Consider the following 45936-nt stretch of genomic DNA (forward strand, 5'->3'; position numbering starts at 1 on the left):
AACGTCCTGCCTGACCGGCTACTGCTGTTCAGCGGCGCTGACGGCGATCATCAGGTGGGGGAGTTTCAAGTGACCATACCCGGGGGATTTTGACCGACCCACGGGGCCAAAAACAGACGATCCCACCCGGCTTGCGCCGGATGGGACCCTCCGTCCTTGGACGTTTCTTGATCCGATCGTGATGCGATCACGCATCACGATCTAATTTTGTTTGAGCATGATCTTCTCGGAAAACCGGTTCCCACTTTTCCGGATCATGCTCTAAGGCAGCCGTCAGGCCGAGACCCGCGACGGCTCTTCCACGATCGAGAAGCGGACGCCGGCCTTGTGGCGGTTCTCTTCCGAGACCGAGCGCCAGGCATCCTCGGCTTCCTTGCGGGTCTTGAACGGACCCTGCACCTGGGCGGAGCCTTCCACGAGCTTGTGGAAGTTCATCGAACCGAACTCGCCGCCGATCACCCAGAAATTGCTGCCTTTGGTCATTGTCAGTCTCCTCTTGGATAGCGTGGTGCGTTAGCCGAACTGGTTCATCGTGTTGTGGGCGCCGCCCGCCTTCAGGGCAGCCTCGCCGGCGAAGTATTCCTTGTGGTCGTCGCCGATGTCGGAGCCGGCCATGTTCTGATGCCTGGCGCAGGCGATACCCTGGCGGATCTCGGCGCGCTGCACGTTCTTCACGTAGCCGAGCATGCCCTGGTCGCCGAAATATTCCTTCGCCAGATTGTCGGTCGAGAGCGCCGCCGTGTGGTAGGTCGGCAACGTGATCAGGTGGTGGAAGATGCCGGCACGCTTGGCTGAGTCGGCCTGGAAGGTGCGGATGCGCTCGTCGGCTTCCTTCGCCAGCGGCGTGTCGTCGTATTCCGGCTTCATCAGCTCGGCACGATTGTACTTGCTGACGTCCTGGCCGGCTTCCTTCATTGCGTCGTAGACCTGCCAACGGAAGTTGATGGTCCAGTTGAACGACGGCGAGTTGTTGTAGGCCAGCTTCGCGTTCGGAACCACCTTGCGGATCCGGTCGACCATCTTGGCGATCTGCTCGATATGCGGCTTCTCGGTCTCGATCCAGAGCAGGTCCGCGCCGTTCTGCAGCGAGGTGATGCTGTCGAGCACGCAGCGGTCTTCGCCGGTGCCCGGGCGGAACTGATAGAGATTGGACGGCAGCCGCTTCGGACGCATCATCTTGCCGTCGCGGTTGATGATGACGTCACCGTTGCGGGCGTTCGCGGCCGTGACTTCCTCGCAATCCAGGAAGCTGTTGTACTGGTCGCCGAGGTCGCCGGGCTTGTGGCTGACGGCGATCTGCTGCGTGAGGCCGGCGCCGAGCGAGTCGGTGCGGGTCACGATGACGCCGTCTTCGACGCCGAGCTCGAGGAAGGCGTGGCGGCAGGCGCGGATCTTCGCGATGAACACCTCGTGCGGCACGGTGACCTTGCCGTCCTGGTGACCGCACTGCTTCTCGTCCGAGACCTGGTTCTCGATCTGCAGCGCGCAGGCGCCCGCCTCGATCATCTTCTTGGCGAGCAGATAGGTCGCCTCGGCGTTGCCGAAGCCCGCGTCGATGTCGGCGATGACGGGCACGACATGGGTCTGGAAGTTGTCGATCTTCTCGATCAGCTCCTTCTCCCTGGTCTTGTCGCCTTCCTTGCGCGCCTTGTCGAGGCTGCGGAAGATGTCGTTCAGCTCGCGCGAGTCGGCCTGACGCAGGAAGGTGTAGAGCTCTTCGATCAGGGCGGGCACCGAGGTCTTCTCGTGCATCGACTGGTCGGGCAGCGGTCCGAACTCGGAGCGCAGCGCCGCGATCATCCAGCCGGACAGATACAGATAGGTGCGATCGGTCTTGCCGCCGAAGTGCTTCTTGACCGAGATCAGCTTCTGCTGCGCGATGAAGCCGTGCCAGCAGCCCAGTGACTGCGTGTACTTGGTCGGATCGTTGTCATAGGCCGCCATGTCGGCCCGCATCAAAGCCGCGGTGTAGCGGGCGATGTCCAGGCCGGTCTTGAAGCGGTTCTGCAGGCGCATGCGCGCGACGGCCTCGGCGGACACCCCGTTCCAGGTCGGCTGGGTCTTGAGGAGCGCCTGGGCCGCCTCGACCTCGCTCTGATACGAGGCCGGGCTCTGCAGGGCGTTGATGCCACGGGGCTGGTAATTCATCTGCTCGATCCTTTCGCTGATGACAACTCAACTTGTTATCGACATTTTTGACAGTGCATTGCGAAATGCGTGTCATGAGCTAAACGCCAGAAAGCGAAGTTCGTACAGAGGCCTTGTATTCGAATGGTGATGTCATGTAACATCAGAACATGTAATAGATGTTATTATGTAAATCTTGTAAAGATTATAGGTCAATAAGACTGTCCTTGATGTGCTTGTCATACCCTTGGGAGATCTGAAAGTGCCCGCCGTCTCGGGGAAAAAGCTGTTCGTCGGCCCGCGCTTCCGGCGGATCCGGCAGCAATTGGGGCTGTCGCAGACCCAGATCGCCGAGGGGCTCGGGATCTCGCCGAGCTACGTCAACCTGATCGAGCGCAACCAGCGCCCGGTAACGGCGCAGATCCTGCTGCGGCTGGCCGAGACCTATGACCTCGACCTGCGCGACCTCGCGACCGCCGACGAGGACCGCTTCTTCGCCGAGCTGAACGAGATCTTCTCCGACCCGCTGTTCCGCCAGATCGACGTTCCCAAGCAGGAACTGCGCGACCTTGCCGAACTCTGCCCCGGCGTCACCCATGCGCTGCAACGGCTCTATGCCGCCTATGCCGAGGCCCGCCAGGGCGAGACCTTGGCCGCGGCGCAGATGGCCGACCGCGACGTCGGCACGCGCTATGAGGCCAATCCCGTCGAGCGCGTGCGCGAGCTGATCGAGGCCAACCGCAATTATTTTCCGGAGCTGGAGCAGGCCGCGGAGACGCTTCGCGACGAACTGAACGTGCCGGCCGAAGGGCTCTATGCCGCGCTCGCCGCACGCCTGCGCGAAAAGCATTCGATCCAGACCCGCATCATGCCGGTCGACGTGATGCGCGAGACGCTCAGGCGTTTCGACCGCCATCGCCGCCAGCTCTTGATCTCCGAGCTGGTCGATCCGCCCGGCCGCGCGTTCCAGCTCGCCTTCCAGCTCGGCCTGGGCGAATGCGCGCAAGCCCTGGAGACCATCATCGGCCGCGCCGGCCCGCTCGACGACGCGCCGCGCCGCCTGTTCCGCATCACGCTCGCCAATTATTTTGCGGCGGCCGTGATGATGCCCTACCCGGCCTTCCTCGCCGCGGCGGAGGCCTTGAACTACGACATCCACGTGCTGGCGCAGCGCTTCAATTCCGGCTTCGAGCAGGTCTGCCATCGCCTCACCACGCTGCAACGGCCGAACGCGCGCGGCATTCCGTTCTTCCTGCTGCGCGTCGACAATGCCGGCAACGTGTCGAAACGCTTTTCCTCCGGCACGTTCCCGTTCTCGAAATTCGGCGGCACTTGTCCGTTGTGGAACGTGCACTCGACCTTCGACACGCCGGATCGCCTGTTGAAGCAGGTGATCGAGTTGTCCGACGGCACGCGCTATTTCTCGATCGCGCAGATGGTGCGCCGCCCCGTCGCGCCGCATCCGCTGCCGCAGCCGCGCTTCGCCATCGGCCTCGGCTGCGAGATGCGTCACGCCGCTCGCCTCGTCTACGCCTCCGGCCTGGATTTGGAGAAAACGGAGGGCACGCCGATCGGCGTCAACTGCCGCCTCTGCGAACGCGAAAACTGCGCCCAGCGCGCCGAGCCGCCGATCACGCGCACGCTGATTTTGGATGAGACGACGAGAAGGGTGAGCTCGTTCGCGTTCTCGAATGCGAGGGAATTATGAGCCCACGCTCTCTCATCCGTCATGGCCGGGCTTGACCCGGCCATCCACGCGTTTCCGCATGCAAAGAAGAACGTGGATGCCCGGGACAAGCCCGGGCATGACGACCGAATATGCGCCGCCGCTTCCCACTATCGACAGCGAGGCGCCTCACGCCAGCGTATGCACGATCACCGGCCCGGCTGCGGCGCTCGCATGCCCTGCGAGCAGCGGCCCCAGATCCTTCTCGATCCAGGCGATCGCGCGCCGGTTCGCCTCCTCCGCCTGCTCGAACTTGTCGAAGATGGAGATCGCAGTGACCGTGTCGTCGCCGGCATAGACGACATAGTAGGCACGGAAACCGTCGACGTCGCTGATGATCGGAACGGCGCCGTCCTTGATGCGGCGCGCCAGCTCTTCGGCGCTCCCGCTTTTCGCCTTGGCCTGACGGATGGCGGCATACATGGCATCCTCCTCCGGCTATTGCTGTCGGGCATGTGCCCGGCTTCGATCCTACGCCGAAGCGCGCGACCAATCCACGCTTGGTTAACCCGGCACTAATCCATTCCCGCGATCTGCAACCAACGGTTAAGCACGCCTCAACATCGGTGCCTTAGTCTCGCCCCACTCACTTTTCGCAAACGGCGGTGGCCTATTCTGCCGGGTGAAGTGACATCAGGGGGTTCATCATGCGCGTTGCGCTGCTGCTGACCGCGACCGTTGTGGGCGCGCTCTTCGCCAATCCGTCCCATGCCGGATCGCTCGACGCGTCGGCCGGGGCAGCGCAGGCGCTGCCGCCGGGTTTCCAGAGCTACCGCGGCTACATGTTCGACCTGACGGAGAATTCCGAGCGCAAGGACGTCGACAAGCTCACCGACAATCTGAAGCAGCAGATCGATGTCGTCGAAGCTTCCGGCCTGTCGCCGCGCGTGCCGCGCTTCTTCCACACCGTTCCGATCGTCGCGAGCGAGCTCGCCTGCCTCGACGAAGGCGCCGCGACCGCGTGCTACGGCCGGGTCACGCCGGACATCCAGCGCACCGCACCCCGGGCGCTGACGGTCTGGGACCCCGACAAGCAGCGCTGGACCAATCCGAACGCCGTCGACCTCGCGGTCGATTCGGGCCTCGGCGTGATCATGCTGCGGCCGGACATGATGCGCTACGAGAAGGAAGCCGTGCTGCTGCACGCCTATCACGCGCGGCTGCTGCCGGACGGCTACGCCAACAAGGGCGTGATTGGCTATTTCGCCCTTGCCAAGTCCAAGGACCTGTTGCCCAAGGAATCCTATGCGATGAAGAATCCCATGGAATTCTTTGCCGTGACCGCCAGCATCTTCCTGGCCGGCAAGAGCGAATTCCACGACCCGAAGTCGCGCGAGGCGCTCAAGGAGAAGATGCCGGACTATTACAAATATCTGGTCGGCGTGTTCGGCTTCGACCCCGATCCGGCACCGGCGAGCGGACCGGTTGCCTCGCTGAAATAGGGCGCCTGCGCCAAGCCACCCCAGAAAGCCGCGCAAAAATGCGCGGCTTTTTTGGTTTGGTAACCGGAAGCTGCGGATGACGCGCCGCCGGGAATTGCCAAGGCGGGGCCCGATCTGCATAGTCCCGCCCGCATCGATACCGTTTTAAGAGGATAGAACAACATGGCGGACGCCGACCTGGATGTCGTGATCCGGCAACTGGCCAGACAGCTGCATACGGGCCTTTTGACCCGCGCCAAGGAGCGCCGGGATCGCTTCAACGGCCTTGCGGCCAAGGCCAAGGGCAAGGAGACCGGCGACCGCTTCAAGATGATGGCGAAGGCCACGATGGAGCAGGCCACCGCCGCCGCCAAGCGCCTCCAGATGTCCGCCGACAACGTCGCCGACAGCTACGCCCGCTCGATGCGCCTCGTCGCCAGCACGCCGATCCCGGCGAAGGTGGAGAAGAAGGCGAAGGAGAAGCCGGTGAAGAAGGCCAAGGCGAAGAAGGCAAAAGCCAAGAAAGCGAAGTAGCCGCCTCTTTCTTCCTTCTCCCCTTGCGGGAGAAGGTGGCATAGGCGGCCTTCGGCCGCCGTTCTTAAGAACGCCGAAGCGAAGCTTCGGCTATGGCGCTGGATGAGGGGTTGCTTCCGCGCGCAACACTGTTCGTGAGGATAGATACCCCTCACCCGTCTCGCCGCTATCGCGGCGAGCCACCCTCTCCCGCAAGGGGAGAGGGGAAGAGCCCGCAGCTCTAGATATCTCTACCGCCTTGGCGCGGGGGCCTGGTTCGGCTCGGCGCTCGCGAGCTCAGCGAGCTTGGCGCGGGCTGCGTCGCGGGTGCGGCCGTCCTTGCCGGCCGGCAGCGCGAGAGCCGCTTCGAAATCGGCGCGGGCGTCGTCGGCCTGGCCGCGGGCGAGGAATGCAAGGCCACGGTCGAGGCGGGCCTGCGCATCCGACGGGTCGAGACGGACCGCCGTGTTGTAGCTCAGGATGGCGCGATCGAGATCGCCGGTGGCGGCGAGCGCGAGACCGCGCTGGTAATAGGGCGCGGCGTGCCTGGGATCATGCGCGATCGCCTCGTCGTAATCCTCGATGGCAAGCTCTAGGTCGCCGTTCTGCCGGCGCGCCTGCGCCCGGTCGCGATACAGCGAGGCGCGGTTGGGATTGAGGTGGATGGCCTCGTCGAAATCCGCGATCGCCCGCCGCCAGTCGCCGTGGCGCAACGCGATCCGTCCGCGCCCTTCATAGGCGAACGCGATCAGCGATCCCCGCAGCGGCGAGAAGCCGATCACCGCCGAGCAGATGTCGGGCTCGTCCTCGTCCCCGCAATTGACGACCGTGTGCGTGGACAGGCCAATGAGCACGCCCAGGACGATCAGCAATGGTACCGCAGCTTTGGTCATCTTCGACCGTGGCAGGCAGAGGACCGGCCACGCATCCCCTTTCGAAGGAACTGTCTCGCCATGGTGTTAACACCGGCCGGGACCATCCTCTGTGCGCCAGGTCACAAAAGCTGGTCACAAAGCCGGGCGCAATTCCGGCCGGTTCCGCGTCAGCCCCAAGGGCCACGTGACGGGCCACCTGAAGGACCGCGCGAGGACGACTGGCCCCACGGGCTCCGCGGCGGGTAGTTTTCGTTGGCGCCGACCGACGGCGATGCCTGCACGCCGAGCTCGGCCGCGAGCTGCTGGAGCGCCGCGATGCGGTTCTGCGTCGAGGGATGGGTGGCGAACAGATTGTCCACGCCATGGCCCGACAGCGGATTGATGATGAACATGTGCGCGGTCGCGGGATTTCGTTCCGCATCGTAGTTCGGGACCTGATGCGCGGCGCCTTCGATCTTCAGCAGCGCCGACGCCAGCCACATCGGCTGGCCCGCAATGCGCGCGCCGAAATTGTCCGCGGCATATTCGCGGGTGCGGCTGATCGCCATCTGCACCAGCATGGCGCCGATCGGGGCGAGGATCATCATCAGGATCGAGCCGACGATGCCGGGTCCGTTGTTGTCGCGATGGCCGCCGAAGAACATGCCGAACTGCGCCAGCATGGAGATCGCGCCGGCGATGGTCGCGGTGATCGTCATCAGCAGCGTGTCGTGATGCTTGATATGTGCGAGCTCGTGCGCGATCACGCCGGCAAGCTCCTCGCGGCTGAGCTGGTTCATCAGGCCGACGGTGACGGCAACCGCAGCATTCTCGGGATTGCGGCCGGTCGCGAACGCATTGGGCTGCGCCTCGTCCATCACGAACACGCGCGGCATCGGCAAGCCCGCGCGGCCCGCAAGCTCGGCGACGAGCCCGACCAGCTCCGGCGCGCTGGCGCGGTCGACCTCATGGGCGCCGTACATGCGGAGCACCATGCGGTCGGAGTTCCAGTAGGTGAAGAGATTGGTCGCGGCGGCAATGACGAGCGCGATCATGGCGCCGGTGGCGCCGCCGATCAGATAGCCGACGCCCATGAACAGGGCGGTGAGGCCGGCGAGCAGCATTGCGGTACGCAGATAGTTCATGGCCGTCTCCCAGGGCGGCCGCAGGCGAGCCATCGGCCGGCGCTATTCAGGTAGGGATGACCCCGGCCCGGGTGCAAGGTTTCAAGGTGCGTCGCGGGGCCGCGGCTATGCCCGACATTGCATTTCCGTCATGCCCGGGCTTGTCCCGCCTTCGCGGCCGAAGCCGCTTCGGCGCGGCGAAGGCCCGGGCATCCACGTTCTTCCGCTACACAAGGCCCGAAAGGCGTGGATGGCCGGGACGAGCCCGGCTATGACGAAGGGATGGTTTGAGGCGCTCAATTCACTTAAGCTTCAGCAAGATTCCACACGCGCCCTTCTCCCCGCCGGAAACCTCATGCTCCAGACCCGACTTGCGATCGCGGCCGCCGCTCTGCTCACCTTCGCCCTCCCCGCCTCCGCCCAGTTCGCGCCACCACCCGCCAAGCCCATCGCGCCCAAAGCCACAACCCCGTCGCCGCGCGCGGCCTCGTGCCACAATGGCGCGAGCTTCGATCGCTTCCTGGCCGACGTGAAAAAGCAGGCCGTTACCGCCGGCGTATCGCAGCGGACGATATCGGAAGCCTCGCCCTATCTCGTCTACGACCAGGGCATCGTCAACCGCGACCGCGGCCAGCGCGTGTTCGGCCAGCTCTTCACCGAATTTGCCGGCCGCATGGCCGCGCCCTATCGCATGCAGAACGGCCAGCAGCACATCAAGAACCATGCGGCTGCGTTCGCGCGCGCCGAAAAGGAATACGGCGTGCCGCCAGCGGTGATCGCTGCGTTCTGGGGCCTCGAGAGCGATTTCGGCGTCAACATGGGCAATCTGCCGACGCTGAAATCGCTGGTGTCGCTGGCCTATGACTGCCGGCGCTCGGAGATGTTCGTGAACGAGACCATCGCCGCGCTGAAGATCATCGACCGTGGCGATCTCACACCCGACGAGATGGTCGGCTCCTGGGCCGGCGAGCTCGGGCAGACGCAATTCCTGCCCGTGCATTACGTCAACTACGCTGTCGACTATGACGGCGACGGGCGGCGCGATCTCTTGCGCAGCGAGGACGACGTGATCGGCTCGACCGCGAACTACATCGCCAACGGATTGAAGTGGCGGCGCGGCGAGCCGTGGCTCGAAGAGATCAAGGTGCCGCAAAACCTGCCATGGGATCAGACCGACCTCACGGTGCAGCAGCCGCGCTCGAAATGGGCGCAGTTGGGGGTCACCTATCCCGACGGCCGTCCGCTGCCGAACGACAATCTCGCGGCGTCCGTGCTGCTGCCTATGGGACGCAACGGTCCTGCGTTCATGGCGTATGCGAATTTCGCGGCCTACACCGAGTGGAATAACTCGCTGATCTATTCGACCACCGCGGGTTATCTCGCCACCCGCATCGCGGGCGCGGCTCCGATGCGTAAGCCGGCCCAACCGGTCGCGCAACTGCCGTTCAACGAGCTCAAGCAATTGCAGCAGCTCCTGGTCCAGGCCGGCTTCAATGTCGGCAAGGTCGACGGCGTGCTGGGCCAGCAGAGCCGCGCCGCCGTGAAGGCGATGCAGATCAAATACGGCCTGCCCGCCGATTCCTGGCCGACCGCCGAGCTGCTCGCGCGGATGCGCGGCGGCACGGCCCAGGCGCAGCCGGCGGGGATGATCCGCTAAATAATCTATCCGTCGTCATGCCCCGCGAAAGCGGGGCATCCAGTACGCCGCGGCATTTCGGTTCGATCACAGCCGTCTCGGCGTACTGGATCGCCCGGTCAAGCCGGGCGATGACAGCGAGGGTGTGGTTGCGACGACACCGTGGGTGCGGCACGTAGAATTTTCGCACCGCACAAGCCGCTCTCGCGATTGTAATTTTCTGTGATGCTCCCATGTGAGTGGCTCAGGTTTCTCCTGAGATTTCCCATTCACAAGCGAGCATCACATGTCCTTCCACGACGCCGTCGTCCCCGCGTACTTGCAAATGCTGAACAGCCTCACCGGCCTGCTCACCAAGGCCGAGGCGCATTGCGCGGCCAAAAAGATCGACCCGGGCGTCCTGCTCGGCTCGCGCCTCTTCCCGGACATGCTGCCGCTGTCGAAGCAGATCCAGCTCGCCAGCGATTTCGCCGCCAAGGGCTGCGCCAGGCTGACCCATAGCGAGGTGCCTTCGATGCCCGACACGGAAAAGACGTTTGAGGAGTTGAAGCAGCGGCTCGCCAAGACGATCGACTACGTGAAATCGTACAAGCCGGAGCAGTTCGAAGGCGCCGACACCAAGGACGTGACCTTCCCGGCGGGCCCGGACCGGACCATGACGCTCAAGGGCCAGCAGTTCTTCAGCGGAGTCTCGCTGCCGAACTTTTATTTCCACGCCACCACCGCTCACGGCATCATGCGTCACAACGGCGTCGAGATCGGCAAGCCCGATTTCCTCGGCGCGAACTGAGGGATCGCAGGCCGTGGCATCGCAAATCCGCTGTCATGGCCGGGATTGCACATGAATCATGCTACGCGGGCCAGGCCGCGTAGCTCGCTTGCACTTTCCGTATGGCCCCTCCCTTGCGCCTGATGTCGCGATGCACAAGTGTTTGTGATCTCTCACCGCCTGGAAGCATTCCCATGAGCCGCCCGACCAAATTGCTAGAGACCTACAAGCTCGGCCCGATCACGCTGGCCAACCGCCTCGTGATGGCGCCGCTGACGCGCAACCGCGCCGCGCCCGGCACGCTCGTGCCGAGCCCGCTTGCCGCCGATTATTACGGCCAGCGCGCCTCCGCAGGTCTCCTGGTCACCGAAGCGAGCCAGATCTCACAGCAGGGCCAGGGCTACCAGGATACGCCCGGCATCTACAGCAAGGACCAGGGCGCCGGCTGGCGCAAGGTCACCGACCGAGTGCACGAGCGCGGCGGCAAGATCTTCATCCAGCTCTGGCATGTCGGCCGCATCTCGCATGTCGATCTCCAGGCCAATGGCGCAGCCCCGGTGGCGCCGAGCGCGATCCGCGCCAAGGGCAAGACCTTCGTGAACGGCACCTTCGCCGACGTCTCCGAGCCCCGCGCGCTCGAGCTCTCCGAACTTCCCGGCATCATCGACGACTTCAAGCGCGCCACCAAGAATGCGCTCGAGGCCGGTTTCGACGGCGTCGAGATCCACGGCGCCAACGGCTATCTGCTCGACCAGTTCGTGAGGGACGGCGCCAACAAGCGCACCGATGCTTACGGCGGCTCCATCGAAAACCGCGCGCGGCTGATGCTGGAGGTTTCCAGGGCCGTTGCCGCCGAGGCCGGCGCCGACCGCACCGGCATCCGTATCTCGCCGGTGACGCCGGCCAACGATCTCTCCGACTCCAATCCGCAGGCCTTGTTCGATCACATCGTCGACGGCCTCAGCGCGCTCAAGCTCGTCTATCTGCACGTGGTCGAAGGCGCTACCGGCGGCCCACGCGACATCGCCCCGTTCGACTATGCGGGCCTGCGCAAGCGCTTCACCGGCGCCTACATCGCCAACAACGGCTACGACTTCGATCTCGCGAGCAAGGTGCTGGACGCGAATGCAGCCGATCTCATTGCGTTCGGCAAGCCGTTCATCTCCAACCCCGACCTCGTCGAGCGGCTGAAGACGGGCGCGGCGCTGAACGATTGGGACAAGAACACGTTCTACGGCGGCGGCGCCAAGGGCTACACGGATTATCCGACGCTCGCGGCCGAGCCGGCGGAGTAGTCTCCACCCATGACGCTGTCATGCCCCGCGAAGGCGGGGCATCCAGTAACCACCGGCAGCGAGATCTAATCGCGGGGCCGCGGCGTACTGGATCGTCCGCCTTCGCGGACGATGACACCGAGAATGTGGAACGTATGTGCCACAAAGAAAAAGGCCGGGATCGCTCCCGGCCTTTCGTGTTTGATGACGCTACGCGCCGCTTACTTCGCTTCCGCGCGCTTGGGCGGGGACGCCGGCCACGACTTGATCAGCGTGTCGTAGTCGACCGTCTCACCCTTCGGCTTCTCGTTGGCGAGCTTGCGCTGCGGCGCGATGGTGCCGTCCTTCTGGGCCTTGGCGTACCAGTACTCGGCCGTCTCCTTCTTGTGCAGCTTCGGACCGCAGGCGCCCTGCACGCCGGACTTCTCGAGGCGCTCCATGACGGAGTCCTGAGCGGCCGCGAGTGCATCCATCGCGGCTTGCGGCGTCTTCGCACCGGACGACGCATCGCCGATGTTCTGCCACCACAGCTGCGCGAGCTTCGGATAGTCAGGCACGTTGTTGCCGGTCGGGGTCCACTGCACGCGCGCGGGCGAGCGGTAGAACTCGATCAGGCCGCCGAGCTTCGGCGCACGCTCGGTGAACGACTTGTCCCAGATGTCGGATTCACGAATGAAGGTGAGACCGACATGGCTCTTCTTCAGCGACACCGTCTTGGAGACGATGAACTGGAGATAGAGCCAGGCCGCCTTGCGGCGGTCAGCCGGGGTCGACTTCAACAGCGTGAGCGAGCCGGCGTCCTGGTAGCCGAGCTTCATGCCTTCCTTCCAGTACGAACCGTGCGGCGACGGAGCCATACGCCATTTCGGCGTACCGTCCGCGTTCATCACGGCGATGCCCGGCTTCACCATGTCGGCGGTGAAGGCGGTGTACCAGAACATCTGCTGGGCGATGTTGCCCTGAGCCGGCACGGGACCGGACTCGGAGAAGGTCATGCCCTGGGCCTGCGGCGGAGCATACTTCTTCATCCACTCGAGATACTTGGTGATCGAGTAGACCGCGGCCGGACCGTTGGTGTCGCCACCACGCTCGACCGAGGAACCGACCGGACGGCAGCCTTCCATGCGGATGCCCCATTCGTCGACCGGCAGACCGTTCGGAATGCCCTTGTCACCGTTGCCGGCCATCGACAGCCAGGCGTCGGTGAAACGCCATCCGAGCGAGGGGTCCTTCTTGCCATAGTCCATATGGCCGTAGACCTTGACGCCGTTGATCTCCTTGATGTCGTTGGTGAAGAACTCGGCGATGTCTTCATAGGCCGACCAGTTCACGGGCACGCCGAGCTCGTAGCCATACTTGGCCTTGAACTTGGCTTTGTAGTCCGGGTTGGTGAACCAGTCGTAGCGGAACCAGTAGAGGTTCGCGAACTGCTGGTCGGGCAGCTGATAGAGCTTGCCGTCCGGCGCGGTGCCGAACGACTTGCCGATGAAGTCGTTGACGTCGAGCTGGGGATCGGTGACGTCCTTGCCCTCGCCGGTCATATAATCCGACAGCGCGATGGTCTGGCCGTAGCGGAAGTGCGTGCCGATCAAGTCGGAGTCATTGATCCAGCCGTCGTAGACGTTCTTGCCGGACTGCATCTGGGTCTGCAGCTTCTCGACGACGTCACCTTCCTGGATGATGTCGTGCTTGAGCTTGATGCCGGTGAGCTCGGAGAACGCCTTTGCCAGCGTCTGCGACTCGTATTCGTGGGTCGCGATGGTCTCGGAGACGACGTTGATCTCCATGCCCTTGAAGGGCTCGGCGGCCTTGGCGAACCACTCCAGCTCCTTCTTCTGCTCGTCCTTCGACAGCGTCGAGGGCTGGAATTCCGCAATCCACTTCTGGATCGCGGCGTCGTCGGCGGCGCGGACCGGCGCCGAGACGGCGAACGACACCGCAACGATGGCGGCGGCGCTGGACATGGTCAGAAAGCTATTCTTGGTCAATGGACCTTTCCTTCTCCTAAACTGTCGCATGTTGTTCCTCCGTTGCAGCGACAAAATTTTATACAGGCCCGGGTTGCCCCCGGATCTGGCCGTCCCTTCGCGAGCTTCAGACCGTGCGAAAAATGAGCACGGCCGTGGCCAGCGAAATTCCACTTGCGAGCCACAGGCTCGAAATCTCAAAACCTTCCTCGCCGATCGGCAGGGTGGCGAGTGTATTGGTGCCGGCGAAGGCGATCCACAGAAGGTGGATGACGGCCGCCGTGATCAGGGCGATGAACAGCCGGTCGCCCCGCGTCGTCGGAATGCTGAGCACGCCGACGCGCTCGGCTTCGGGATAGACCGCGGCGAGGTACGTCATGACCGCGAGGGTGCAGGCGAGCGCCACGAAGAAGATCGCGGTCGGCAGCGTCCAGGCCATCCATGCAATAGATTCCATCGATGCCTCCCTAGACCCGACCGAGCGCGAAACCGCTCGCGATGTAATTGCGGACGAACCAGATCACGAGTGCGCCCGGGATGATGGTCAGCACGCCGGCTGCGGCCAGCAGGCCCCAGTCCATACCCGCAGCCGACACCGTACGCGTCATGATCGCCGCGATCGGTTTTGCCTGCACCGAGGTCAGCGTCCGCGCGAGCAGGAGCTCGACCCAGGAGAACATGAAGCAGAAGAAGGCGGCGACGCCGATACCGCTCGCGATCAGCGGCACCAGGATCTTGATGAAGAAACGCGGGAAGGAATACCCGTCGAGGAAGGCGGTCTCGTCGATCTCGCGCGGTACGCCGGAGACGAATCCTTCGAGGATCCACACCGCGAGCGGAACGTTGAAGATGCAGTGCGCGAGCGCGACCGCCCAGGGCGTATCGAACAGGCCGATCGCCGAATAGAGATTGAAGAACGGTAGCGCATAGACCGCCGCCGGCGCCATGCGGTTCGACAAGAGCCAGAAGAACAGATGCTTGTCGCCGAGGAAGCGGTAGCGCGAGAACGCATAGGCCGCGGGCAGCGCCACCGAGATCGAAATGATGGTGTTGATGACGACGTACTCGAGCGAGTTGATGTAGCCGGAATACCAGCTCTCGTCGGTGAAGATGCGCCTGTAGTGCTGCAGCGTCGGGGTATGCGGCCACAGCGTCATCGTCGAGACGATTTCCGCGTTGGTCTTGAAGCTCATGTTGACGAGCCAGTAGATCGGCAACAGCAGGAAGATCAAAAACAGCCCCATGATGAGGCGGCGGCCGGGAATCGAATGCATCAGGCCACTCCTTCCTTTGGCTTGAGCGCGGGCGCAGGCTGGAGCGCGCCTGCGGGCTTGGGCTCCGCCGCGGGCTCCTCCACGTGCGCCTTACGCTCGGCGCCGGCATTGGTCATGACGGTGTAGAAGATCCAGCAGACGATCAGGATGATCAGATTGTAGACCAGCGACAACGCGGCGGCCTTGCCGAGGTCGAACTGGCCGAGCGCGATCTTGACCAGCTCGATCGAGACGAAGGTGGTCGAGTTGCCGGGACCGCCGCCGGTGACGACGAACGGCTCGGTGTAGATCATGAAACTGTCCATGAAGCGCAGCAGCACCGCGATCAGCAGCACGCGGTTCATCTTGGGCAACTGGATCGCCTTGAACACGGCCCAGCGCGAGGCGCCGTCGATCTGCGCAGCCTGATAATAGGCTTCCGGGATCGACTTCAGGCCGGCATAGCAGAGCAGCGCAACGAGGCTGGTCCAGTGCCAGACGTCCATCACGATGACGGTGATCCAGGCGTCGACTGCGTTGGACACGTAGTTATAGTCGAGGCCCATCGCATTGAGCGTATAGCCCATCAGACCGATGTCGGGCCGGCCGAAGATCTGCCAGATCGTGCCGACCACGTTCCACGGAATCAGCAGCGGCAGCGCGAGGATGACAAGGCAGGCCGCGACCGTCCAGCCCTGGCGCGGCATCGACAGTGCGACGACGATGCCGAGCGGCACCTCGATCGCGAGGATCACGGCCGAGAAGAACAGGTTGCGCCCGAGCGAGGCCAGGAAGCGGCCGCCGAGATCGGTCGAGGGATCGAGCAGTTCCTTGAACCAGCCGACGCCGTTCCAGAAGAACTGGTTGTTGCCGAAGGTGTCCTGCATCGAATAGTTCACGACCGTCATCAGCGGCAGCACCGCCGAGAAGGCCACGACCAGGAACACTGGCAGCACCAGGAACCAGGCTTTTTGGTTGACGGTCTTGTCCATCAGGCGGCTCCCTCCACCAGAAGGCTGTCGGCATAGACGTGGACATGCGCCGGATCGAATTTCAGCCCGGCGGTACCGTCCGCGCTGGTGAAGCCCGCCGGCGCGCGCGCCGCGATCTTGGCCTCGCCGATGCGGACGCGCGCGAAGCGGATGCGGCCGAGGTCGTCGATGCGGTCGATCTTCGCACTGAGCAATCCGGGTGCAGGCGCGACGGCATCGACGAACTCCGGACGCACGCCGATCTCGATCTTGGCGCCGGCAGGCAGGCTGTCATAGCTGCGGTTGAGCGCGATGACATTCCCGCCGATGCGCGCCTCGCGACCCTTCACCTCGGCCGGCAGGATATTCATGCCGGGCGAGCCGATGAAATAGCCCACGAAGGTGTGCGCCGGCTTGTCGAATAGCTCGGCGGGCGTGCCGCTCTGCACCACGCGGCCGTCATGCATGACGACAACGGTGTCGGCGAAGGTCAGCGCCTCGGTCTGGTCGTGGGTGACGTAGATCATCGTGAGGTCCAGCTCGCGATGCAGCGCCTTCAGCTTGGAGCGAAGCTGCCATTTCAGCTCGGGATCGATCACGGTCAGCGGCTCGTCGAACAGCACGGCGGCGACGTCGGAGCGGACCAGGCCGCGGCCGAGCGAGATCTTTTGCTTGGCATCCGCCGTGAGGCGCGTCGCCTTGCGATTGAGATAGGGCTCAAGGTCGAGCAGGCGGCCGATCTCGGCGACGCGCTTGTCGATCTCGGCCTTCGGCACGCCGCGGTTCTTCAGCGGAAACGCCAGGTTCTGCCCCACCGTCATGGTGTCGTAGATCACCGGAAACTGGAACACCTGCGCGATGTTGCGCTTCTGGGTTGACAGCGGTGTGATGTCCTGGCCGTCGAACAGGATTTTCCCCCGCGACGGCGTGATGATGCCGGAGATGACGTTGAGCAGCGTGGTCTTGCCGCAGCCGGACGGCCCGAGCAGCGCGTAAGCACCGCCCTGCCGCCAGGTCATGGTCACCGGCTTCAGCGCAAAGCTTTCCTGCGGCGCATCATTGCCGCCGTAGGAGTGGGCGAGATCGACGAGGTCAATGCGAGCCATAGCGCATCTCCCCCTTACGAACTCGGCGCGGCGACCAGACGGTCGGCCGCGTCGAAGACGAAGACATCATTGGGATTGAGCACGGCATCGATGGTCTGGCCGGGCTCGAACTCGTGCACGCCGTGCAGCACCGCCACCCAGTTCGATCCGTCGCGGGTCAGGTGCACGAAACTCTCCGAACCGGTGATCTCGGTCACCGTCACCGTGGCGTGGAAGGCGTGGCGCTCGGCCTCGCCATTGGCGAGGGCGAGCTGATGGGCGCGGAAGCCGACGCGATAGGCGCCGTCGGCGAGCGATGAATAGAGACCGGAGGCCGGCGCGGCGATGCCGCCCGCATATTGCACTGAGCCGTTCTTCTTCTCGATGCCGACGAGGTTGAGCGGCGGATCGGAGAACACCTGGGCGACACGCAGCGTCTGCGGACGGCGGTAGACGTTCGGCGTCTCGCCGATCTGGAGCGCCTGCCCCTCCCACATGCAGACCGTGTTGCCGCCAAGCAGCAGCGCCTCGGTCGGCTCGGTCGTAGCATAGACGAAGATCGCGCCGGACGCCTCGAAGATGCGCGGCAGCTCGGTCCGCAGCTCCTCGCGCAGCTTGTAGTCGAGATTGGCGAGCGGTTCGTCGAGCAGCACGAGATCTGCGCCCTTCACCAGCGCGCGCGCCATCGCGGTGCGCTGCTGCTGGCCGCCGGAGAGCTGGAGCGGCGTGCGTTTCAGGAACGGCTCGAGCCGGAGCAGCCGCGCGGCTTCCGCCACGCGCTTCTCGATCTCCTCGCGCGGCTTGCCCTGCACGCGCAAGGGCGAGGCGATGTTCTCGTAGACCGAGAGCGAGGGGTAGTTGATGAACTGCTGATACACCATCGCGACCGAACGCTGGCGCACGTCGACACCGGTGACGTCCTTGCCGTTGACCAGCACCTTGCCCGAGGTCGGCTTGTCGAGGCCGGCGAGCAGCCGCATGATCGAGGTCTTGCCCGACAGCGTCGGCCCGAGCAGCACGTTGAGCGTGCCACTCTCGAGCGTCAGCGAGACGTCGCGGATGTGGGGTATCCCCTCGACGGTCCGGGTCACATGATCGAGCGTCACGGTCATGGGCGTCCTCCCGCTTCCAGCAGGGGACTTTGCGGCACAGTGTGGGTTGCAATCCAGTCGTTCAATGCAGCGATCTCATCGGCAGATAGTCGCAGGCCAAGCTTGGAGCGGCGCCAGACGATGTCTTCCGCCGTGACCGCCCATTCATTGGCCATGAGGTAGCGGACCTCGCGCTCGGTCAGCGTCGCGCCAAAGGCCTGGCCCAGATCGGCCGCCGATTTTGCATCGCCGAGCAGCTTGATGGCACGGGTGCCGTAAGCGCGGGCGAGACGCCGGGCGTGCTCGAGGCTGAGGAAGGGATAGCCGCGCTGGAGCTCGGCGATCAGGCCGTCGACGTCGGACACGCCCATGTCGCCGCCGGGCAGCGGCCATTTGCCGGTCCAGCCTTCGCGCGCTTTCGCACTGCGAAGATAGGGCGCGAGCCGTTCCAGCGCCTCTTCGGCGAGCCGGCGGTAGGTCGTGATCTTGCCGCCATAGATCGAGAGCAGCGGCACGCCGCCGGGTGTGTCGAGCTCGAATACGTAGTCGCGGGTCGCGGCCTTGGCTTCGCTGGCGCCGTCATCATAAAGCGGTCGCACGCCGGAATAGGTCCAGACCACGTCCGCTGAAGTCACCGGCTTGGCCAGATACTCGCTCGCGGCGGCGCAGAGGTACTCGATCTCTTCGGGCGTCGCCTTCACCTTGGAGGGATCGCCGTCATAATCGCGATCGGTGGTGCCGATCAGTGTAAAGTCGTCCTGGTAGGGGATCACGAAAATGATGCGGCCGTCCGCGTTCTGGAACATGTAGGCGCGGTCGTGGTCATAGAGTTTCTTGACCACGATGTGCGAGCCCTGCACCAGGCGCACCTTGGCTTTCGCATTCACCCCGGCGCCGCGGCCGAGCACATCCTCGACCCAGGGGCCGCCGGCATTGACCAGCGCGCGGGCCTGGACCTGCGAACGCTCGCCGGTCAGCGTGTTGACCATGCTGACGGTCCAGATGCCGCCGGATTGCTTGATATCCGTCGCGCGGGTGCGGGTACGGATCTCGGCGCCCTTGTCGGCGGCATCGCGCGCGTTGAGCACGACGAGACGGGCGTCGTCGACGAAGCAGTCGGAATATTCGAACGCGCGGCTGTAGCGGTTCGGGATCAGCGGACGGCCAACCTCGTCGCGCCTGAGATCGACCGAACGCGTCGCCGGCAGCAGATGACGGCCGCCGATATGGTCATAGAGGAAGAGGCCGAGGCGCAGCAGCCAGGCCGGGCGCAGGCCGGCGTGATGCGGCAAAACGAAACGCAGGGGACGGATGATATGGGGCGCGATGCCCCAGAGGATCTCGCGCTCGATCAGCGCCTCGCGGACCAGGCGAAACTCGTAATATTCGAGATAGCGCAGGCCGCCATGCACCAGCTTGGTCGACCAGGACGAGGTCCCGCTCGCCAAATCGTTCATTTCGCACAGGAAGACTGTGTTGCCACGGCCCACCGCGTCGCGCGCGATGCCGCAGCCGTTAACACCGCCTCCGATAATGGCGAGGTCGAAAATACGCTCCAACAGACGCATCCCCCGGCGACCGCTCGTTCCTTCGAGCGACTACTTTCGTTTTTGATTAGAACACACCAAAAAACGAAAGCAAGATGAAAGAGAGGCGAAAGGAAGTGAAAGAGGAACTTTCTCGTGGGCAATTCGCCATGCGAATGGGCACATCTGGTGCCAATCCAAACCGCAATACGAACTTGAATAGTCACGTAGAGCCTATATAGTCAAAGTAGTCATATTGGTTATATTCGACATGACAGACCGCAGCACCGCCCCCGATTCGCCGCCGACTGACACGTGGACGCTCGCCAATGCCAAGGCACGCCTGTCCGAGGTGGTCGATCGCGCCCAAACTGGCCCCCAGATCATCACCCGACACGGCAGGCCCAATGCCGTGGTCGTTTCCGCGGATGAATGGGCGCGAAAGACGGCGCGCAAAGGCACGCTGGCCGAATTCCTGCTGGCTTCGCCGCTGCGCGGTGCCGACCTCGAGCTTGAACGGGTGCAGGACGAACCGCGCGACGAGATGCCGTGAACCTGCTCCTCGACACCAACGTGCTGTCGGAGGTTCAGCGGCCGGCGCCTTCCCCGAAAGTCCTGGCATGGCTCGATACGGTCGATGAGGATCGCGCGTTCATCAGCGTTGCCTCAATCGCCGAGCTTCGCCGCGGTATCGCCCTGCTGGATGATGGCCGTCGGCGCGCCGCACTGGCCGCTTGGCTCGCCCATGACCTGCCGGCTCGGTTCACGCAGCGCATCCTGCCGATCGACCACGCGGTCGCCGAGCGCTGGGGCGACCTGATGGCGCAGAGCCGTCGCAATGGCGTCGCGTTGTCCGTGATGGACGGCTTCTTTGCGGCCACCGCGCTCGCCAACAATCTCACGCTCGTCACACGCAATGTGAAGGATTTTGCGGCCTTCGGCGTTCCGCTGCTCAACCCATGGAGCGACGCCTAAGCCGCTATCTCAGCCGCACCACCGGCGCGGCTTCCGGTGCCGCATCCTGAGCATCGGTCGTCGCATCATCGATATCCGCCCCCTTCGGCATCGCCGCCATCACCTCGATGCCCTTGCTGTGGCAGATGGTGGCGAGGCGCTCGGGCAGTTCCTGGTCGGTTACGAAGGTCTGGATCTGGGTGATATGGGCGATGCGCACCGGCGCGCTGCGGCGGAGCTTGGTGGAGTCGGCAACCAGCATGACGCTGCGGGCATTGGCGATGATGGCTTGCGCCACCTGCACCTCGCGATAGTCGAAGTCGAGCAGCGCGCCCTCCTCGTCGATCGCGGACGCCCCGATGATGGCGTAGTCGACCTTGAACTGGCCGATGAGCTGCGTCGCGGTCGAGCCGACCACGGCACCGTCGGCCCGCCGCACCGTGCCGCCGGCGACCACAACCTCGATGCGGGGATGGCGGTAGAGCAGCATCGCGACGTTGAGATTGTTGGTGATGACGAGGAGGTCCTCGTGCGAGGTCAGCGCGCTCGCCACCTCCTCGGTCGTGGTGCCGATGTTGATGAAGAGCGAGCAGCCGTTCGGGATCAGCGAGGCGGCCGCAGCCCCGATCGCCTTCTTTTCGTCGGCGGCGACGAACCGCCTCGCCTCGTAGGCGAGGTTTTCGACGCCGGAGGCGATGATGGCGCCGCCGTGGATACGGGTCAGCGAGCGGCGCTCGCAGAGATCGTTGAGATCCTTGCGGATCGTCTGCGCCGAGACCTCGAACCGGCGCGCGAGCTCCTCGACCATGACGCGCCCCGAGGCGCGCGCGATGTTGAGGATTTCGGCTTGGCGATGGGTCAATCCGGTCACGGCGATGGCCTCAAATCAGGAAGGCGCATGGTGCGGCGGCTCGCACGTTCGGTCAATGCGCTCGGCGATCACGGTTAACGGACAAGGCCTCTCACCATGCCATCGCGGCGGCGAGACGCGCGAGCAGTTCCGGATCGTCGAATGCGCTGGCGGAGGCAACCGCGCCGGCGCCAACAAGGTCGGCATGGCTGAGGCTCGTCCGGATGCCGATGGTCGGAATGCCGGCGGCCGTCGCCGACTGCACGCCGGAGCGGGAATCCTCGAACGCGATCGAAGCCGCCGCGCTGCCGCCGACGAAACGCAGCCCCTCCTGATAGGGCAGCGGGTGCGGCTTGCCGTGCGGCAGCTCGTCACCGATCACAAGCGCCCTGAAGCGGTGCGTGATGCCGAGACCGGAGAGCAACAGCTCGGCATTAAGACGCGGCGCGTTGGTCACGGCGACCATGGGAATGCCGGCGGCGTCCGCGCGGTCGAGCAGCGCCATCAGACCCGGAAGCGGCTCGATCTGTCCGGCGACGAGTGTGCGGAAGACGACCTCCTTCTCCCCGAGGATCACGGCGCGCCGTTCCACGGTTTCGTCGGGCAGAAAGCGCTCGCCGATCGACGCATTGGCGAAGCCTTGCAGCTCCCTGGAGAAGCGCGCGTGATCGAACACATGGCCGCGCGGCCCAAGCACCTGGTTGAACGCCTTGAGATGCAGCGGGTCGGTGTTGGCCAGCGTGCCGTCGATGTCGAACAGCAGCGCCCTGCTCGTCACTTGCCCCTGCGCCTGCCCTTTGGCCTCGATCATTTCCGTACTTTCCCGAATGCACGATGCATCAATGCGAAACACGTATCAATGCAGCCCCGATCGCGCAATGACGCATCGACATGACCGCCACGCGACACTCGACAAAGTCGCGCGCGGCTGCAACACTCCGCGCAAGATCAAAAAGGAGGAAACGATGACGATCAACCGACGCGATCTGGCTCTCTCGACTCTTGCCGTCTCAACCCTTGCGGTCTCTGCGCTCGCTCTCGCACCGGCGCTGGCCGCTTCGGCGGACGAGGAAGCCGTGGCAAAGAAGGTCGAGGCCTTCCGCCTCGCCCAGATCGCGGCCGATCCCAAGGCGCTCGGCGCGCTCTGCGCCGACGAGGTGAGCTACAGCCATTCCAACGGCAAGGTCGAGGACAAGGCGACCTTCGTCGCCAACGCCACCGACGGCAAATCAAAATTCCTGTCGATCGAGTACAAGGACCCGACCATCAAGGTCATCGGCCCCGCCGCGATCGTGCGCTTCCACTGGCTGGGCGAGCAGGAGATGGCGGCCGATGGGAAAAAAGTGTCGACCAATCTTCACATCCTGATGAACTGGCAGAAGCAGGGCGACGATTGGAAGCTGCTGTCGCGGGCGGCAACGAAGTTGTGATGAGTCTTGCCCTCTCCCCTTGCGGGAGAGGGTGGCTCGCCGCGCCCGCGGCGAGCCGGGTGAGGGGTTTCCCTCCGCGAGCAGACCTCTCACAATTGAATTCGCAGATTCAGGCTCCCCTCATCCGACGCTATAGCCGAAGCTTTGCTTCAGCGTTCTCTTAGCAACGGCCGCCGAAGGCGGCCTATGCACCTTCTCCCACATCCGCCTTCGCCAAGGCTTCGGCGGACATGAGGGGAGAAGAAAGAAGGCCGCAGCATCAGGGGCTGCAAAAATTCCGACCACGCTTTGCGCGTCAGAAATCGCGCCACCTCTCGCAATGCAGCGTATTGCGACCTGACGCTCGACAAAATCAAGTGCGGCTGCAGCAGTGGGCGCAAGATCAAGAACGGAGGACACGATGACACTGAATCGCGATCATGCCGCCATAACGGACCACGAGGCGGTGGTAAGAAACGTCGAGGCATTTCGTCTCGCCCAGATCGCGGCCGACCCCAAAGCGCTCAGCGCGCTATGCGCGGATGATCTGAGCTACAGCCACTCCAACGGCTTCCTCGAGGACAGGGCGGCCTTCGTCGCCAACGCCACCGACGGCAAGACGGAGTTCCTGTCGATTACGTACAAGGACCCGACCATCAAGATCGTCGGCCCCGTCGCGATCGTGCGCTTCCATTGGCTGGCCGAGATGATGACCGGCGGACAGAAAGTGGCAAACAGCCTTCATATCCTGATGAACTGGCTGAAGCAGGGCGACGATTGGAAGCTGTTGTCACGCTCCGCGACGAAGTTGTGATCGACGCTCTTACCCCCCTCCCCCTGTGGGAGAGGGTGGCATAGGCGGCCTTCGGCCGCCGTTCTTGAGAACGCCGATGCTCTGCATCGGCTATGGCGACAGCGGCGAGACGGATGAGGGGTTGCCCCCGCGGGCGACCCTCTCACGATTGAATTCGCGGAAACAACCCCTCATCCGGCGCTTCGCGCCACCTTCTCCCACATCCGCCTTCGCCAAGGCTTCGGCGGACATGAAGGGAGAAGGAAAAGGCAGCGGCATCAAGGGCTGCAAAAAATTCCGACCACGCTTTGCACGTCAGAAATCACCAGCGGAAGGCGCCTACGCCGCTTCCTTCACATCGCCGTTAACCAGCTTGCGCGCAGCACGCTCGGCTTCGCGGGCGTTGCGGAAAAGCTGGCCTTCAAGGCGATTGAAGCGGTCGGACGAGGCGAAGAAACAATAGCCTCCCTGAGAACGAACGACGATACCTGCGGTTTGCGAGTCGACTTCGATAATGTAGCTGTCCGACATGGTCCGTGGATTCCCTCAGTGCGGGCAAATAACGACAATCCTGCCCAAAGGTTCCTGAGCATTTGCGGCCGTCTCCACCCCGAATCGACACGCAATTGAGTACGCCGGGACCTCATCCGTTTTATGACTTGTTCTTGGCGAAGCCGCGACGCGATGACTCAGTCGCGCCGCGTTTGGCGTACCGCAAGTTTTCGTGAGATGGGGCAGAGCGTCGCGCGCGATTACGTCGCGATCGGCGGATCGTTGCGCTAGATCGCTTGCGGACGGCCGTCATCATCGATCGAGACGTAGGTGAAATGTCCGTCGGTGACGAGGATCGGCTGGAGCTCCCTGCGCCGCAGCGCCCAGGCTTCGAGATGCACGGTCATCGAGGTGCGGCCCACGCGGACGAGATTGGCGTAGACCGAAACGAGATCGCCGACATAGACCGCCTTGCGAAAATTCATCGCCTCGATCGCCACGGTGACCGTACGCGACCGCGCGAGCTTCGATGCGAACACGCCGCCGCCGACATCCATCTGGCTGAGCAGCCAGCCGCCGAAGATGTCGCCGTTGGCGTTGGTGTCGGCAGGCATTGCCAGCGTGCGAATGCAGAGATCGCCGCGCGGCTCGATGTCGGACTTCTCGGTCATGTCGGTCTCACCTAAAATTGTCCCAGCCCGGGTCGGGCGCAAAGCGCCCGCCGAATCGCTCGGCCAGCGCGCGCAGGGTGGATACGACATTTTCCACGCCGCGCATGCGCGCGTAGTTCAGCGGACCGCCGCGGAACGGTGCATATCCGGTGCCGAAGATCATGGCACCGTCGACCGCATCGGCATCGTCGACGATGCCTTCGCGGAGGGCCGCGACGCAGACATTGGACATCGGCAGCACCAGGCGATCTATCATCTGGTCGGTGACGCGCGGACCGGTCTCGGGCAACGGCGCCTTCTCCGCCTTGCCGTCCTTCCAGGTGTAGAATCCCTTGCTCGTCTTGCGGCCAAGCTCGCCCTTGGCGACTTTCTCGCGCAGCCAGGCGGGTGTCGGCGGGAGCAGATCGCCGAACTTGGTACGCAGCATGTCGCCGACGTCGAGGCAGATGTCGAGCCCGACCTGGTCGGCGAGCTCGATCGGCCCCATCGGCATGCCGAACTGCTCGGCCGCCGCGTCGATCAGGCGCTGGTCGATCTTCTCGTCCAGCATCACCATCGCCTCCAGCATGTAGGGCGCCAGCGTACGGTTGACGAGGAAGCCGGGCGAGCTCTTCACGGAGAGCGGCAGACGGTCGATCGCGCCGACGAAGGCGAGCGCCTCCTTCAGCACCTGCGCGTCGTTGCCGTCATGGCTGACGACTTCGACCAGCTGCAGCCGCGACACCGGGTTGAAGAAGTGCAGGCCGACTAGGCGATCGGGCCGCGCCAGCGTGGTGCGCAGATCCTGGAGCGGAATGCTCGACGTGTTGGTCGCGAGAATCGCGCCCGGCTTCATCTTCGGCTCGAGGCCCGCATAGACCTTCTGCTTCAGCTCGAGCTTTTCCGGTACCGCTTCGATGATGAGATCGGCGTTGCGAACGCCCTCGCCCTCCATGTCGGGGATCAGACGATCCAGCGCATCGCGCACGTCGGTCGGCTTGCGGATGATCTTGCCGTAAAGCTCAGCGGCGCGCTTCACCGCGCCGCCGACCGGCTCCGCCTTCATGTCCGCCAGCGAGACGCGCAGCCCCTGCCCCGCACACCAGGCCGCGATATCACCGCCCATGGCGCCGGCGCCGATGACATGAACGTGCTTGATCGTATTGCCGCCGCCGGCCGTCTTCTTCATCTGCTCGCGCAGGAAGAACACGCGGATCAAATTCTGCGCGGTCGGCGTCACCATCAGTTTGGCAAATGACGTCTGCTCGGCCTTCAGCATCGCGGCCTTGCTGCCGCCATGGGTCTCCCAGAGATCGATCAGCGCGTAAGGCGCCGGATAATGCTCGCGGGGCGCGGCCTTTGCCGCCTCCGAGCGCATGCGCCTGGCCAGCAGCCCGCGCACGGGACCGAAATTCGCTGCGTGAGTCAGAAGGCCCGGACGCGCCCGCTTCAAGCGGCCGAACAGCGCATCCTTCACCGCGTTGCGGACGTGCCGCTCCTGCGTCACGGTATCGACGAGGCCGAGCGACCTGGCGCGGCGCGCATCGATGGTGCGGCCGGTCAGCATCAGCGCCATCGACTGGGTCGGGTTCACCAGCGCGGTGAAGCGCGCGGTGCCGCCGAGGCCGGGATGCAGGCCGAGCATCACCTCCGGGAAGCCGAAGCGCGCGCCATCGATCGCAATGCGCGACTGGCAGGCCAGCGCGACCTCCAGCCCGCCGCCGAGGCAGAAGCCATGGATGACCGCGACCGTCGGCAGCTTCAGCGCCTCCAGATGATCGACCACCGCATGCGCGGCGCGGATGCGTGTCTCGACCATCTCGGGATCGCCGGCGCCGCGGAATTCGTTGACGTCGGCGCCGGCAATGAAGCCGGACGGCTTTGCCGAGCGGATCACGAGGCCGGCGGGGCGTTCGGTCTCGATCGCCGCAAGCACGGCATCGAACTCCTCCATCACGTCCGACGACAGCGTGTTGGCGCTTGTCTCGGCGCGGTCGAACAGCAGCCAGGCGACGCCGTCGGCATCGCGCGTCAGCTTGAAATGCTTGTAGGGGCTGTCGGTCGCGGGCCTGGGCCCAAGCTCCAGCACGCGGTCGCCTAGCGCGGTCATGATCCTGGAATCCATGGTCACACCGCCTCGATCAGCATGGCGCCGCCGAGTCCGCCGCCGATGCATTCGGTCGCAACGCCACGGCGCGTGCCGAGCCGCTTCATCGCGTTGACGAGATGCAGCACGATGCGGTTGCCCGAGGTGCCGACGGGATGGCCGAGCGAGATGGCGCCGCCATCGACATTGAGTTTTTCACGATCAATCTCGCCGGCCGCACCGTCGAGCCCCAAAATCTCGCAGCAGAATTTGTCGTCGTTCCAGGCGGCGAGACAGCCGAGCACCTGCGTCGCGAAGGCCTCGTTCAGCTCCCAGGTCTCGACGTCCTTGACGGTGAGGTCATTGCGTTGGAGCAGCGGCGTCGCCGACATCACGGGTCCCAGTCCCATGATGCTCGGATCGAGCGCAGCCCAGTGGCTGTCGACGATGACAGCCTTCGGCGTCAATTTGTGCTTTGCGACCGCCGCGTCGGAGGCGAGGATCACCCAGGACGCGCCGTCGGTGATCTGCGATGAATTGCCGGCGGTGACCTGGCCCCAGGGGCGTTCGAACACCGGCCGGAGCTTTGCGAGCGTCTCGGCCGTCGAATCCGGCCGCACGCCGTCGTCATGGTCGAAGAATTTTCCGTCGCGGGAGAACGCGGTCTCGACCTCGCCCTTGAGGAAACCTTCGGCCTGCGCACGCGCGAGCCGGCGATGGCTCTCGGCGGCATAGGCGTCGGACTGTGCCCGCGTGATGCCGAAGAGATGGCCGACGACCTCGGCGGTCTGGCCCATGTTCAAGTCGGTGATGGGATCGGTCAGCCCGCGCTCCAGCCCGATGATCGGCTTGAGATAGCGCGGCCGCAGCTTGAAGGCGGCAGCGAGCTTCGCGGCCACGCCCTTGGCGGTGGCAAGGCCGGCGAACCAGCGCACACCGGAGTTCGGCCAGACCAGCGGCGCGTGGCTCAGCGCCTCGGTGCCGCCGGCGAGGACCATGTCGGCATGGCCCTCGCGAATGTAGCGGTAGGCCGTGTCGATCGACTGCATGCCGGAGCCGCAATTGATCTGCACGGTGAAGGCGACCATGTCCTCGCCCATGCCGAGCCGGAGCGCGGCGACACGGGCCGGGTTCATCTCGTCCGCGATCACGTTGACGCAGCCGAGGATGACTTGGTCGAAATCATCAGGTGAAAACGGCTGGCGCGCCAGCAGCGGCCGGCCGCATTGCACGGCGAGATCGACCGGCGTGAACGGCCCCGGCCCCGAACGCGCTTTGAGAAACGGCGTCCGGCTGCCGTCGACGATGAAAACCGGTCGTGCCATCAGCTCGCCGCCCTCTGTTCACCGAGTTCCTGGAAGAACTGATGCACATCTCCGGTTTTCTTGTAAATCGGCGACAGCGCTTCCGGCGCAAAATCGTCGACCTCGATCACTTTTGTGACGGCTTCATGAGCGGCCGCAAGCTGCTCGCCTTCGGCCTGCGTGATCACGCCCTTGGTGACGGCGTCCTTCCAGTCGCGGATGTGCGCGGCGCGCATGCGCTTGGCGATCGCATCGGTGCCCGCAACGAGATTGAACGCGCGCTCCAGCCGGGCAAAGCCGCCGTCGTCGTCGACATGGGCGAGATCCGGCGTGAGACGCTCGCGCGCGGCCGACGGCTCCAGCACGAGACTTGCGCATTGGTGCACGACACGGTCGGACGGGCCGAGCACCCGCGCGCCGAAGGGCTGGACGACGAGCTTGAGGATGACAGCGACAAAACGATTGGGCAGATTGGCGAGGATCTCGGCAAGCCGGTTCTCGATGGTCTTGAAGCCGGTCGCCATGCACCATTCCAGCGCAGCAAAATCCTCCTTCTGCCGCCCCTCGTCCTGCCAGCGTTTCAGCGCGGCCGAGAGCAGATAGAGCTCGGAGAGTATATCGCCGAACCGCGCCGAGAGCATCTCCTTGCGCTTGAGCGCGCCGCCGAGCGTCAGCAGCGCCATGTCGGCGCAAAGCGCAAAGGCCGCGGAGTAGCGCGCGAGCTGGCGATAGAATCGCGTGGCATCGCCCGCATCCGGCGCAAGCGCGAAGGCGCCGAAGCTCCAGCTCCGGCCGAACGCACGCAACAGCGTCTGGAAGCTGTGGCCGACATGCTTCCAGAACGCCTTGTCGAACGCGGCGAGCCCGCGCTCGCGGTCGGTGTCGGCCAACGCGTTCATCTCGTTGAGCAGATACGGATGCGCGCGGATGGCGCCCTGCCCGAACACGATGAGGTTGCGGGTCAGGATGTTGGCGCCCTCGACCGTGATACCGACCGGCACGGCGCGGTGCAGATTGCCGAGATAGTTTTGCGGACCGTCGATCACGGCCTTGCCGCCATGGATGTCCATGGCGTCGTCGACCGCCGTGCGCATCCGCTCGGTCGCGTGCAGCTTCATGATGCCGGAGATGACGGCGGGATGGATGCCGGCATTCAGCGCCGCGCAGGTCAGCCGGCGCGCCGCGTCGAGCTGGTAGGCGGTCGCGACGATACGCGCGAGCGGCTCCTCGACGCCCTCGAATTTCGAGATGGAGATGCCGAACTGCTCGCGGATGCGGGCATAGGCTCCAGTGGTGCGGGCGGCATAGGCAGCACCGGCCGCCGACAGCGACGGCAGCGAGATGCCGCGACCGGCGGCAAGCGCCGTCATCAGCATCTTCCAGCCCTGCCCAAGTCTCTCCTTGCCGCCGATGACATAGTCGAGCGGGATGAAGACGCCGCGGCCCCAGTTCGGGCCATTCTGGAACACCTGCATCGACGGCAGATGACGATAGCCGATCTTGACGCCCGGTAGATTGGTCGGGATCAGCGCGACGGTGATGCCAAGCTCGTCCTGGCTGCCCACGAGATGATCAGGATCGTAGGCCTTGAAGGCGAGCCCGAGCAGCGTCGCGACCGGGCCGAGCGTGATGTAGCGCTTGTGCCAGTTGAGCCTGAGGCCAATGACCTCGCGGCCCTCGAACTCGCCCTTGCAGATGATGCCGGTGTCGACCATCGAGGCGGCGTCGGAGCCGGCTTCGGGGCTGGTCAGGCCGAAGCAGGGAATGTCGCGGCCGTCGGCGAGACGCGGCAACCAGCGCTCCTGCTGCTCTTTCGTGCCGAAGCGCATCAGGAGCTCGCCCGGCCCGAGCGAGTTCGGCACCATCACGGTGACGGCCGCCGCGATCGAGCGGGTCGAGATCTTTCGCACCACTTCCGAATGGGCATAGGGCGAAAAGCCGAGGCCACCAAACTCCTTCGGAATGATCATGCCGAAGAACTTTTCGCGCTTGACGAAATGCCAGACCTCCTGCGGCAGGTCGCGCCATTCCCAGAAGATCTTCCACTCGTCGAGCATGGCGCAGAGCGCATCGACCGGGCCGTTGAGGAAGGCCTGCTCCTCGGGGGTGAGCGTCGCCTGAGGCACCTTCAGCAGCTTCGACCAATCGGGGTTGCCGGTGAAGAGGTCGGCATCCCACCAGACGTCACCGGCCTCCAGCGCCTCGCGCTCGGTGTCGGACATCGCCGGCAGCACGCCGCGCGCCCAGGAGAAGATCGGCTTTGTGATTTTGTCGCGGCGGAAGCTCATGGCTGACCTCATGCATCGGCGCGGTTATCGGCATTTTAGCGGAAAGTGGCCGGGGTAAGTGAACACTTCGCGAGCAAAAGGACGCGAATTGACGCGGCCGGGCGGCAGCCCCGGGGGCCATAACGGCCGGGGTGTGGGGGCAGTTCCGGGGAGGATAAAGGACGGCGGGAAGAGCGGTAGCCCGGATGGAGCGAAGCGCAATCCGGGGAAGTCTGTCCGCGAGGTAAGAATCCCGGATTTCGCTTCGCTCCATCCGGGCTACGGGAGCGACCAGATCAGTCCGGCCGCACCATCTCGAACATGTTTTCCGGCTTGATCTCGAAATAGTCGCCGCGACGGCCGGCGCGGACGATGGGGCGGGCGGCGGCGGTCTGGTAGACGCCGTCCTTGATCATGGCCTTGTCGATATGGACGGCGACGACCTCGCCCAGCGTCAGCCAGGCATCGGCCTCCTTGCCGTCGGCACCCTTGAGGCGGACGATGTCGGACACCTTGCACTCGAAGGCAACCGGGCTCTCGGCCACGCGCGGCACGTTGACGAGCTTGCCGGGGACGGCGGTCAGCCCTGCAAGCTTGAACTCGTCGACCTCGGGGCCGACATGCGCGGCGGTCGCGTTCATGTGCTTGGCGAGATCCATGGTCGTCAGATTCCAGACGAACTCCCGGGTCTGCTCCATGTTCGACACCGTGTCCTTCCAGTTGGTGGAGGAGAAGCCGATGATCGGCGGCACGTAGCAGAACGCGTTGAAGAAGCTGTAGGGGGCGAGGTTGACGTGGCCCTTGGTGTCGCGGGAGGAGATCCAGCCGATCGGCCGCGGCGCGATGATGGCGTTGAAGGGATCGTGCTTGAGGCCGTGGCCCTTGGAGGGCTCGTAGAAGTAGAGGTCTTTGTCGGTCACGGCGAGGTCTTCCCTGATCCTGGTAGCCCGGATGGAGCGAAGCGTAATCCGGGTCCGCCAGCGCGACGCTGAACCATCCCGGATTGCGCTTCGCTCCATCCGGGCTACGTCGGCCTGCTTATAGGGGAAATTCCAGCGCCCGTCAGTGGCGCGGCGACAGACCCGCGATGACGAAATCGATCATCTGGTCGATGGTCGGGCCCGGCTTGGTGGCGCACTGGGCGATCATCTGGGGGTGGAAGAAGCGCATCATCGCGGTGCAGGCGCACATCGAGGCCAGTTGCAGGTCCGGCGCCTCGAACTCGCCGGACGCGACCCCTTGCGCGATCACCTGGCCGATGACGCCGGCAATGCACTCCATATGGGCGACACAGACGTCCCAGTCCTCCTGCATCGCGATCTCGACCATTTCATGCAGCTTGTTATCGCCGACATAGCGCTCGGTGTTCATGCGATGGATGGAGGTGAGCAGCTCGCGGAAGCGCGGGAGCACCGGACCAGGCCGCGCCACGATCCGCAGCGCTTCGATCTCGACCTCGCCCATCAAGGCCCGCGCCACCGACTGGTGGATCGCCTTCTTCGATTCGAAGAAGCGATAGACATTGGCGGGGCTCATCCTGAGCTCCTTGGCGATGTCCCCGACCGTGGTCTTCTGGTACCCGATCTGGCGGAACAGCCGCTCAGCCACCTCGAGGATACGATCCCGGGTGTCGCCTTCGATATGTTCCGCAACCAGTGTCATGTGTCAGGACTCGTCCGTCAGCAGTCTTCTCATTTATTCAGCCGCTTCAGCAAGCGGAATTGCGTGCTGGTCATCGCTCCCATGCTGCGGCGCGGCAGGCTGCTCGGGGGTGCCCGCCTCGTCCAGGCTCTTCCTGAACCACAGGGCGTAGAGACCCGGCAGGTACAGCAGCGTCAGGAAGGTCGCGACGAACAGGCCTCCCATGATCGTGATCGCCATCGGGCCCCAGAAGGCCGAGCGCGACAACGGGATCATGGCCAGGATCGCGGCGAGCGCCGTCAGCACCACCGGCCGGGCGCGGCGGACGGTTGCCTCCACGATCGCCTCACGGCGGGTCAGGCCGTGGGAAACGTCGGTCTCGATCTGGTCGACCAGGATGACGGTGTTGCGCATGATCATGCCGGCGAGCGCGATCAGGCCAAGCAGCGCCACGAAGCCGAACGGGGCATTGGCGACGTTGAGGCCGAACGAGGCACCGACGATGCCGAGCGGCGCGGTGAGGAACACCAGGATCAGGCGCGAGAAGCTCTGCAGCTGGAACATCAGCAGCGTCAGCATCACCATGACCATCAGCGGGAAGAGGATGAAGATCGAGGCGTTGCCCTTGGCGGATTCCTCGAACGCCCCACCCGGCTCGATGCGGTAGGCCGGCTCGAGATTGTCCTTGATCGCCTTCAGCTTCGGCGTGATCTGGCTGGTGACGTCGGGCGCCTGCACGCCGTCGACGACATCGGAGCGCACGGTGATCGCCATGTCGCGGTTACGCCGCCACATGATCGGCTCCTCATGGGCGTACTCGATCTTGGCGATCTGCTGGAGCGGCACGGCGACGCCGTTCTTCGAAGTGATGGTCAGATCGCCGACGCCGCCGAGATCGAGACGTTCGGACGGGACCGCACGAGCGACCACGGCCACCTTCTCGATGCCGTCGCGAATGGTCGTGACCTGCGCACCCGAGATCAGCATCGACAGCGCCTGCGAGACGTCCTGCGGCGTCAGGCCCATGGCGCGGGCACGATCCTGGTCGACGACGAGCTTCAGGTAGGGCGACTGCTCGTTCCAGTCGAGCTGGACGTCCTTGACGCTCTTGTTCTGCCGCATGACGTCGCGGACCTGGTAGGCGATCTCGCGCACCTTGTTGGCGTCGGGGCCGATCACGCGGAACTGGACGGGGAAGCCGACCGGCGGACCGAAGTTGAAGCGGTCGACGCGCACGCGCGCCTCGGTCAGCATGCCCTCCGCAGCCGCGTTCTCGATCTTGGCCTTGATGCGCTCGCGCGCCTCGACGCCCTTGGCGACGATGACGATCTCGGCAAAGGCCTCGTTCGGAAGCTGCGGATTGAGGCCGAGCCAGAAGCGCGGCGAGCCCTGGCCGACATAGGACGTATAGGTCTCGATGTCCTTGTCGTCCTTGAGCAGCGTCTCGGCCTTCTTCACCGCCTTCTCGGTGACGTTGAAAGCGGTACCCTCGGGCAGGCGGAGTTGGAGGAACAGCTCGGGCCGCTCCGACAGCGGGAAGAACTGCTGCTGGACATGGCCGAAGCCGACGATCGAGGCGATGAAGACGCCGACGGTCGCGGCCACCACGGTGATGCGGTGGTTGACGCACCATTGCACGATGGCGCGCAGGCCGCGGTACATGCGGGTCTCGTAGACCGCGTGCGGATCGTGATTGTGGTGCACCTTGATGTTGGGCAGCAGCATGACGCCGATATAGGGCGTGAAGATCACCGCCACGAACCAGGAGGCGACCAGCGCGATCGCCACGATCCAGAAGATGCTGCCGGCATATTCGCCGACCGCGGAATTGGCAAAGCCGATGGGGAGGAAGCCAGCGGCCGTGACCAGCGTTCCCGTGAGCATCGGAAACGCAGTGGATTCCCAGGCAAAGGAGGCCGCGCGGAAACGGTCCCAGCCCTGCTCCATCTTCACCACCATCATCTCGACCGCGATGATGGCGTCATCCACCAACAGGCCGAGCGCGATGATCAGCGCGCCGAGCGTGATGCGGTGCAGATCGAGCGACATCGTGTTCATGACGACGAAGACGATGCCGAGCACAAGCGGCACCGACAGCGCGACCACGATGCCGGTGCGCCAGCCGAGTGCCAGGAACGACACGAACAGCACGATGACGAGCGCTTCCATGAAGGAATGCACGAACTCGCCGACGGCATGCTCGACCACCTTGGGCTGGTCGGCGATGAGCTTGACGTCGATGCCCTGCGGCACCGCCTTCATGAACTCGGCGGTGGCCTTCTCGACCTCCTTGCCGAGATCGAGGATGTTGGCACCCTTGGCGGTGACGACACCGATGCCGATCGCGGCCTTGCCTTCCTGGCGCACGACGAAGCTCGGCGGATCGACATAGCCGTGGGTGACGGTGGCGATATCACCCAAACGGAACACGCGCCCGTTGCTCTCGACAGGTGTCTCGGCGACGGCCTTGGCGCCATCGAGCGCGCCGGTGACGCGCAGCGGCACGCGCTGCGACGAGGTCTCGACCGTACCGGCCGGGGTCACGTTGTTCTGCTTGGCGAGCGAATCGAACAGCGCCTGCGGCGTGATGCCGAGGGTGGCGAGCTTGGCGTGCGAGAATTCGACGAAGATGCGCTCGTCCTGGTTGCCGTAGACGTCGACCTTGGTCACACCAGGCACCTTCAGCAGGCGCTGGCGGAAGCCTTCCGAGACCTTCTTGAGCTGGGCATAGTCGGCGCCGTCGCCGGTCATCATATAGAGGATGGAATCGACGTCGGAGAACTCGTCGTTGACCACGGGTCCCAGAATGCCCGAAGGCAACTGGCCCTGCACGTCGGCGAGCTTCTTGCGCAGCAGATAAAACAGATACGGCACGTCCTTCGGCGGCGTGGAATCGCGGAAGGTCACCTGGAGCGCGGTGAAGGCCGGCTTGGAATAGGTCTGCACCTTCTCGAAATAGGGCAGCTCCTGGATCTTCTTCTCGATGGGATCGGCGACCTGCGTCTGCATCTCCTGCGCGGTCGCGCCCGGCCAGATCACGGAGACGTTGACCACCTTCACCGTGAAGAACGGATCCTCGGCCCGCCCGAGCTTCTGATAGGAGAAGAAGCCGGCGACGCCGAGTATGATCATCAGGAACAGGACCAGCGTCGGATGGCTGACGGCCCAGGCCGAAAGGTTGAAGCGCTTCATCGCACTCTCCAAAGATGATCCAATTGCAAAAAAACCACAGCCACTCTGTTCAAACCGTCGTCGCGAGGCAGCGAAGCAATCCAGGGGGCTGGGCAGGTTCTGGATCGCTTCGCCGCTTCAGCCCCGGCATTTGCGCTTGGGCCGAAACTCACCTCACACGACGTGACTCGTAAACTCTAGAAAGACAGCGACGAGACGATCCGCACCCGCTGGCTCGGATCGAGCTTCTGCACGCCGAGGGCCACGATCTTGGCGCCCTCTTCGACACCGCTGGTGATGATGACGTCGTTGCTCTCGTAGGACTTCACCACGACCGGCTTGAGTGTGACGGCGCCATTGTCGTCGACGACGTAGAAGGAGGGCTTGCCGCCTTCGTTGAATAGCGCCGACAGCGGCAGCCGCGCGACGCGCTCGGTGGCGGCATCCGACAGCGTCAGCGTCGCGGTCATGCCGAGCGAAACCTTGTCGTCGGCCTCGGGCAGCGAGAACTTTGCAAGATAGGTGCGCGTCGACGGATCGGCCGTCGGCGCGATCTCGCGCAGCTTGGCCGCATATTTCTTGTCCGGCTCCGACCAAAGAGTGACGCTGGCGGCGCCCGACTTGGCACGTCCGACCAGCGTCTCAGGGATCGCGACGACCGCTTCCTTCTCGGCAAAGCGGGCGACACGGATCGAAGTCTGGCCTGCGGCAACCACCTGGCCGGGCTCGATCAGCGTTGCGGTGACGACGCCACGGGCGTCGGCGTTGAGCGTCGCGTAGGAAAGGGAATTCTTGGTCAACTCGACCGAGCGCACGGCCCGGTCCAGACGCGCGCGGGCCTCATCGGCGGCGGCTCGGCTCGAATCCATCGCCGCATCCGTAGTCCAGCCCTTGGCCTTCAGATCCTTGGCGCGCTGCTCGGCCGCGGCGGCCTGGGCCAGCACGCCGGTCGCGGCGGTCTGCTCGGCGACGGACTGCTCGGCTTGGAGCTTCAGATCGACCTCATCGAGGGTCGCGAGCGGCTGGCCGATTTCGACGGTCTGGCCGACCTCGACCAGGCGCTTGGCAACCTTGCCGGCCACACGGAAACCGAGATCGCTCTCGATCCGAGGCCTGACGGTGCCGACGAAGCTGCGCTCCGGCGTCTCGGCATCATAATGGGCGGTCGCGACCAGAACCGGCCGCGGCGGCTCGGCCTTTTCAGCGACGGTGTCATTGCACCCGGCCAGCGCGGCGGCCATCAGGGCCAGCGACACACCCGCCAAGAGCTTGGAATAGCTGGACAAAACTGACCGAACGAACATCGGAGGACACTCCCGCGATAGCAATGAGAGGAATGTCGACTAATCACTGATAAAAGTCAATAATCGTCAGTCATCAGGAAAGCGTGATCATCAAGGGGTGGTAAGGATTGGGTGAGCCTTGTGCCGCTGGTAATGCGCACCATTTCTTGATAGGGTTACATGTAACCAACGGAAATACATATGAGCCCTTCAAAGCCCAAGCCATCTCGTATGAAGGTACAGGCCCACCGCGATCGATTGCGTGCACAAGGCCTGCGGCCGATCCAGATCTGGGTGCCAGATATCCGCTCGCCCTCCTTCCAAACGGAAGCCCATCGCCAATCGCTTGCGGTCGCAACGAGCTCACATGAAACCGAAGACCAAGGCTTCATCGATGCCGTGTCCGATTGGACCGATGAATGAAGCGAGGCGAGGTCTGGACGGTGGCAGGCGGCAAGGACTATGCGGGCAAGCCGCGCCCCGTCGTCATCGTGCAGGACGACAGCTTTGACGCCACGAACTCCATCACTGTCTGCGCCTTCACGACCGACGGAATCGAGGCGCCACTTTTCCGGCTCAAGGTCGAGCCGAACGACGGCAACGGCCTTCGAGCCCCGTCTCGACTTATGGTCGACAAGATCACTACAGTGCCAAAAGCCAAGGTAGGATCGTTGGTGGGACGCCTAGACGATGACGACCTGCTGCGTCTCAATCGCGCTATTCTGGTGTTTCTCGGACTGGCTGGTTCGCAGAGAAGCGCCGGCGCAGATTAGCCCGTAGCCCGGATGGAGCGGAGCGCAATCCGGAGCCTGCAGGCTGTAGCTCGAGCGCTCCCGGATTTCGCTTCGCTCCATCCGGGCTACACCATTGAAATATAAGGTGTATTTTTCGCGACGTCGGGCTATCCCCCGGTTTATCCCCCATGGAAGCGGGCGGTGGCCGCCGGCAAGAGGCAGGACCGCTGCCCCCGTCTATGTTTCGTCATCATCATCCTCGTCGCCCTGTTCGTCATCGTCAGAATCAACAGCCATAGCTTCGATGTAGTCACGGCGAACAGCTCGTAGGGTGCGACCTGACGCAGGATCGGTGAGGAAGAACCACCACCCCCCGGTCTTCTTTCCATAGATCGCTGTTGCGGCCTCCCTGGCATTCGCAAAAGCTTCGCCATCCACTTCTACACGCCCGTCCGCCAACAACGTTGCTACTCGATGGCTGAATTTCTTACGTTTTGGAACTAGTGACATTCCTGGCTGCAGAAGGCCCGCATTTATGAGGTCCGCAAGGTCAACATTCCTTCCCGGTCGCCGCCGAGCCCGGGCAAAGCCGGAACGGTGGTCGGGAGGGACAACCCAAATCTCGGCGAGGAGTGAAGCAAGTTCTTGGGTACGCCGACGAATTGTATCGTTGTCCCACTTTGCACCTGCCTTTTTCAACAAGTCTCGATTTACGAGAAGCACGTCATGCCCCTCAAGACCCATCCGTTTGCTGTTCGTTCCAGACCAAGGACCGTTCGAGACAGTCGAATTCAGTTTACCGGTCAGAAGCGTAAGATTGCCGAGCGTATGTATAAGCCGTTCTCGCTCCTCCTCATCAGAGTCCTGTGGTGGCCAATGCTGCTGCCATTTTCGGGGCATGACATGCTCAATTGCCAGCTTTCCGCGCGCAACGCGCTCCCCTCCGAGCCCTTGCTTTCCATTATGCCACCCTCGTAGGTGATCTTCGATCGCTTCGAGAACCATCCTGAGACGCCCGCGTCGGAGACGGCGATAGGCTTGGAGATCTGTTATTTCCTGCACAAGTTCAGCATCGTCTGGCCAGTAGCGGCTCTCTGCGGTCTGCCCTGCAAGAAAGGATTCGATCCTATCCCCTACGGCGGATCTGTCCCACTTACCAAGCTGCGAAACAAGTTCGGCAATCAGCTGATTGTAACCCTTAGCTGTGGCGCGCACGAGCGCTCTGCGGACCATCCAGCTTTCGATGACATCCAACGCTTTAAGCAGCTGGGCCGCAGGAACAGGGGCGCCTCGAGGGTCGAGGAGCGCGAGTATCAGCGGCTTTATCACTTCGCTTTCAAGAACGCCGGTCCTATAGCCAAACAGGCCCAGCCGATCTATCGAGCCGCCTTCCTTGAAGGCAGCCTCTGTGAAAGTGCGATAGATTCCGGCGGCTTCGTGGATTTGCTTGAGCAGGTGCTGCATAGGCAGCCGCGCATCATGATCCACAAAACGCTTAAAGCGATCAAAGACCTCCCTCGCGACTACTTCTTCGCCAGTTTGTGCTACGAGCCAATGATTCAAAAAAACGGACGAGCGCGGATAGCGGAATCTGCCGACACTTATCTCGGCTTCCCAAAAGCCAGTCTCGAAGTCCTTCCAGTATTTTTGGTAGGCATTTTCAACATCAGCACCAGATTCAAGAAGACGCTGGAAGATGAGGTTCTTGATTAAGTCGGCGGCCGTGAGCTGGGCTCCCCGCGCGTTTAGGGTCTCGAAAATCTCCTGAGCATTTTCGTCTGCGGCAAGATCAATCACCACCAGTTGAACAAGTTCGCGAACCGAGCGCTCCATCGCAATAGCTCGCGCTTGCACCATTTCCGAGCCTTTTTCATTGAGCCATTCGCGAGATTGCTCGCAAAAGAAACGGTGGGCCTGCGTCATTCGCTCGTTGCGGGATTTGAGAGCCTCATGATCGACAGGAGCTATAGCGCCCATCACTTCATTGAAAGCAGGCCTATCCCGATTGGTCGGCCAAACCTTGAAGCGATCTTCCGGCTGCGAACAGAATGGTTCAGCATTGGAGACAAGGGGCTCGATACGTGCTGCCGAGGGTAACGCCTCAGCCGCGGTCAATTCCGCACTCAGCGCATCGAGCAACAGCTGCAGCGTGGTTAACCGTTGTTGCCCGTCGATTATCGTGCGCTGTTGCATCAGACCAGCTTGATTGGGCATTTGCTGCAACACGACGGCACCGAGGAAGTGCGGTTGATGCTTGTCGCTCGGATGGGCCAGCACACGCTCGGCAACGCGCTTCACATCCTCCCAAAGTGGTTCCCATTGCGTTTCTTGATTCCAAACATAAGGCCGCTGAAACAGTGGCACCACCAGCCGTTGCGGCTGCATGAACACCATTTGCGGTGTCCGAACCTGCGTTTCCATGCTTATCCCAATCTGCGCGCTTTATAAGTTGCTCAGCACCAGTTTACCGACTCGTTGAGTTCGTTGGCAACGGGCGATTGTGGCGCTGGCTTCCGCTTGCACTTCAGAGTCCCGCTCTTCGCAATGTGCTCTTCGAATGCAGAGTCGCAGAATCAGCTTGCCGGGATTACCGGCGCATTCGGATCATGCGGCCCAGGAACATGCCCTGCCGCGACGACGCCCGCTGCTCCGAGGACATGCTTTTCCTGATCGTCGAAAAAAATGTGCGCACCAATCGCCTTCAAGATCGGTGACTTCGAGTGGCCGCCGACGAAATGTGCCTCGTCAGCCGGTGTCCCCCAAGCCCTGAGCGTGCGGATGACCCGTTCATGCGCAGGTGCGTTCCGAGCCGTTACTAGCGCGATCCGAACCTTACTGACATTTCCTTCGTCGAGGAAAACCCGGCGCAAGGCCGACAGCTTATGAAGAAAGTTGCCGAACGGACCACGTGCCATTGGATTGCTAGCGTTGGCAATCTCATGCGCGAGGAAGGCCTCGAGACCCTGTTCTTTGTAAATGATGTCGGACTCAGCACCGAACACCACCGCGTCACCATCGAACGCGACGCGGACCTCGCCGGTTGGAGTTTCGACTTTATCCTTGGGCGCCACGCCAAGTCGCGCGGCAGCCGCACCTCCAGCGACGGCTCCTTTCACGTCCGCATCCATATTGGAGAGGAACAGGTCGATCCCCCACGCTGGTACGAAGTCCGACAGCGAGCGTCCGCTGGTGAAACTTCCGGTCTTGACGGCAAGACCGTAGTGATCAATTGACTTAAAGGCTCGAAGAGACAGATCGGGCGAGTTCTGCGACAGCAGGATCACTTCAACATACGGGGCCGTTCCGGGATCGTTCAAGGCGAGAAGCCGCTCCACAACTTCAAAGCCGGCACCCTTTCGCAGGATTATGTCCTCACGGTTCAGTTGCATCGCGGCATACGCCTTGACGCCCTCATCCTCGAAAATGCGATGCTCCTCCTCTAGGTCGAAGAGCGCACGCGTTGAGATGCCGATGCGTAGCGGGTTAGACCTTAGAGTATCCGCTGGATCGTCAGCCACTTGGGTCGTCAACGATGGTTTAGCGGTCACCACTGGCCTCGACTCCCTTGGACTATGCTCTGCCGAGCACTAATTTCACCTTTTTACAGTTCTAGCAGTGCCTGTACTAAAGTAGAAATCGCACCTATCGGAGCACGCCGCCAAATTTGCCACCGTTCCGTGGCCGCGAGCCCGAATAGCCGCGAATGACCTCTTAGCGGACGCGTCTCTGGCCCAAGCAGACTTCCCGGTCGAGGGCATCACCCCATTGCAAAGTGCGTGTCCTCCTACAGTGAACGACAATTCGGCCAACTTGATCAGTCCACAGCTACGCACGGTCGGGCGGGGAGCAATCGTGGGAGAACCTCAACATCTTGCCGACAGCCGTCAGATAATCGCCTAAAACTTGCTTCCAATATTGACTCCTACCATTAGTTGCGCTGGTAATGGCGTTTTTGGGGGGATCACTAATGGGTAGCAGCGGTTCCGGCCGGATCAGTGACTATCCCGGTTCATCCGGCACAGGCTCGGGCACATCGAAAGGTGGCGGTGACGGAAGTGCCGGAGGTTCTGATCGATGTGCTCAGGCTATCGCCGTGGCGCTCGAAGACATTGAGCACTGTGATTTCTACAAGGCAGGGGGCACCGTGCCCGCACCCGGCCAACAACTGCGAATAGCGCACAAGAAGCGCATCGTGGCGGAAACTGACGTAGGCATAACGGTCGGCAATCTCCCAACGGCGTACAATTATCTCGCCGGTTGCCTCAAAGATGGCTGGACGTACACCGGCACGGTTACGGCTTCGAATGGCTCGGGGGCCGTCGCCACGGTGTCGGCAGACTTTGCACCTTCCTCGCACCCATGACTGACACAACGAGAGTGCCTTTACTCGTCGGTGAAGTCTTCGTTGACTTTACGATCACGCCGCCTGGAACAGAAAACAAACTACGTCTTGGCGGCGTCGCCCATGCAGCTCGAGGCTTTTGGGCGCTAGGTCAAGCCTTCCGTGCAGCGGTTGTCATACCGAGCTATTTGGAGCAATTGACCCGCGACTACTTCGCGAAACTTGGATGTGTCGAGCTAGTCGTCCTGGGAATAGTAACGGGCGCTCCCAACATTACATTGATTTTCGACGCGACCGAGGTGGCGGAGCAAGGGTACGACACACCGCTGCGGGACGAAAAGGCCGTCCAGCTCAGCGACGTTTCAACGGCTTTGGAGCGCGCGGAAGATGTGCTGATATTTCCCGGCGCTTTCAGCTTGGCGGACGTGTGCGCGATGTTACCAACTACTGCTCGCTTACACTTCGATGTCGCCTACGACATAGAAACACCAAAGACGCTCGCCGAACTCAACAGATCGATTGAAACTGTTCTCATCTCAACGTCATCCCCGCTTTTTGCAAAGACTAAAGATCAAACCCTGAATGGCGTTGCCGCAGCCTTTGCGGGCTGCAAGCCGAAGTACGTTGTTCTCAAACAGAATCGTGGGGGCACGGAGTTGCTCGATTGCTCAAGCGCCGCCCCTCACACTGAGGCTCTCCCTGCGCAACTTGGAACAACAATCAATTCGGTGGGTGTCGGCGATGTCTTTGCGGCCGCATTTCTGACAGCCTTACCAGAGGGCGCAAATACCGCAGGCTGGCGGGCCACGTACGCTGCCGCAGCCTATTCTCAAACTACCTATCCAGATATTTTCAAGAAATACGTCGAGCGCGATCAAAGTCTTTCACTCGACGAGATGACATCGCTTTGGGGCACGTTCCTTCCGTGGAGCGCGCGACCGGCCTTGCAAATCTATTTTGCAGCGCCCGACTTTGCGAAAGCTGACCGTACAGCCATCGACGAGGCTCTGAACGCGCTGGCGTACCACAACTTTGCGCCCCGACGACCCGTTGTGGAGAACGGCGAGCTCCCGCCGAACTCGGACACCGCCACCTTACGTACCATTTATGAGAAGGATTGCGAACTCCTCAAGAAATGCACGCTTGTGTTTGCTGTGCCGACTGAGCGCGACCCTGGAACGCTCGTTGAAATCGGTCTCGCCATTGAGGCGGGCATTCCCGTCGTCACGTACGACCCTAGCAGCAAAAACAACAATACGATGGTGATCGCAGGCTCTTCATTCTACTCGTCCGACCTCGATGCCTGTCTCAACGCAACCTTTCAACTGCTCAGCCAAAGACAGAAGTGAGGCTTGATGGGTGCATTGCTCTTGTGTTCGGGCGGGCTCGATTCCACCACGGTCGGCTTCTGGCTGGTTGAAAAGCGAATTTCGTTTCAACCGGTCTTCTTCGACTACGGGCAGCACTGCGCCGAGAAGGAATGGGAAACGGTCCAAAAGGTGCTGCCAATCTCGGATCTAGTGTCGCCTGTTCTGCGGATCGACATTTCGAGCATCTATCAGCATTCAACGTCGAGACTGATCGCTGAGCCAAATCTATGGAAGGAACATGTCGAGGACGATGAGCTTTATATCCCCTATCGCACGCTTCTGTTCTTTTCCGTAGGTGCCTGCATCGCCCAAACACGCGGTTTCGACAGTGTCTACTCGGGCTTTATCAACAGCAATCACGCCAAAGAATTAGATTGTTCCGCTGCTTTCCTTAACAGTTTAGACTCACTTTCCCGTAATCTTGGACCGATCAGATTCGAGTTGCCTTTCCGAAACTGGAGCAAGGCTGACGTCGTCAGGCGTGCGAGCGAATTGAAGGTCCCTATTGGCAGAACATATTCATGTCAGCTCTTCAGCGACACGCCTTGCGGTGCATGTCCCAACTGCGTTGAGCGACTTACTGCGATTGAGTCGGTAAACCCATGAGCTTCCCGAAACCCGAGTGCGACGTTCTGCGTGCACTGAGCTCCGCGCGTCTCGTCGTGGAACTTGCCCAAGAGAAGGGCATAGTTCGCCATAACTTGTCGTATCGCGAGCCTCTCTACCACGTTGGCGCGATCCTAGCGGACGCGGCTCTTCAAGCGGGCCTCAATTACAGAACCGTTGTGAAGGTACGCATCGATAGGATCGTTCAGGATTTTCCTGAAGCTGCAACCCTGTCCGGGATGTTCAATGCGATTGCCTCCATTGGAGTTGCTGAGTTCTTGCGGTGGCATCATCACACTAAGGTGTCACGCTTTGTTTGCTTGGCGGAATTGCTCCGCAACGAAAGCATCGATGACTTTCATCAATTGCGGACATGGCTACAAAATCCAGCATGTCGAGAAAAGCTACGCGCGATCCACGGCGTGGGACCGAAGACTGTGGACTATCTCTGCGGCTTGGTTGGATTGGATTTCATCGCGGTTGACCGGCACATCAGAGCTTTTGCGAGCGAGGCCGGTGTGACGGCAGCAGACTACGATTATCTTCAAACCGTAATTTCGTATGCTGCGGACCTTCTGGGTGTTTCGCGACGACATTTCGATGCGTCGATTTGGACCTACGTATCCAACCAGAAGGCCGGCCCACAGAGACGGACTACTTTACAGCGGCCGTTTGCTGGGTCCATTGCCATCGCGTAGCTCACATGGGGTCAGCAGCGCCGTGCGGCGTCTGCTGTTGGTGCACAAAACAATACATGGCGTGATGTGTGAGTTTGAGTCCGCAATGCGAACCAAGCGGAACATCGCCGACGCCTATCCCAGCAGGCCGTCGAACTTGCCACCGCCCGGCGGCGGCGCATTGGTGCCTGCAGCTAGGCGTGAGCGCGCAAGCGCAGTCAAGCCAAATTCGCTCGCATATCTCACCACGTCGCTCGCGTGCTTGCGGACAATACTGACCATCGGGTTCATCGCCGCATCGCCGTACTTGGTCTTGATGATCATGCCGTTCATGATCGGATCGTTCGTCTGCATCTTCGCCAGCGCTTCGGCGGCCATGCGCCATTGCCCGAAGGCATGGCAATAGGCGGCGAGCGCGGGGACATCGATGCGGGTCAGCAGGCCCAGCCTGTGCAGTTCGGGGGCGGTCTTCCACCATTCATCGGCAGCGTAGCCGGTGATGAAGGGCGGCGGCTCGGGACATGTTTTCGGGACCAGCGGCTCGGGCTCCGGCCTCAGCTTCTGATGGCCGGGGTTGCCTCGGAGCAGTTTCAGATGCGTCGGAGTTCGGGGCGGGCCTGGCATCGGCTTCCCTCCTGTTTGGCCGGAAGTATTGCCCATTTCTGGCTGAGGCACGAGAGCCGAGCCGTAGAACATTTTTCCCGCAGGGATTCCGCATCCCTCGGGCGCTAATTTTGGAGCGCCGCCAGCGCTCGGAAACCGTTCGCATCTCATTCGGCGTCCTCCCCCCGGCCCCCTTGACTGGTAGGCCCCGTGGCGCGGAGCCGTGCTCGATGCGTCATTTCGCGGTGGCCGCTACCATTAGCGGAGCGATGCTCGAACACATCAGCGGGCTTCTAAAGGGCGCGCGTCTCAGAGAGGGCCAAAACTGCTCAGATCAGCTCAGATGGCGTGTCGGATAATTTAAAGCGCGCATCAGCTTGGCGTAGACGTTGCCGTGTTCGTCCAGCCTTCGCTGGCGGCTTTAAGCCGACGCGCCACCACATAGCAGGTGACGATAACTGTGCTCCGTCATCCATTTGGCGCGCGATAAATGACTGTCGAACGTCTTCCGGGCCCGACCACATTCGTGTTCCGGATCAAGATGCAGCACCACTCGTGCGATTTCCCGCCAGTCTGCACCTTCCGCATGCGCATCGAGCATGCGCAGATACGTGACGATGTGCTCCTTGTCGTAAGAGGTCAACACAGTACCGGAGGGCGCAATATCGGCGATATCGGGATCAAGCGGCGGCGTCTGCATGGTCGTTCTCGCAAGGTTGTTGATTGTCAACTTTGCCTCTGACTCCTTGGCATATTGATGACCCGCACCGGCGCCTGAGTTCGGGTCGAAGGCAACCTTCCCAAGGACGTTCGAAATCCTCTTGGGCATACTTTATTGAAAGTTGTTGCGCTTCATTGCTCGCTCCGGTGTTGGGGTAGCGGGTCATGTAACCCCAGCGCAACACTCGAATAACTTGTAGTCTTGACTATTGCGCGTTTAACGTGGGCGGGATTTGATCACCCCACCGGAATGATGACGCTGCGCTTTATTTGATCGTGTCTGCTACCGTTTCGAGGAAGCCATGATTGCGAATAGGTTGGTCGCGTCCATTTTGAGCGGCGTGATGTTATCATCTTGTGGCACGTACGTGCCCGAAAAACTTCTCATCACAAATGCCGAAGACGCAAACGGCATGTTCGAATCGGTAATTGTTAACAACGTCAAATGCGAGCTGCGGCTCGGCGTAAGGCGGGTCCTGGTAACATTCCCCGAAGGAGGTAGGTACAACGATGTTTCGTGGCTCGCTAGTTGGGGGGCACTAGTACCCGGAATCAGAGCTGAGTGATACGGCGGCCTTTGAAACGGCGTTGACGGACCTTTTTCTTGGTCCAGACGAAGGGCTCGGCTCTGTCGTTGTATGCGTTGA

At 62.8% G+C, this 45936-nt stretch carries 43 protein-coding genes; 16 read left to right on the top strand and 27 right to left on the bottom strand.

Annotated elements, in window-relative coordinates; translation table 11 throughout:
• Positions 1 to 273: 273 nt before the first annotated feature.
• Both QJT78_RS27925 and QJT78_RS27930 read right to left on the bottom strand, forming a co-directional pair.
• Positions 274 to 483, bottom strand: a complete 210-nt coding sequence (locus QJT78_RS27925) for a hypothetical protein (RefSeq protein ID WP_008137787.1) — start codon at positions 481 to 483, stop codon at positions 274 to 276.
• Between the two features lie 30 nt (positions 484 to 513).
• A complete protein-coding gene (locus QJT78_RS27930) occupies positions 514 to 2148 on the bottom strand; it encodes an isocitrate lyase (RefSeq protein WP_028148625.1) in 1635 nt (544 codons plus the stop codon).
• Positions 2149 to 2389: 241 nt separating this feature from the next.
• On the opposite strand from QJT78_RS27930, the gene QJT78_RS27935 reads away from it, so the two are divergent.
• Positions 2390 to 3835 carry a short-chain fatty acyl-CoA regulator family protein gene (locus tag QJT78_RS27935; RefSeq protein ID WP_028148624.1) on the top strand — a complete coding sequence of 482 codons (1446 nt, stop codon included), beginning with the start codon at positions 2390 to 2392 and terminating at the stop codon, positions 3833 to 3835.
• 147 nt (positions 3836 to 3982) lie between these two features.
• On the opposite strand, the gene QJT78_RS27940 is transcribed toward QJT78_RS27935, so the two are convergent.
• The gene (locus QJT78_RS27940; RefSeq protein WP_014497428.1) at positions 3983 to 4276 is read right to left on the bottom strand and encodes an antibiotic biosynthesis monooxygenase; all 294 of its coding nucleotides are present in this window, start codon (positions 4274 to 4276) and stop codon (positions 3983 to 3985) included.
• A gap of 224 nt (positions 4277 to 4500) precedes the next feature.
• Between QJT78_RS27940 and QJT78_RS27945 the strand changes: the two genes are divergently transcribed.
• The gene (locus QJT78_RS27945; protein WP_038952914.1) at positions 4501 to 5295 is read left to right on the top strand and encodes a hypothetical protein; all 795 of its coding nucleotides are present in this window, start codon (positions 4501 to 4503) and stop codon (positions 5293 to 5295) included.
• Between the two features lie 162 nt (positions 5296 to 5457).
• A complete protein-coding gene (locus QJT78_RS27950; protein ID WP_028148622.1) occupies positions 5458 to 5808 on the top strand; it encodes a hypothetical protein in 351 nt (116 codons plus the stop codon).
• A gap of 230 nt (positions 5809 to 6038) precedes the next feature.
• Here the strand turns inward: QJT78_RS27950 and QJT78_RS27955 are convergent, their stop codons facing one another.
• Positions 6039 to 6680 (bottom strand): tetratricopeptide repeat protein, encoded by a 642-nt coding sequence (locus tag QJT78_RS27955; protein ID WP_028148621.1) that lies wholly within the window; start codon positions 6678 to 6680, stop codon positions 6039 to 6041.
• Between the two features lie 149 nt (positions 6681 to 6829).
• On the bottom strand, positions 6830 to 7786 hold the full coding sequence (gene htpX, locus QJT78_RS27960; RefSeq protein ID WP_028148620.1) for a zinc metalloprotease HtpX: 957 nt from the start codon (positions 7784 to 7786) through the stop codon (positions 6830 to 6832).
• Positions 7787 to 8120: 334 nt separating this feature from the next.
• Here htpX and QJT78_RS27965 point away from each other — a divergent pair, with 334 nt between their 5' ends.
• The 3 genes from QJT78_RS27965 (at position 8121) to QJT78_RS27975 (ending at position 11465) form a co-directional block, all read left to right on the top strand.
• Complete coding sequence (locus QJT78_RS27965) at positions 8121 to 9422, top strand: lytic murein transglycosylase (protein WP_028148619.1); 1302 nt, start codon at positions 8121 to 8123, stop codon at positions 9420 to 9422.
• Between the two features lie 265 nt (positions 9423 to 9687).
• On the top strand, positions 9688 to 10191 hold the full coding sequence (locus tag QJT78_RS27970; protein WP_038944586.1) for a DUF1993 domain-containing protein: 504 nt from the start codon (positions 9688 to 9690) through the stop codon (positions 10189 to 10191).
• 173 nt (positions 10192 to 10364) lie between these two features.
• Positions 10365 to 11465, top strand: a complete 1101-nt coding sequence (locus tag QJT78_RS27975) for an alkene reductase (RefSeq protein ID WP_038944587.1) — start codon at positions 10365 to 10367, stop codon at positions 11463 to 11465.
• Between the two features lie 200 nt (positions 11466 to 11665).
• Here QJT78_RS27975 and QJT78_RS27980 read toward each other — a convergent pair whose 3' ends face one another.
• The 7 genes from QJT78_RS27980 to glpD all read right to left on the bottom strand — a co-directional run bounded on the left by QJT78_RS27980 (position 11666) and on the right by glpD (position 19379).
• Positions 11666 to 13408 (bottom strand): ABC transporter substrate-binding protein, encoded by a 1743-nt coding sequence (locus QJT78_RS27980; RefSeq protein ID WP_038937251.1) that lies wholly within the window; start codon positions 13406 to 13408, stop codon positions 11666 to 11668.
• Positions 13409 to 13538: 130 nt separating this feature from the next.
• Entirely contained in the window at positions 13539 to 13868 is a 330-nt protein-coding gene (locus QJT78_RS27985; protein ID WP_028148616.1) for a DUF2160 domain-containing protein, read from the bottom strand.
• 10 nt (positions 13869 to 13878) lie between these two features.
• Positions 13879 to 14685: a carbohydrate ABC transporter permease gene (locus QJT78_RS27990; protein WP_028148615.1), complete on the bottom strand. Its 807-nt coding sequence runs from the start codon at positions 14683 to 14685 to the stop codon at positions 13879 to 13881.
• Entirely contained in the window at positions 14685 to 15656 is a 972-nt protein-coding gene (locus QJT78_RS27995) for a sugar ABC transporter permease (protein WP_028148614.1), read from the bottom strand. Before QJT78_RS27995 ends, QJT78_RS27990 begins: the two co-directional genes overlap by 1 nt.
• Positions 15656 to 16741, bottom strand: a complete 1086-nt coding sequence (locus QJT78_RS28000) for an ABC transporter ATP-binding protein (protein WP_028148613.1) — start codon at positions 16739 to 16741, stop codon at positions 15656 to 15658. Before QJT78_RS28000 ends, QJT78_RS27995 begins: the two co-directional genes overlap by 1 nt.
• Before the next feature lie 14 nt (positions 16742 to 16755).
• The gene (locus QJT78_RS28005) at positions 16756 to 17832 is read right to left on the bottom strand and encodes an ABC transporter ATP-binding protein (RefSeq protein ID WP_028148612.1); all 1077 of its coding nucleotides are present in this window, start codon (positions 17830 to 17832) and stop codon (positions 16756 to 16758) included.
• Positions 17829 to 19379, bottom strand: a complete 1551-nt coding sequence (gene glpD, locus QJT78_RS28010) for a glycerol-3-phosphate dehydrogenase (RefSeq protein WP_028148611.1) — start codon at positions 19377 to 19379, stop codon at positions 17829 to 17831. The genes QJT78_RS28005 and glpD overlap by 4 nt, the downstream gene beginning before the upstream one ends.
• 229 nt (positions 19380 to 19608) lie before the next feature.
• Here glpD and QJT78_RS28015 point away from each other — a divergent pair, with 229 nt between their 5' ends.
• On the top strand, positions 19609 to 19890 hold the full coding sequence (locus tag QJT78_RS28015) for a type II toxin-antitoxin system Phd/YefM family antitoxin (RefSeq protein ID WP_028148610.1): 282 nt from the start codon (positions 19609 to 19611) through the stop codon (positions 19888 to 19890).
• Positions 19887 to 20312 carry a type II toxin-antitoxin system VapC family toxin gene (locus QJT78_RS28020; protein ID WP_028148609.1) on the top strand — a complete coding sequence of 142 codons (426 nt, stop codon included), beginning with the start codon at positions 19887 to 19889 and terminating at the stop codon, positions 20310 to 20312. Before QJT78_RS28015 ends, QJT78_RS28020 begins: the two co-directional genes overlap by 4 nt.
• 4 nt (positions 20313 to 20316) lie before the next feature.
• Here QJT78_RS28020 and QJT78_RS28025 read toward each other — a convergent pair whose 3' ends face one another.
• Positions 20317 to 21162, bottom strand: coding sequence for a DeoR/GlpR family DNA-binding transcription regulator (locus QJT78_RS28025; RefSeq protein ID WP_028148608.1), 846 nt, complete (start codon positions 21160 to 21162; stop codon positions 20317 to 20319).
• A 91-nt stretch (positions 21163 to 21253) separates the two neighbouring features.
• The gene (locus tag QJT78_RS28030) at positions 21254 to 21952 is read right to left on the bottom strand and encodes an HAD-IA family hydrolase (RefSeq protein ID WP_028148607.1); all 699 of its coding nucleotides are present in this window, start codon (positions 21950 to 21952) and stop codon (positions 21254 to 21256) included.
• A 154-nt stretch (positions 21953 to 22106) separates the two neighbouring features.
• Here QJT78_RS28030 and QJT78_RS28035 point away from each other — a divergent pair, with 154 nt between their 5' ends.
• Positions 22107 to 22571, top strand: a complete 465-nt coding sequence (locus QJT78_RS28035) for a nuclear transport factor 2 family protein (RefSeq protein WP_028148606.1) — start codon at positions 22107 to 22109, stop codon at positions 22569 to 22571.
• 400 nt (positions 22572 to 22971) lie between these two features.
• Positions 22972 to 23364: a nuclear transport factor 2 family protein gene (locus QJT78_RS28040; RefSeq protein WP_028148605.1), complete on the top strand. Its 393-nt coding sequence runs from the start codon at positions 22972 to 22974 to the stop codon at positions 23362 to 23364.
• Between the two features lie 318 nt (positions 23365 to 23682).
• On the opposite strand, the gene QJT78_RS28045 is transcribed toward QJT78_RS28040, so the two are convergent.
• The 9 genes from QJT78_RS28045 to QJT78_RS28085 form a co-directional block, all read right to left on the bottom strand.
• Entirely contained in the window at positions 23683 to 23874 is a 192-nt protein-coding gene (locus QJT78_RS28045) for a hypothetical protein (protein WP_038944588.1), read from the bottom strand.
• 248 nt (positions 23875 to 24122) lie between these two features.
• Positions 24123 to 24506, bottom strand: coding sequence for an acyl-CoA thioesterase (locus QJT78_RS28050; protein WP_028148603.1), 384 nt, complete (start codon positions 24504 to 24506; stop codon positions 24123 to 24125).
• 7 nt (positions 24507 to 24513) lie between these two features.
• Positions 24514 to 26610, bottom strand: coding sequence for a 3-hydroxyacyl-CoA dehydrogenase NAD-binding domain-containing protein (locus QJT78_RS28055; RefSeq protein ID WP_028148602.1), 2097 nt, complete (start codon positions 26608 to 26610; stop codon positions 24514 to 24516).
• Between the two features lie 2 nt (positions 26611 to 26612).
• Positions 26613 to 27896, bottom strand: a complete 1284-nt coding sequence (locus QJT78_RS28060) for an acetyl-CoA C-acetyltransferase (protein WP_028148601.1) — start codon at positions 27894 to 27896, stop codon at positions 26613 to 26615.
• Entirely contained in the window at positions 27896 to 30163 is a 2268-nt protein-coding gene (locus QJT78_RS28065; protein ID WP_028148600.1) for an acyl-CoA dehydrogenase, read from the bottom strand. Before QJT78_RS28065 ends, QJT78_RS28060 begins: the two co-directional genes overlap by 1 nt.
• A 275-nt stretch (positions 30164 to 30438) precedes the next feature.
• Positions 30439 to 31062, bottom strand: coding sequence for a flavin reductase family protein (locus QJT78_RS28070; protein ID WP_028148599.1), 624 nt, complete (start codon positions 31060 to 31062; stop codon positions 30439 to 30441).
• A 142-nt stretch (positions 31063 to 31204) separates the two neighbouring features.
• Positions 31205 to 31804, bottom strand: coding sequence for a TetR family transcriptional regulator (locus QJT78_RS28075; protein WP_028148598.1), 600 nt, complete (start codon positions 31802 to 31804; stop codon positions 31205 to 31207).
• Between the two features lie 33 nt (positions 31805 to 31837).
• Positions 31838 to 34975 carry an efflux RND transporter permease subunit gene (locus QJT78_RS28080; RefSeq protein WP_028148597.1) on the bottom strand — a complete coding sequence of 1046 codons (3138 nt, stop codon included), beginning with the start codon at positions 34973 to 34975 and terminating at the stop codon, positions 31838 to 31840.
• A gap of 176 nt (positions 34976 to 35151) precedes the next feature.
• Positions 35152 to 36258 carry an efflux RND transporter periplasmic adaptor subunit gene (locus tag QJT78_RS28085; RefSeq protein ID WP_028148596.1) on the bottom strand — a complete coding sequence of 369 codons (1107 nt, stop codon included), beginning with the start codon at positions 36256 to 36258 and terminating at the stop codon, positions 35152 to 35154.
• Between the two features lie 180 nt (positions 36259 to 36438).
• Between QJT78_RS28085 and QJT78_RS28090 the strand changes: the two genes are divergently transcribed.
• Complete coding sequence (locus QJT78_RS28090; protein ID WP_028148595.1) at positions 36439 to 36660, top strand: antitoxin MazE family protein; 222 nt, start codon at positions 36439 to 36441, stop codon at positions 36658 to 36660.
• A complete protein-coding gene (locus QJT78_RS28095) occupies positions 36657 to 37010 on the top strand; it encodes a type II toxin-antitoxin system PemK/MazF family toxin (RefSeq protein WP_028148594.1) in 354 nt (117 codons plus the stop codon). Before QJT78_RS28090 ends, QJT78_RS28095 begins: the two co-directional genes overlap by 4 nt.
• A 198-nt stretch (positions 37011 to 37208) precedes the next feature.
• Here QJT78_RS28095 and QJT78_RS28100 read toward each other — a convergent pair whose 3' ends face one another.
• Both QJT78_RS28100 and QJT78_RS28105 read right to left on the bottom strand, forming a co-directional pair.
• Positions 37209 to 39392, bottom strand: a complete 2184-nt coding sequence (locus QJT78_RS28100; protein ID WP_063711503.1) for a DUF262 domain-containing protein — start codon at positions 39390 to 39392, stop codon at positions 37209 to 37211.
• A 152-nt stretch (positions 39393 to 39544) separates the two neighbouring features.
• Positions 39545 to 40522: a 5'-nucleotidase gene (locus tag QJT78_RS28105; RefSeq protein WP_240537577.1), complete on the bottom strand. Its 978-nt coding sequence runs from the start codon at positions 40520 to 40522 to the stop codon at positions 39545 to 39547.
• Positions 40523 to 41064: 542 nt separating this feature from the next.
• Here QJT78_RS28105 and QJT78_RS28110 point away from each other — a divergent pair.
• From QJT78_RS28110 to QJT78_RS28125, 4 genes are read left to right on the top strand one after another with little or no spacing between them, the layout of a single operon-like run.
• A complete protein-coding gene (locus tag QJT78_RS28110) occupies positions 41065 to 41334 on the top strand; it encodes a hypothetical protein (protein WP_038952921.1) in 270 nt (89 codons plus the stop codon).
• A gap of 14 nt (positions 41335 to 41348) precedes the next feature.
• Complete coding sequence (locus tag QJT78_RS28115) at positions 41349 to 42662, top strand: nucleoside 2-deoxyribosyltransferase (RefSeq protein ID WP_157790175.1); 1314 nt, start codon at positions 41349 to 41351, stop codon at positions 42660 to 42662.
• Positions 42663 to 42668: 6 nt separating this feature from the next.
• Positions 42669 to 43289, top strand: a complete 621-nt coding sequence (locus QJT78_RS28120) for a 7-cyano-7-deazaguanine synthase (RefSeq protein ID WP_038943139.1) — start codon at positions 42669 to 42671, stop codon at positions 43287 to 43289.
• Positions 43286 to 43987, top strand: a complete 702-nt coding sequence (locus QJT78_RS28125) for a hypothetical protein (RefSeq protein WP_049807594.1) — start codon at positions 43286 to 43288, stop codon at positions 43985 to 43987. Before QJT78_RS28120 ends, QJT78_RS28125 begins: the two co-directional genes overlap by 4 nt.
• A 114-nt stretch (positions 43988 to 44101) precedes the next feature.
• Here the strand turns inward: QJT78_RS28125 and QJT78_RS28130 are convergent, their stop codons facing one another.
• Positions 44102 to 44662 (bottom strand): phage terminase small subunit P27 family, encoded by a 561-nt coding sequence (locus tag QJT78_RS28130; RefSeq protein ID WP_157790176.1) that lies wholly within the window; start codon positions 44660 to 44662, stop codon positions 44102 to 44104.
• Positions 44663 to 44990: 328 nt separating this feature from the next.
• The gene (locus tag QJT78_RS28135; RefSeq protein WP_038943136.1) at positions 44991 to 45269 is read right to left on the bottom strand and encodes a DUF2285 domain-containing protein; all 279 of its coding nucleotides are present in this window, start codon (positions 45267 to 45269) and stop codon (positions 44991 to 44993) included.
• Positions 45270 to 45936: the final 667 nt, after the last annotated feature.

It is taken from the genome of Bradyrhizobium sp. Mp27 (assembly GCF_029953005.1).
GTDB lineage: Bacteria > Pseudomonadota > Alphaproteobacteria > Rhizobiales > Xanthobacteraceae > Bradyrhizobium > Bradyrhizobium barranii.

What these genes read in the sequence shown, in the direction of transcription:
- QJT78_RS28120 (WP_038943139.1), top strand. Translation starts at nt 42,669, where the DNA reads ATGGGTGCATTGCTCTTGTGTTCGGGCGGGCTCGATTCCACCACGGTC.
- QJT78_RS28075 (WP_028148598.1), bottom strand. Translation starts at nt 31,804, where the DNA reads ATGACACTGGTTGCGGAACATATCGAAGGCGACACCCGGGATCGTATC.
- QJT78_RS28130 (WP_157790176.1), bottom strand. Translation starts at nt 44,662, where the DNA reads ATGTTCTACGGCTCGGCTCTCGTGCCTCAGCCAGAAATGGGCAATACT.
- QJT78_RS28095 (WP_028148594.1), top strand. Translation starts at nt 36,657, where the DNA reads ATGAAGCGAGGCGAGGTCTGGACGGTGGCAGGCGGCAAGGACTATGCG.
- QJT78_RS28085 (WP_028148596.1), bottom strand. Translation starts at nt 36,258, where the DNA reads ATGTTCGTTCGGTCAGTTTTGTCCAGCTATTCCAAGCTCTTGGCGGGT.
- QJT78_RS28050 (WP_028148603.1), bottom strand. Translation starts at nt 24,506, where the DNA reads ATGACCGAGAAGTCCGACATCGAGCCGCGCGGCGATCTCTGCATTCGC.
- QJT78_RS28005 (WP_028148612.1), bottom strand. Translation starts at nt 17,832, where the DNA reads ATGACCGTGACGCTCGATCATGTGACCCGGACCGTCGAGGGGATACCC.
- QJT78_RS27995 (WP_028148614.1), bottom strand. Translation starts at nt 15,656, where the DNA reads ATGGACAAGACCGTCAACCAAAAAGCCTGGTTCCTGGTGCTGCCAGTG.
- QJT78_RS27930 (WP_028148625.1), bottom strand. Translation starts at nt 2,148, where the DNA reads ATGAATTACCAGCCCCGTGGCATCAACGCCCTGCAGAGCCCGGCCTCG.
- QJT78_RS27955 (WP_028148621.1), bottom strand. Translation starts at nt 6,680, where the DNA reads ATGACCAAAGCTGCGGTACCATTGCTGATCGTCCTGGGCGTGCTCATT.
- QJT78_RS28040 (WP_028148605.1), top strand. Translation starts at nt 22,972, where the DNA reads ATGACACTGAATCGCGATCATGCCGCCATAACGGACCACGAGGCGGTG.
- QJT78_RS28030 (WP_028148607.1), bottom strand. Translation starts at nt 21,952, where the DNA reads ATGATCGAGGCCAAAGGGCAGGCGCAGGGGCAAGTGACGAGCAGGGCG.
- QJT78_RS28060 (WP_028148601.1), bottom strand. Translation starts at nt 27,896, where the DNA reads ATGGCACGACCGGTTTTCATCGTCGACGGCAGCCGGACGCCGTTTCTC.
- QJT78_RS27950 (WP_028148622.1), top strand. Translation starts at nt 5,458, where the DNA reads ATGGCGGACGCCGACCTGGATGTCGTGATCCGGCAACTGGCCAGACAG.
- QJT78_RS28065 (WP_028148600.1), bottom strand. Translation starts at nt 30,163, where the DNA reads ATGAGCTTCCGCCGCGACAAAATCACAAAGCCGATCTTCTCCTGGGCG.
- QJT78_RS27980 (WP_038937251.1), bottom strand. Translation starts at nt 13,408, where the DNA reads ATGTCCAGCGCCGCCGCCATCGTTGCGGTGTCGTTCGCCGTCTCGGCG.
- QJT78_RS28135 (WP_038943136.1), bottom strand. Translation starts at nt 45,269, where the DNA reads ATGCAGACGCCGCCGCTTGATCCCGATATCGCCGATATTGCGCCCTCC.
- glpD (WP_028148611.1), bottom strand. Translation starts at nt 19,379, where the DNA reads ATGCGTCTGTTGGAGCGTATTTTCGACCTCGCCATTATCGGAGGCGGT.
- QJT78_RS28125 (WP_049807594.1), top strand. Translation starts at nt 43,286, where the DNA reads ATGAGCTTCCCGAAACCCGAGTGCGACGTTCTGCGTGCACTGAGCTCC.
- QJT78_RS27990 (WP_028148615.1), bottom strand. Translation starts at nt 14,685, where the DNA reads ATGCATTCGATTCCCGGCCGCCGCCTCATCATGGGGCTGTTTTTGATC.
- QJT78_RS27945 (WP_038952914.1), top strand. Translation starts at nt 4,501, where the DNA reads ATGCGCGTTGCGCTGCTGCTGACCGCGACCGTTGTGGGCGCGCTCTTC.
- QJT78_RS28000 (WP_028148613.1), bottom strand. Translation starts at nt 16,741, where the DNA reads ATGGCTCGCATTGACCTCGTCGATCTCGCCCACTCCTACGGCGGCAAT.
- QJT78_RS28045 (WP_038944588.1), bottom strand. Translation starts at nt 23,874, where the DNA reads ATGTCGGACAGCTACATTATCGAAGTCGACTCGCAAACCGCAGGTATC.
- htpX (WP_028148620.1), bottom strand. Translation starts at nt 7,786, where the DNA reads ATGAACTATCTGCGTACCGCAATGCTGCTCGCCGGCCTCACCGCCCTG.
- QJT78_RS27985 (WP_028148616.1), bottom strand. Translation starts at nt 13,868, where the DNA reads ATGGAATCTATTGCATGGATGGCCTGGACGCTGCCGACCGCGATCTTC.
- QJT78_RS27970 (WP_038944586.1), top strand. Translation starts at nt 9,688, where the DNA reads ATGTCCTTCCACGACGCCGTCGTCCCCGCGTACTTGCAAATGCTGAAC.
- QJT78_RS28100 (WP_063711503.1), bottom strand. Translation starts at nt 39,392, where the DNA reads ATGGAAACGCAGGTTCGGACACCGCAAATGGTGTTCATGCAGCCGCAA.
- QJT78_RS27965 (WP_028148619.1), top strand. Translation starts at nt 8,121, where the DNA reads ATGCTCCAGACCCGACTTGCGATCGCGGCCGCCGCTCTGCTCACCTTC.
- QJT78_RS28035 (WP_028148606.1), top strand. Translation starts at nt 22,107, where the DNA reads ATGACGATCAACCGACGCGATCTGGCTCTCTCGACTCTTGCCGTCTCA.
- QJT78_RS28015 (WP_028148610.1), top strand. Translation starts at nt 19,609, where the DNA reads ATGACAGACCGCAGCACCGCCCCCGATTCGCCGCCGACTGACACGTGG.
- QJT78_RS27940 (WP_014497428.1), bottom strand. Translation starts at nt 4,276, where the DNA reads ATGTATGCCGCCATCCGTCAGGCCAAGGCGAAAAGCGGGAGCGCCGAA.
- QJT78_RS27975 (WP_038944587.1), top strand. Translation starts at nt 10,365, where the DNA reads ATGAGCCGCCCGACCAAATTGCTAGAGACCTACAAGCTCGGCCCGATC.
- QJT78_RS28055 (WP_028148602.1), bottom strand. Translation starts at nt 26,610, where the DNA reads ATGGATTCCAGGATCATGACCGCGCTAGGCGACCGCGTGCTGGAGCTT.
- QJT78_RS27925 (WP_008137787.1), bottom strand. Translation starts at nt 483, where the DNA reads ATGACCAAAGGCAGCAATTTCTGGGTGATCGGCGGCGAGTTCGGTTCG.
- QJT78_RS28080 (WP_028148597.1), bottom strand. Translation starts at nt 34,975, where the DNA reads ATGAAGCGCTTCAACCTTTCGGCCTGGGCCGTCAGCCATCCGACGCTG.
- QJT78_RS28090 (WP_028148595.1), top strand. Translation starts at nt 36,439, where the DNA reads ATGAGCCCTTCAAAGCCCAAGCCATCTCGTATGAAGGTACAGGCCCAC.